This is a genomic window from Streptomyces wedmorensis (assembly GCF_000716445.1).
GTDB lineage: Bacteria > Actinomycetota > Actinomycetes > Streptomycetales > Streptomycetaceae > Streptomyces > Streptomyces wedmorensis.
This window is the reverse complement of sequence record NZ_JNWK01000051.1, coordinates 1-53,619: the sequence shown is the minus strand read 5'-3', so window position 1 is coordinate 53,619 and position 53,619 is coordinate 1. Positions and strand designations below refer to the sequence as shown.

Annotated in this window: 58 protein-coding genes, 1 tRNA gene and 3 pseudogenes; 38 read left to right on the top strand and 24 right to left on the bottom strand. The window is 70.4% G+C overall.

The window, feature by feature from the left end; all coding sequences use genetic code 11:
* Positions 1-17: 17 nt before the first annotated feature.
* Together OO54_RS31555 and OO54_RS31550 are read right to left on the bottom strand one after the other, a co-directional pair.
* Positions 18-605 carry a TIGR03086 family metal-binding protein gene (locus OO54_RS31555; protein WP_078905436.1) on the bottom strand — a complete coding sequence of 196 codons (588 nt, stop codon included), beginning with the start codon at positions 603-605 and terminating at the stop codon, positions 18-20.
* A gap of 76 nt (positions 606-681) precedes the next feature.
* Positions 682-1,338, bottom strand: coding sequence for a TetR/AcrR family transcriptional regulator (locus OO54_RS31550; protein WP_033209137.1), 657 nt, complete (start codon positions 1,336-1,338; stop codon positions 682-684).
* Positions 1,339-1,505: 167 nt separating this feature from the next.
* Between OO54_RS31550 and OO54_RS31545 the strand changes: the two genes are divergently transcribed.
* On the top strand, positions 1,506-2,516 hold the full coding sequence (locus tag OO54_RS31545; RefSeq protein WP_033209135.1) for a glycoside hydrolase family 113 protein: 1,011 nt from the start codon (positions 1,506-1,508) through the stop codon (positions 2,514-2,516).
* A gap of 87 nt (positions 2,517-2,603) precedes the next feature.
* On the top strand, positions 2,604-2,999 hold the full coding sequence (locus OO54_RS31540; RefSeq protein ID WP_033209132.1) for a GNAT family N-acetyltransferase: 396 nt from the start codon (positions 2,604-2,606) through the stop codon (positions 2,997-2,999).
* A 160-nt stretch (positions 3,000-3,159) separates the two neighbouring features.
* Here the strand turns inward: OO54_RS31540 and OO54_RS31535 are convergent, their stop codons facing one another.
* Entirely contained in the window at positions 3,160-3,516 is a 357-nt protein-coding gene (locus OO54_RS31535) for a hypothetical protein (protein ID WP_017242010.1), read from the bottom strand.
* Between the two features lie 103 nt (positions 3,517-3,619).
* Between OO54_RS31535 and OO54_RS31530 the strand changes: the two genes are divergently transcribed.
* Positions 3,620-4,108, top strand: a complete 489-nt coding sequence (locus OO54_RS31530) for a GNAT family N-acetyltransferase (RefSeq protein WP_033209202.1) — start codon at positions 3,620-3,622, stop codon at positions 4,106-4,108.
* 33 nt (positions 4,109-4,141) lie between these two features.
* Here OO54_RS31530 and OO54_RS31525 read toward each other — a convergent pair whose 3' ends face one another.
* Positions 4,142-5,053 carry an oxygenase MpaB family protein gene (locus OO54_RS31525; protein WP_033209129.1) on the bottom strand — a complete coding sequence of 304 codons (912 nt, stop codon included), beginning with the start codon at positions 5,051-5,053 and terminating at the stop codon, positions 4,142-4,144.
* 162 nt (positions 5,054-5,215) lie between these two features.
* On the opposite strand from OO54_RS31525, the gene OO54_RS31520 reads away from it, so the two are divergent.
* The 5 genes from OO54_RS31520 (at position 5,216) to OO54_RS31500 (ending at position 10,336) form a co-directional block, all read left to right on the top strand.
* Positions 5,216-5,782: a Chromate resistance protein ChrB gene (locus tag OO54_RS31520; RefSeq protein WP_033209127.1), complete on the top strand. Its 567-nt coding sequence runs from the start codon at positions 5,216-5,218 to the stop codon at positions 5,780-5,782.
* Entirely contained in the window at positions 5,779-6,969 is a 1,191-nt protein-coding gene (locus tag OO54_RS31515; protein ID WP_234439617.1) for an MFS transporter, read from the top strand. Before OO54_RS31520 ends, OO54_RS31515 begins: the two co-directional genes overlap by 4 nt.
* Positions 6,970-7,058: 89 nt before the next feature.
* On the top strand, positions 7,059-8,303 hold the full coding sequence (locus OO54_RS31510) for an SDR family NAD(P)-dependent oxidoreductase (protein ID WP_063738346.1): 1,245 nt from the start codon (positions 7,059-7,061) through the stop codon (positions 8,301-8,303).
* Positions 8,304-8,316: 13 nt separating this feature from the next.
* Entirely contained in the window at positions 8,317-8,769 is a 453-nt protein-coding gene (locus OO54_RS31505; protein ID WP_033209124.1) for an SRPBCC family protein, read from the top strand.
* On the top strand, positions 8,756-10,336 hold the full coding sequence (locus OO54_RS31500; protein ID WP_033209122.1) for a phytoene desaturase family protein: 1,581 nt from the start codon (positions 8,756-8,758) through the stop codon (positions 10,334-10,336). Before OO54_RS31505 ends, OO54_RS31500 begins: the two co-directional genes overlap by 14 nt.
* A 32-nt stretch (positions 10,337-10,368) precedes the next feature.
* Here OO54_RS31500 and OO54_RS31495 read toward each other — a convergent pair whose 3' ends face one another.
* Together OO54_RS31495 and OO54_RS31490 are read right to left on the bottom strand one after the other, a co-directional pair.
* Positions 10,369-10,875 carry a DinB family protein gene (locus OO54_RS31495; RefSeq protein WP_033209119.1) on the bottom strand — a complete coding sequence of 169 codons (507 nt, stop codon included), beginning with the start codon at positions 10,873-10,875 and terminating at the stop codon, positions 10,369-10,371.
* A 303-nt stretch (positions 10,876-11,178) separates the two neighbouring features.
* Positions 11,179-12,072 (bottom strand): AraC family transcriptional regulator, encoded by an 894-nt coding sequence (locus OO54_RS31490; protein ID WP_033209117.1) that lies wholly within the window; start codon positions 12,070-12,072, stop codon positions 11,179-11,181.
* A gap of 299 nt (positions 12,073-12,371) precedes the next feature.
* On the opposite strand from OO54_RS31490, the gene OO54_RS31485 reads away from it, so the two are divergent.
* Positions 12,372-13,100: a dienelactone hydrolase family protein gene (locus OO54_RS31485; protein ID WP_033209115.1), complete on the top strand. Its 729-nt coding sequence runs from the start codon at positions 12,372-12,374 to the stop codon at positions 13,098-13,100.
* Between the two features lie 235 nt (positions 13,101-13,335).
* Here the strand turns inward: OO54_RS31485 and OO54_RS31480 are convergent, their stop codons facing one another.
* Entirely contained in the window at positions 13,336-13,971 is a 636-nt protein-coding gene (locus OO54_RS31480) for a LysE family translocator (RefSeq protein WP_033209199.1), read from the bottom strand.
* A gap of 390 nt (positions 13,972-14,361) precedes the next feature.
* Here OO54_RS31480 and OO54_RS31475 point away from each other — a divergent pair, with 390 nt between their 5' ends.
* Positions 14,362-14,895, top strand: coding sequence for a hypothetical protein (locus OO54_RS31475; RefSeq protein ID WP_033209112.1), 534 nt, complete (start codon positions 14,362-14,364; stop codon positions 14,893-14,895).
* A gap of 45 nt (positions 14,896-14,940) precedes the next feature.
* Here OO54_RS31475 and OO54_RS31470 read toward each other — a convergent pair whose 3' ends face one another.
* Positions 14,941-15,498, bottom strand: coding sequence for a DUF3291 domain-containing protein (locus tag OO54_RS31470; RefSeq protein WP_033209110.1), 558 nt, complete (start codon positions 15,496-15,498; stop codon positions 14,941-14,943).
* A gap of 206 nt (positions 15,499-15,704) precedes the next feature.
* Between OO54_RS31470 and OO54_RS46045 the strand changes: the two genes are divergently transcribed.
* Positions 15,705-15,842 (top strand): hypothetical protein, encoded by a 138-nt coding sequence (locus OO54_RS46045; protein ID WP_157856542.1) that lies wholly within the window; start codon positions 15,705-15,707, stop codon positions 15,840-15,842.
* A 27-nt stretch (positions 15,843-15,869) separates the two neighbouring features.
* Here OO54_RS46045 and OO54_RS31465 read toward each other — a convergent pair whose 3' ends face one another.
* Positions 15,870-16,277 carry an Imm10 family immunity protein gene (locus tag OO54_RS31465; RefSeq protein WP_033209108.1) on the bottom strand — a complete coding sequence of 136 codons (408 nt, stop codon included), beginning with the start codon at positions 16,275-16,277 and terminating at the stop codon, positions 15,870-15,872.
* A gap of 356 nt (positions 16,278-16,633) precedes the next feature.
* On the opposite strand from OO54_RS31465, the gene OO54_RS31460 reads away from it, so the two are divergent.
* The 3 genes from OO54_RS31460 (at position 16,634) to OO54_RS42595 (ending at position 19,854) form a co-directional block, all read left to right on the top strand.
* Positions 16,634-17,503, top strand: coding sequence for an MBL fold metallo-hydrolase (locus tag OO54_RS31460; RefSeq protein ID WP_033209105.1), 870 nt, complete (start codon positions 16,634-16,636; stop codon positions 17,501-17,503).
* A 286-nt stretch (positions 17,504-17,789) separates the two neighbouring features.
* Positions 17,790-18,254 (top strand): nuclear transport factor 2 family protein, encoded by a 465-nt coding sequence (locus tag OO54_RS31455; RefSeq protein WP_033209103.1) that lies wholly within the window; start codon positions 17,790-17,792, stop codon positions 18,252-18,254.
* 304 nt (positions 18,255-18,558) lie between these two features.
* Positions 18,559-19,854 carry a hypothetical protein gene (locus OO54_RS42595; RefSeq protein ID WP_157856541.1) on the top strand — a complete coding sequence of 432 codons (1,296 nt, stop codon included), beginning with the start codon at positions 18,559-18,561 and terminating at the stop codon, positions 19,852-19,854.
* A gap of 109 nt (positions 19,855-19,963) precedes the next feature.
* Here the strand turns inward: OO54_RS42595 and OO54_RS31445 are convergent, their stop codons facing one another.
* Positions 19,964-21,091, bottom strand: a complete 1,128-nt coding sequence (locus OO54_RS31445) for an NADH:flavin oxidoreductase (RefSeq protein WP_033209100.1) — start codon at positions 21,089-21,091, stop codon at positions 19,964-19,966.
* 117 nt (positions 21,092-21,208) lie between these two features.
* Between OO54_RS31445 and OO54_RS31440 the strand changes: the two genes are divergently transcribed.
* Together OO54_RS31440 and OO54_RS31435 are read left to right on the top strand one after the other, a co-directional pair.
* Positions 21,209-21,643: a MarR family winged helix-turn-helix transcriptional regulator gene (locus OO54_RS31440; RefSeq protein ID WP_033209098.1), complete on the top strand. Its 435-nt coding sequence runs from the start codon at positions 21,209-21,211 to the stop codon at positions 21,641-21,643.
* 74 nt (positions 21,644-21,717) lie between these two features.
* On the top strand, positions 21,718-22,698 hold the full coding sequence (locus OO54_RS31435; protein ID WP_033209095.1) for a hypothetical protein: 981 nt from the start codon (positions 21,718-21,720) through the stop codon (positions 22,696-22,698).
* 47 nt (positions 22,699-22,745) lie between these two features.
* On the opposite strand, the gene OO54_RS31430 is transcribed toward OO54_RS31435, so the two are convergent.
* Positions 22,746-23,357: a TetR/AcrR family transcriptional regulator gene (locus tag OO54_RS31430; RefSeq protein WP_033209093.1), complete on the bottom strand. Its 612-nt coding sequence runs from the start codon at positions 23,355-23,357 to the stop codon at positions 22,746-22,748.
* A gap of 84 nt (positions 23,358-23,441) precedes the next feature.
* Here OO54_RS31430 and OO54_RS31425 point away from each other — a divergent pair, with 84 nt between their 5' ends.
* A complete protein-coding gene (locus tag OO54_RS31425; protein WP_078905435.1) occupies positions 23,442-23,912 on the top strand; it encodes a DUF4345 domain-containing protein in 471 nt (156 codons plus the stop codon).
* A gap of 118 nt (positions 23,913-24,030) precedes the next feature.
* Positions 24,031-24,327: a hypothetical protein gene (locus OO54_RS31420; protein ID WP_234439616.1), complete on the top strand. Its 297-nt coding sequence runs from the start codon at positions 24,031-24,033 to the stop codon at positions 24,325-24,327.
* Here OO54_RS31420 and OO54_RS31415 read toward each other — a convergent pair.
* Positions 24,317-24,697 (bottom strand): FKBP-type peptidyl-prolyl cis-trans isomerase, encoded by a 381-nt coding sequence (locus tag OO54_RS31415; protein ID WP_033209091.1) that lies wholly within the window; start codon positions 24,695-24,697, stop codon positions 24,317-24,319. The genes OO54_RS31420 and OO54_RS31415 overlap by 11 nt on opposite strands.
* Before the next feature lie 282 nt (positions 24,698-24,979).
* Here OO54_RS31415 and OO54_RS31410 point away from each other — a divergent pair, with 282 nt between their 5' ends.
* A complete protein-coding gene (locus tag OO54_RS31410) occupies positions 24,980-25,714 on the top strand; it encodes an SOS response-associated peptidase (protein WP_033209089.1) in 735 nt (244 codons plus the stop codon).
* A gap of 426 nt (positions 25,715-26,140) precedes the next feature.
* Here the strand turns inward: OO54_RS31410 and OO54_RS31405 are convergent, their stop codons facing one another.
* Both OO54_RS31405 and OO54_RS31400 read right to left on the bottom strand, forming a co-directional pair.
* The gene (locus OO54_RS31405) at positions 26,141-28,300 is read right to left on the bottom strand and encodes a SpoIIE family protein phosphatase (RefSeq protein WP_051787342.1); all 2,160 of its coding nucleotides are present in this window, start codon (positions 28,298-28,300) and stop codon (positions 26,141-26,143) included.
* A gap of 158 nt (positions 28,301-28,458) precedes the next feature.
* Positions 28,459-29,022, bottom strand: coding sequence for an SMI1/KNR4 family protein (locus OO54_RS31400; protein ID WP_033209194.1), 564 nt, complete (start codon positions 29,020-29,022; stop codon positions 28,459-28,461).
* A 299-nt stretch (positions 29,023-29,321) separates the two neighbouring features.
* On the opposite strand from OO54_RS31400, the gene OO54_RS31395 reads away from it, so the two are divergent.
* Complete coding sequence (locus OO54_RS31395) at positions 29,322-29,804, top strand: DedA family protein (RefSeq protein WP_033209088.1); 483 nt, start codon at positions 29,322-29,324, stop codon at positions 29,802-29,804.
* A 218-nt stretch (positions 29,805-30,022) separates the two neighbouring features.
* Positions 30,023-30,685, top strand: a complete 663-nt coding sequence (locus tag OO54_RS31390) for a DUF2238 domain-containing protein (RefSeq protein WP_033209085.1) — start codon at positions 30,023-30,025, stop codon at positions 30,683-30,685.
* A 96-nt stretch (positions 30,686-30,781) separates the two neighbouring features.
* Here the strand turns inward: OO54_RS31390 and OO54_RS31385 are convergent, their stop codons facing one another.
* The gene (locus tag OO54_RS31385) at positions 30,782-31,123 is read right to left on the bottom strand and encodes a hypothetical protein (RefSeq protein WP_234439615.1); all 342 of its coding nucleotides are present in this window, start codon (positions 31,121-31,123) and stop codon (positions 30,782-30,784) included.
* Positions 31,124-31,142: 19 nt separating this feature from the next.
* Between OO54_RS31385 and OO54_RS44120 the strand changes: the two genes are divergently transcribed.
* The gene (locus OO54_RS44120; RefSeq protein WP_078905440.1) at positions 31,143-31,673 is read left to right on the top strand and encodes a DUF3237 family protein; all 531 of its coding nucleotides are present in this window, start codon (positions 31,143-31,145) and stop codon (positions 31,671-31,673) included.
* On the opposite strand, the gene OO54_RS31380 is transcribed toward OO54_RS44120, so the two are convergent.
* Positions 31,648-32,280 (bottom strand): hypothetical protein, encoded by a 633-nt coding sequence (locus OO54_RS31380; RefSeq protein ID WP_033209081.1) that lies wholly within the window; start codon positions 32,278-32,280, stop codon positions 31,648-31,650. The two genes, OO54_RS44120 and OO54_RS31380, sit on opposite strands and share 26 nt — an antisense overlap.
* Before the next feature lie 217 nt (positions 32,281-32,497).
* Here OO54_RS31380 and OO54_RS31375 point away from each other — a divergent pair, with 217 nt between their 5' ends.
* A complete protein-coding gene (locus OO54_RS31375; protein WP_033209079.1) occupies positions 32,498-32,998 on the top strand; it encodes a hypothetical protein in 501 nt (166 codons plus the stop codon).
* Positions 32,999-33,074: 76 nt separating this feature from the next.
* On the opposite strand, the gene OO54_RS31370 is transcribed toward OO54_RS31375, so the two are convergent.
* Together OO54_RS31370 and OO54_RS31365 are read right to left on the bottom strand one after the other, a co-directional pair.
* Positions 33,075-33,428, bottom strand: coding sequence for a S24/S26 family peptidase (locus tag OO54_RS31370; protein WP_234439613.1), 354 nt, complete (start codon positions 33,426-33,428; stop codon positions 33,075-33,077).
* A gap of 164 nt (positions 33,429-33,592) precedes the next feature.
* Positions 33,593-34,252, bottom strand: coding sequence for a TetR/AcrR family transcriptional regulator (locus OO54_RS31365; protein WP_033209074.1), 660 nt, complete (start codon positions 34,250-34,252; stop codon positions 33,593-33,595).
* A gap of 187 nt (positions 34,253-34,439) precedes the next feature.
* On the opposite strand from OO54_RS31365, the gene OO54_RS31360 reads away from it, so the two are divergent.
* Both OO54_RS31360 and OO54_RS31355 read left to right on the top strand, forming a co-directional pair.
* Positions 34,440-35,558 (top strand): serine hydrolase domain-containing protein, encoded by a 1,119-nt coding sequence (locus OO54_RS31360; RefSeq protein ID WP_033209071.1) that lies wholly within the window; start codon positions 34,440-34,442, stop codon positions 35,556-35,558.
* Positions 35,559-35,832: 274 nt separating this feature from the next.
* Positions 35,833-37,050 carry an alpha/beta hydrolase family protein gene (locus OO54_RS31355; protein WP_033209069.1) on the top strand — a complete coding sequence of 406 codons (1,218 nt, stop codon included), beginning with the start codon at positions 35,833-35,835 and terminating at the stop codon, positions 37,048-37,050.
* Between the two features lie 45 nt (positions 37,051-37,095).
* On the opposite strand, the gene OO54_RS47700 is transcribed toward OO54_RS31355, so the two are convergent.
* Positions 37,096-37,242, bottom strand: a complete 147-nt coding sequence (locus tag OO54_RS47700; RefSeq protein WP_234439612.1) for a hypothetical protein — start codon at positions 37,240-37,242, stop codon at positions 37,096-37,098.
* A pseudogene (locus OO54_RS47695) lies at positions 37,208-37,765 on the bottom strand (alpha/beta fold hydrolase); the annotation flags it as partial. The gene OO54_RS47700 and the pseudogene OO54_RS47695, both read right to left, overlap by 35 nt.
* Positions 37,766-37,839: 74 nt before the next feature.
* Between OO54_RS47695 and OO54_RS31345 the strand changes: the two are divergent.
* Together OO54_RS31345 and OO54_RS31340 are read left to right on the top strand one after the other, a co-directional pair.
* On the top strand, positions 37,840-38,454 hold the full coding sequence (locus OO54_RS31345) for a TetR/AcrR family transcriptional regulator (protein ID WP_033209067.1): 615 nt from the start codon (positions 37,840-37,842) through the stop codon (positions 38,452-38,454).
* 256 nt (positions 38,455-38,710) lie between these two features.
* Positions 38,711-40,162: an RNB domain-containing ribonuclease gene (locus OO54_RS31340; RefSeq protein WP_033209066.1), complete on the top strand. Its 1,452-nt coding sequence runs from the start codon at positions 38,711-38,713 to the stop codon at positions 40,160-40,162.
* 153 nt (positions 40,163-40,315) lie between these two features.
* Here OO54_RS31340 and OO54_RS31335 read toward each other — a convergent pair whose 3' ends face one another.
* Positions 40,316-41,050, bottom strand: a complete 735-nt coding sequence (locus OO54_RS31335) for a dienelactone hydrolase family protein (protein ID WP_033209064.1) — start codon at positions 41,048-41,050, stop codon at positions 40,316-40,318.
* 442 nt (positions 41,051-41,492) lie between these two features.
* On the opposite strand from OO54_RS31335, the gene OO54_RS31330 reads away from it, so the two are divergent.
* The 7 genes and pseudogenes from OO54_RS31330 (at position 41,493) to OO54_RS46040 (ending at position 49,547) form a co-directional block, all read left to right on the top strand.
* Positions 41,493-44,510 carry a tetratricopeptide repeat protein gene (locus OO54_RS31330; protein WP_234439611.1) on the top strand — a complete coding sequence of 1,006 codons (3,018 nt, stop codon included), beginning with the start codon at positions 41,493-41,495 and terminating at the stop codon, positions 44,508-44,510.
* A gap of 180 nt (positions 44,511-44,690) precedes the next feature.
* Positions 44,691-45,452: a GNAT family N-acetyltransferase gene (locus OO54_RS31325; RefSeq protein WP_033209190.1), complete on the top strand. Its 762-nt coding sequence runs from the start codon at positions 44,691-44,693 to the stop codon at positions 45,450-45,452.
* 20 nt (positions 45,453-45,472) lie between these two features.
* Positions 45,473-45,856 (top strand): annotated as a pseudogene (locus OO54_RS31320) (transposase); the annotation flags it as partial.
* A gap of 187 nt (positions 45,857-46,043) precedes the next feature.
* The gene (locus tag OO54_RS31315) at positions 46,044-46,925 is read left to right on the top strand and encodes a helix-turn-helix transcriptional regulator (protein ID WP_157856540.1); all 882 of its coding nucleotides are present in this window, start codon (positions 46,044-46,046) and stop codon (positions 46,923-46,925) included.
* A 119-nt stretch (positions 46,926-47,044) separates the two neighbouring features.
* Positions 47,045-48,448, top strand: coding sequence for an alpha/beta fold hydrolase (locus OO54_RS31310; protein ID WP_051787336.1), 1,404 nt, complete (start codon positions 47,045-47,047; stop codon positions 48,446-48,448).
* Between the two features lie 412 nt (positions 48,449-48,860).
* On the top strand, positions 48,861-49,355 hold the full coding sequence (locus OO54_RS41845; protein WP_234439610.1) for a hypothetical protein: 495 nt from the start codon (positions 48,861-48,863) through the stop codon (positions 49,353-49,355).
* A gap of 15 nt (positions 49,356-49,370) precedes the next feature.
* Positions 49,371-49,547, top strand: a complete 177-nt coding sequence (locus OO54_RS46040) for a hypothetical protein (RefSeq protein WP_157856539.1) — start codon at positions 49,371-49,373, stop codon at positions 49,545-49,547.
* 54 nt (positions 49,548-49,601) lie between these two features.
* Here the strand turns inward: OO54_RS46040 and OO54_RS31300 are convergent, their stop codons facing one another.
* Positions 49,602-50,042: a VOC family protein gene (locus tag OO54_RS31300; protein ID WP_033209063.1), complete on the bottom strand. Its 441-nt coding sequence runs from the start codon at positions 50,040-50,042 to the stop codon at positions 49,602-49,604.
* A gap of 143 nt (positions 50,043-50,185) precedes the next feature.
* Between OO54_RS31300 and OO54_RS46035 the strand changes: the two genes are divergently transcribed.
* The 3 genes and pseudogenes from OO54_RS46035 to OO54_RS47690 all read left to right on the top strand — a co-directional run.
* The gene (locus tag OO54_RS46035; protein WP_053194634.1) at positions 50,186-50,404 is read left to right on the top strand and encodes a hypothetical protein; all 219 of its coding nucleotides are present in this window, start codon (positions 50,186-50,188) and stop codon (positions 50,402-50,404) included.
* A 4-nt stretch (positions 50,405-50,408) separates the two neighbouring features.
* Positions 50,409-51,227: an isocitrate lyase/PEP mutase family protein gene (locus tag OO54_RS31295; protein ID WP_033209061.1), complete on the top strand. Its 819-nt coding sequence runs from the start codon at positions 50,409-50,411 to the stop codon at positions 51,225-51,227.
* 67 nt (positions 51,228-51,294) lie between these two features.
* Positions 51,295-51,523, top strand: a pseudogene (locus tag OO54_RS47690) (GNAT family N-acetyltransferase); the annotation flags it as partial.
* A gap of 8 nt (positions 51,524-51,531) precedes the next feature.
* Here the strand turns inward: OO54_RS47690 and OO54_RS31290 are convergent.
* A complete protein-coding gene (locus OO54_RS31290; RefSeq protein WP_033209060.1) occupies positions 51,532-51,954 on the bottom strand; it encodes a MerR family transcriptional regulator in 423 nt (140 codons plus the stop codon).
* Between the two features lie 55 nt (positions 51,955-52,009).
* Here OO54_RS31290 and OO54_RS31285 point away from each other — a divergent pair, with 55 nt between their 5' ends.
* A complete protein-coding gene (locus tag OO54_RS31285) occupies positions 52,010-52,981 on the top strand; it encodes an SDR family NAD(P)-dependent oxidoreductase (RefSeq protein WP_033209058.1) in 972 nt (323 codons plus the stop codon).
* A gap of 203 nt (positions 52,982-53,184) precedes the next feature.
* Here the strand turns inward: OO54_RS31285 and OO54_RS31280 are convergent.
* Positions 53,185-53,258: transfer RNA gene (locus OO54_RS31280), tRNA-Ala, on the bottom strand.
* Between the last annotated feature and the right edge of the window lie 361 nt (positions 53,259-53,619).

Genomic DNA, 53,619 nt, shown 5'->3' with positions numbered 1-53,619 from the left:
AGCGCCCACGCGGGTCATCAGTACACCCGGGCAGGCCGCCAGTCAGGCCGACGACTGCTGAGGCCGACCACACGGTCGAGCAGGGGCGCACCGTCCGGTACCGCGACGACGGGCCCGAAGAACCCCTCGCCGGAGTCGTCGTCGGCCGGAGTCAACAGAGCCTCGGACACCCTCAGCTCCTCCTCGCTCACGCCGTACGCCTGACCGGTCGCCCGCGCCAGGTCCCAGCCGTGGATCAGCAGCTCGTCGAGCGCGATCCGGCCCATGACGGCCGCCGGCAGCTCGATCCCGCCCGCCTGCGTGTCCCCCTCCCATGCGCCCGGCTCACGCCAGGCCGCGGCCAGCTCGTCCAGCGCCTCCGGCAACGCGGTCCGCCAGTCGTCCGTCAACACCGGCCGGGACGCACCGGGCGGCGTCCCGGTCGTCGCCCCGAACCTCTTGAGCGCCGCGTCACGAAAGGCGACGCTCAGCCCGGCGACGTGAGCGAGCACCTCCCGCACCGCGTACTCAGGACAGGGCGTCGGATCTCCGAGCCGCCCATCGTCGATACCCGCCGCCAGCCGTGCGACGCGCTCCGCGGCCGCCCCCAGGTCGATCGGCCCCATACGTGAAGTGTTCTCCATGCAGGGCAGACCGCCGGGCTACCCGAAACTCACCGGTCTCCGGCCGGCTCGGGTGGCCTTACGGCGCGGGGAGCCCCTCGGCGGCGTCGAACGCCGGCGCGAGCGGGGCCAGCGCCGCCTGGAGCCGGTCGGCCAGTGAGCCGGAGACGATGACCAGTCCTGCGGCGCCGGGGCTGGCGGCGGCCTCGGGGTTCCCGATCGGCTGGAGCCAGCCTTCCAGGGCGATGCGGACCGCGGCCGCCACGCCGGCCGCGAGTACGCGTGCTGTGGGCGATTCGGTGTCGCCGAGGCGTTCGGCGAGCACCGTGGTCAGAGGGGGTTCGATGTCGGCGGAGGCGTCGAGGAACGCGTCGAGCAGAGTGGCCCGGGTGGTGATCAGGAGCAGGGCCCGGAGTTCGCGGTCACCGGCGTACGCGTACTGCTCGACGACTGCTTCGGTGACGGCGTCAGCGAGGCGCGTCCCCGTGGGCCGGGCCGCGACCGCCGCCGCGATACGCGCCTCCCGGTCCGCGGTGACGGCGGAGACGATCGCCTGCTCGCGGCTGGCGAAGTAGTTGTTGTAGGTGCGCGGCGAGACCCCGGCCGCCTCGGCGATGTCCTCGACCCGCACCTGATCGGGCCCGCGCTCCACGGCCAGGCGCAGGGCCGCCTCGCGGAGCGCCGCGCGCGTGGCCTGTTTCTTCCGTTCCCGCAGCCCTGCTGGTGGTGTCGTCACGCTGTCAGCGTTCACCGGGCCGAGACCGGCACCGGGCCGAGACCGGCACCGGGCCGAGACCGGCACCGGGCCGAGACCGGCACCGGGCCGAGACCGGCACCGGGCCGAGACCGGCACCGGGACCGGACCGACGGAAAGGGCAAGGCATCACCATGCGAGCAAGAGGAATGACCTACGACACCGGATTCGTCCTGCACGGTCGGACATCCCGTGACCACTTCGACCCCGCGGTGGTCCGGCGCGAACTCGCCATCATCCGCGACGACCTGCACTGCAACGCCGTCCAGATCATCGGCGGCGATCCGGAGCGACTGGAGCTGGCCGCCGGCGCAGCCGCGGAACTCGGACTGGAGGTGTGGTTCTCGCCCTACCCGCTGGAGCTGGATCCGCGGCAGATCCTCACCCTCTTCCGTGACTGCGCCGAGCGAGCGGAACGACTCCGGCAGCAAGGCGCCACCGTCGTGTTCGTCGCAGGTGTCGAGCTGAGCGTGATGAACCACGGATTCCTCTCCGGTCAGAGCCCCGAGGAGCGAGTCGAGCAGCTCATGAGCCGACCCGAGCGGCGGGCTGAGGCCCTGCGCGAACTCGGCGTGCGCTTCAACGCGTTCCTCCGCGACGCCGCCGCCGACATCCGTGAACGCTTCCATGGCCGGCTCACCTACGCGTCCATTCAGTTCGAGCAGGTCGACTGGACCCCCTTCGACATCGTGACGTACGAACTCATCCGCTCCTCCGAAGTCGCCGACCGGTTCAGGGAAGCGGTGCGCACCCTCGCTCAGGACCCGAAGCCACTCGCCATCACAGGCTTCGGCACCGCGGCCTACCGCGGCGCCGGAGACCGCGGCGGACGAGTGCTGGAAGTCGTCGAGCACGATCCGCTGACCAAGGCCCCCACGCGACTGAACGGCATGTACGAGCGCGACGAGGCCGGTCAGGCCACGTACCTGAGCGAACTGCTGGAGGTCTTCGACAGTGAGGGCGTGGACAGCGCGTTCGTGTTCCTGTTCGCCCTGTCCGGCTACCCGCACCGCCCGGACGGCGACCCGAGGGACGGCCTGGACCGCGCCGGCCTCGGCATCGTCAAACTCCTCGAAGGGCGCCACGGACACACGTACCCCGACATGGAATGGGAACCCAAGGCCGCCTTCGCGGCGGTGGCGGAGCGGTATCGGAGGTGACCGGGCACCGCGTGCCCGACCAGGACCGTCCGGCACCTCACCCGGTGATCTGACGGCCGGGCTTGGCCCGGCACCTACGATCGACGAATGACGATCAAGTACGAGTGGCGCGGCGACTTCGAGAACGCCGCGCTCAACGCGCTGCACGCTGACGGCTTCGGCCATCCGGTCGGTCGGACGGACTGGCGAGAACGACTCGACCGCCACAGCCTCGGCTGGGTCTGCGCCTGGGAAGACGGCTCACTGGTCGGCTTCGTCAACGTGGTCTGGGACGGCGGAGTTCACGCCTTCATCCTGGACACGGTGGTCGCCCGGACACGTCAGGGGACAGGCATCGGCGCCGCCCTGGTCGCGGCCGCGGCCCACGAAGCCCGTGCCGCGAACTGCGAATGGCTCCACGTCGACTTCGAAGAACACCTGAGTTCCTTCTACTTCGACGCCTGCGGCTTCAAGGAGACGACCGCCGGTCTGATCGCCCTGTGACACCGCTCGCCGATCCGCTCGCCAGGGCCGGCCGGAGGGCTGGACAGGCCAGGAGTCGGCCGGCGGCAGCCGGGACGATCGGCAGGAGGGCGTACGGGCCGGTCGTCGCGGACGGATGGCCAGGGCAGCCGGCCGGGAACACGCGGGGGCCACGTCCCGGTCAGCCCAGCGGGTCCACCCGTCCGAGCATCTCCGCGAGCGGCGTGCCGGTCCGCGCGGCCGCGATGCGGCGGGCACGCAGCTGAGCACGGGTACGGGGACGGAACTTCGGTTCCCGTCCACAACCGCACGCTTCGAAGCCCTCGTAACGCAGCCCGGCGTCGAGGACCGCGGCGACGACCGTCCACGCCTTCCGATTGCTCCGGCGAGGCGCCGCGAAGTCGTGGCCGGCACACAGCAGCGGAGCGGCGCATCGCGGGCATGTGTGCTGGGTGTCGCCGGGATGCCGTTTGAAGCTGATCCGGCACGATACGCACGCATAGTGCAGCTTGTAGTGGACGAACGCGTAGGTGCACATGAACCGACCATACTGAAGGACGTGATCGCCAGGAGCGTGTACGGGAAACGGCGTTGCTTCCCGTGAGGTGGCCGTGGATGCCGGCTGCCCGGAGGCGGTGGAGATGGTCGACGTCGTGTTGAGGCTGTCGGTACGCGATCTGGTGTCGGCGGATCTGGCGTACTGCGGGTGGTCGGGGTCCGAGCAGCATTTGGTCGGTGTCGCGAGGCCGTTGGAGCGGGCCCGGCTGGGGGAGGTCGACTACCTCGCGGTCCGTCCCGCATCGGGCATCCCCGTGGCGAAAGGCGGGATCGACTACCGCGCCAAGGAAGGCGTCGGCACTCTGTGGCAGCTTGCGGTCCATCCCGCACTGCAGTCCTGCGGGATCGGCACGTTCCTCATGGAGGCCGCGGAGCAGCGCATCAGGAACCGTGGCTTGCGGCAGGCCGAGCTGGGCGTGGAGGAGAACAACCCCCGGGCTCGGGCGCTCTACGAACGACTCGGCTACGTGGCGTTCGACCGTCAGCCCGACTCGTGGGACGAGCAGGCCCCCGACGGATCCTTGCGCCGATACGAAACGATGCGCACGTTGATGCGCAAGGACCTCTCTTAGGTCCGACCGCATGCGCTTCCGCCGCCCGCCCGCTCACACGCGGAGAGTGTGTGGCGAACCGGATGCCGGAGACCGTGCAGGCCGGGGAGCGGCGGGGATGATCCACCGGATCGCCGCGACGACCGCGTGTCCGCCGGGGCGGGCGAGGGGCAGCAGCAGACGGGTGGTGTACGGGAGGTCAAGGTGGGCCCGCACCGAAGCGGGCAGGAGCTCGACCGCCGCTGCCGCCAGGAACGCGTAGGGCAGCCGAGCGGGCCAGGGCAGCGGAGGGTGGGCCAGCAGGTAGCGGGCCGCCGCACGCGACTGGGCGGTGGCGCGCAGTTCCGGACGGTACTCCGCGAGCCGCGCCGTCAGCCCCGCGGTGGTTTCCGGCGGGTCCACCACCCCGAGCCGGTGTCCGACCCGGGCCATGTCGGCGACGTAGCCGTCTGCCTCCCGCGGAGGCAGCGGGCGCCTTCCGTAGCGTTGATGGGCGCTGAGGAAACAGGCGGTCTCGGCCGCGTGCACCCAGGCGAGCAGATGCGGATCGGAGGCCCGGTACGGCACGCCCTCCGGTGTACGCCCCCGCACCGCGCCGTGGACGTGGCGCACGCGGCGTACCGCCTGCTCCGCGTCCTGCGCCGTACCGAACGTCGTGACCGCCAGGAAGGTGCTGGTGCGTTGGAGCCGCCCCCAGGGGTCGCTCTCGAACCCGGAGTGCGCGGCGACCGCCGCCATCGCGACCGGGTGGAGCGACTGCAGGAGCAGCGCGGCGAGCCCGCCGACGTACATCGCCGCGTCTGCGTGCACGACCCGCACCGGACGGTCGGGGCCGAACCATCGTGGGCCCGGCGTTTCGTGGATGCGGGCCCGCTTCTCGTGCGCGGTGGGGCCCGCGACCCGGTGCAGCAGCGCCTCACCGGCCCGCTTCCGCAGCTCGCCGACACGCGGTGGGGTCCAGAGCACCCCTCCAGTGTGCGTCAGGAGGTCACGAGGCCGGCGCTTCACCGAGTCAGCCGCAAGCTGCCATGCACTGGCGAGGAGTCCGTTTCGCCCGTCCAAGCCCCCCGCGCGCGCCGGAGAGGAGCGCCCTCCCCTCCGAATGTAACGCTTGCTACATTTCCATACGTGACGAATCCCATCCGCACCGCCCGCTGGCTGATCCTTGTGATCAAGCTGCCCGCAGACCCGTCCCGGCACCGCGTCGCGGTCTGGCGGGAGCTCCGCAAGATCGGGGCGCTGTCGCTGGGCCAGGGCATCTGGGCGGTGCCGCAGGTGCCCGTGTTCGCCGACGGAGTGCGGCGCGCCCTCGAACTCACCGACGCCGCGGGCGGCCAAGGCATGACGCTGGAGGCGAACGGCCGCTCGGAGCAGGACGCGACACGTCTCCAGGAGATGTTCACCGCGGCCCGCTCGGCGGACTGGACGGAATTCCTCGCGGACTGCGGCAAGTTCGAGGACGAGATCGCCAAAGAGATCCGCCTCGCGAAGTTCACCCTCGCCGAGCTGGAGGAAGAGGAGCAGAGCCTGGAACGGCTGCGTCGCTGGCACCGCGACCTGACCGCCAGGGACGTCTTCGGCGCCCCTGAAGCAGCCGAGGCGGGGGAGCGGCTCAAACGGTGCGCCGCCGTCTGCGAGGACTACGCCGAGCTTGTGTTCGGCGCACTGCACGCCGACGACCAGGACCCGTCATGACGACCGCACCCATAGCCCCGGCCGCCGCCCCGAAGCGGGTCATGTGGCCTCTGTACGCGGCCGGGTTCACCACCGCCTTCGGTGCCCACGGCATCGCCGCCAACCTCGGCGGATTCTCCGGGGACGCCGTCACCTCCCTCCTCGTCCTGGGCGGACTGCTCGCCCTGTACGACGGCGCCGAGGTTCTGCTCAAGCCGGTCTTCGGATCGCTCGCCGACCGGATCGGCGGCAAACCCGTACTCCTCGGCGGCCTCGTCGCGTTCGCCGGCGCCTCCGCGTTGTACGCGATCGCCGACAGCCCGGGCTGGCTGTGGGCCGCCCGCCTCGGCCAAGGTGCCGCGGCCTCCGCTTTCTCGCCTTCGGCCTCCGCCATGGTCGCCCGCCTCAACCCGGCCGCCAAGCGCGGGCGCGCGTTCGGCAGTTACGGCTTCTACAAGTCCATCGGGTACACGCTCGGCCCGCTTCTCGGCGGAGTCCTGATGTGGGCCGGCGGACTGCGTCTCCTGTTCACGGTGATGGCCGTGTGCGCGGCGGCCGTCGCCGTGTGGGCCGCGGTCACGGTGCCCGTCGTGCCCCCGCTGCCCCGCGAACGCCAGACCGTGGCCGACCTCGCCCGACGCCTGGCCGACCGATCCTTCCTCGCCCCGACCGCCGCGCTCGCCGCCGCCACGGCCGCGCTCTCCGTCGGCGTGGGGTTCCTGCCCGTCTCCGGGGCCGCGGCCGGCCTCGGCACGCCGGCGACCGGCGCCGCCGTGTCCGTCCTGGCCGCCACGGCTGCCGTCGTCCAGCCCAAGGCCGGCCGGGCACTGGACGCGGGGCGCCTGACCACCCGCACAGGACTGCTCACCGGGCTTCTCCTCGCGGCCGTCGGGGTCGCGGCCGCCACCCTGCCGGGCGTGATCGGCGTCCTGACCGCCGCCGCCCTCATCGGCACCGGCACCGGGCTGATCACCCCGCTCGGCTTCGCCGCCCTGGCCGCCTCCACCCCGCAGGAGCGCATGGGCCAGACCATGGGATCGGCCGAACTGGGCCGCGAGCTCGGTGATGCCGGCGGCCTCCTGCTCGTAGCCGGAGTCGCCACCCTCTCGACCCTCACCTTCGGTTATCTGGCACTCGCCGCCCTGCTGGCGGTGGGCCCGTTGCTCGCTCTGGCACGTCGGCCCCGCACCGTACGAGCGGCGGAGTAGCTCGGAAGGCGTGCGTGTTCCGGCGGGACACGTGCGCGTTCCGGCGTGAAAGACGCATGAATCCGTCGAGAACGGTCACCTGCAGGGCTATGGACAGGACCCGCCGCGCGCTCGCGGCAGGAACCGTGGTCGTGATCACGGGCGCGTCGAGTGGCATCGGCCGCGCCGTCGGCCTCGCCTTCGCGCACCTGGGCGCCCGGCTCGTTCTCGCTGCCCGCAGCGCCGAGGCCCTGAGCCAGGTGGCCCGCGAGTGTACGGCCGCACACCCGCAGGCCGAGGCGGTGGCCGTGCCCGCCGACGTCACCGACGCGGACGCGGTGACCGGGCTGGCGGACACGGCGCTCGCCCGGTACGGCCGCGTCGACGTGTGGGTGAACGCGGCCGGAGTGGGAGTCCTCGGCCGCCTCGACGCGGTGCCGCCGGCCGACGTCCTTCGTTCATGGGAGGTCAACGTGCTGGGGACCCTCCATGGCGCCCGGGCCGCCCTCCGCGTGATGCGCGGCCAGGGCCGCGGCGTGCTCATCGACGTGTCATCCGTCCTCGGAGGTGCCGTCACGGCGCCCTACACGGGCGCGTACGCCGCCGCCAAGGCCGCACTGGTCGTGCTCGACGAAGTGATGCGGCAGGAGCTGATCATCAGCGGTGACCATGACGTCGCCGTCTGTACGGTGCTGCCCGCCGGCGTCGACACCCCGTTCTTCCAGCACGCCGCGAACCACACGGGCCGCCGCGTGCGCACCCTGCCCGCCGTCGCGACTCCCGAACGAGTGGCACGCGCCGTCCTGCACACAGCGGCCCGACCCCGAGCGCGCGTCGTCGTCGGCCCCGGCGCACGGCTCCTGCCGTGGGCCCGCGTCCTGGCGCCGGGCCTGGTACGCGGCCTGATCCGGCGCCTTACCGAGCACCGGTACCTGGGTGCTCCGGGGACCGTGCCGGTCACCACCGGCACCCTGTACGCCCCGTCCGGCGCCACAGCCGCGGTCTCCGGCGACCGGCACGCAGCGGCCCGCACAGCGGCACGCCGGGCGTTTGCCCTGGCCGCCGCCGGAGCCGTGGGAGCCCGCTTCATCGCCACCCGCTCACGCACCCGCGTACGTACAGGCTCACGCACCCGCGTACGTACGGGCTCACGCACCCGCGTACGTACGGGCTCACGCACCCGCGGACGTACAGGCTCACCCACCCACGTACGCATCCGCCCACGTGCGCGCGTAGGCACCGGTTCACCCACTCTCGTACGCCTTCGCCCACGCGCGCGCGTCCGCATCGGCTCACCCACCCGCGTACGCATGCGCCCGCACATCCCCGCGCGCCGTCTCTCACGCTGCCGCTAAGGAGACCTCGATCATGGCCCAGTGGAACCGGCTCATCGAAGCCCCGCCCGACGCCGTCTGGGAAGTCCTGAGCGACGGCCGGTCGTACGCGCGGTTCGTGGTGGGCACGCACGAATCCTGGGAGCAGGACGGGCAGTGGCCCGTCCCGGGCGCGGAACTCGGCTACACCCTCAAGCTCGGACCATGGTCCTACCGGGGGCGGACCCTCTCCCGCCTCTGCGAACCGACCCACCGTCTCGAACTGGAGGTGCATACGGACGTGGGCAGCGCGCGCGTCGCCTTCCGCATCGAGCCCTGGGGCGACGGAACCCTCGTCCTCGTCGACGAGCATCCCCTGCGCGGGCCCGCGGCACGCTGGCACAACTCGGCCGTCGACGCACTCATGCGCTGGCGCAACCGCAAGATGCTCGACCGACTGGCCCACGTCGTGGCGTCGACGAGGGAGAAGACCCATGGGCGAGCCTGACGCGGTGGTCGTCGGTTCCGGCCCCAACGGCCTGGTGGCCGCCAACCTCCTTGCGGACGCCGGATGGCAGGCCGTCGTGGTGGAGGCCCGGGAGGCGCCGGGAGGTGCGGTGCGCAGCGACAGGGGCGTCCACCCGGACTACGTGCACGACGTGTTCAGCGCCTTCTACCCGCTGGCCGCCGCCTCTCCCGTCATCCGGAACCTCCGGCTCGACCGGTACGGACTGCGCTGGAGTCACGCCCCTGCGGTCGTCGCACACCCCCTCGCCGACGGCCGCTGCCCGGTCCTCAGCCGCGATCCGGAGCGGACCACCGCGTCGCTGGCCGCCTTCGCGGCTGCCGACGCCGCCGCGTGGGAGCGCCTGCACCGCCTGTGGCGGCGCGTCGGCGACGACCTCGTCGCATGCCTCTTCACGCCGTTCCCGCCCGCCCGCGCGGGTCTTCGGCTCGTGGCCCGTACCGGCCCCGAAGAAGGCCTCCGGCTGCTGCGCACCATGCTGCTGCCCGCCCGCCGTTTCGGCGAGGAGCACTTCGCCGGCGACGGCGGCAGACTGCTGATCGCCGGCAACGCGCTCCACGCCGACCTTGCTCCCGAGTCCGCCCTCGGCGGAGGCATGGGCTGGCTGATGTGCATGCTCGGCCAGGAGCACGGCTTCCCCGTCCCCGTCGGCGGCGCGGGCCGGCTCACCGACGCCCTCGTCGCACGGCTACGCGACCGCGGTGGCGTGCTGCTGTGCAACCGTACGGTGACCCGCGTCGTCATCCGCGACGGCCGCGCCGTCGGCGTCCGCACCGACGACGGCACGGAGATCCCCGCGCGCCGGGCGGTCCTCGCCGACATCCCCGCCCCCCTCCTGTACGAGCGTCTCGTCGACGAGCAGCACCTGTCGGCGCGGCTCCGCGTCGACCTGCGGCGCTTCCAGTGGGACTTCGCCACGGTGAAGGTGGACTGGGCCCTGTCCGGCCCGATCCCATGGGAGTGCGCGGACGCCCGCGCCGCCGGAACCGTCCACATCGCCGAAGGCCTCGACGCACTCACCCGCTTCGCGGCCCAGCTCGCCATGGAGCAGGTACCGGACGTCCCCTTCACCGTGCTCGGCCAGATGACCACGGCCGATCCCCACCGCTCACCCACCGGCACCGAATCGGCCTGGGGCTACACCCACGTCCCGCAGCACATTCGCCGCGATGCGGGAGACCAGGACATCACCGGCCGCTGGGACGAGCGCGAGAAGGAGGCCATCGCCGGGCGGGTCGAAGCGGGGATCGAGCGCCTCGCCCCAGGCTTCCGCGCCTCGATACGCGCCAGGCGCATCCTCGCACCGACCGACCTCGAGCGGCTCAACCCCGCCCTCGTAGGCGGCGCCATCAACCAAGGCACCACCAACCTTCACCAGCAACTCGTCTTCCGCCCCCTCCCCGGCACCGGCCGCCCCCGCACCCCGATCCGCGCCCTCTACCTCTGCTCCGCCACCACCCACCCAGGCGGCGGCGTCCACGGAGCACCGGGCGCCAACGCGGCCCGCGCCGCCCTCAGAACACCCCACATGCCCCGTCGACGCCACTGAGACCGATCATGCGTACCGCGCGACGCTCCGCACTACCTGCCAACGGAACCGTCAGCCTGCTCACGGAGGATGTCGGCATGACCGGCATGGCGAGCCGTCTCCTCGATCATGTGCACCAGCACCCACCGCATCGACCGCACGATGCCCGCCTTGCCGGCCGGCCGCGCACACAGATCGTCCAAGTCGCCACAGCGCTCGATGATCTCGTTGGACCGTTCGATCACACCGCGATAGGCGGCGAGTAGACCATCCGCGCCCTCGTCCTGGAAGATCTCCATCCCGAACTCCGGGTGCTCGACATCCGCACCCTCGAAGGCCCAGGCGAACCAGTAGACCTCTGCCGCCGTCAGGTGCTTGACCAGGCCGAGAACACTGGTGCCGGAAGGCACTCCGGGAGTTCGCCCCCGCACGTCGTCAAGCCCCTCCGCCTTCGCGGCCACGGCTTCGCGGACGTAGTTCAGGAACGCGACCAACGTCGACTTCTCGTCGGAGTTGCTGTCCGGAGGGCCTACGTCGCGGCGCTGTTGCGTCTCTGTCATCGGGGCACAGTAACTTGATCTACTTTCGAAACGCAGCGAGTTCGGGCAAGCCCCGCTCGCTTTGCCGAGCACGACCGAGCCCCGAGACCCGAGACCCGAGCCCCGAGACCCGAGACCCGAGCCCCGAGACCCGAGCCCCGAGCCCCGAGACCCGAGACCCGAGACCGTGCACTGCCCGGAGTCCGAACTACGCAAGGGCGCACGGGCCTGGACATCGCCTTCCAGAGGGAAGGCGATGTCCAGGCCCGCTCCTCAGCGCCCCGGTCCCCGGGTTCTCACACCCCGGCCGTCACACCCCGGCCGTCACGCCCCAGCGCTCGCGCCGGACCGCTCGACGGGGATCCACAGCTGGGAGTCCGTCTCCGCGCCGATCTCCACCGGCTGCGTCCGCAGCAGCTCCGGACCCGGCCGGCTGGCGTACGGGTTCGAGGGGAACCACTGCGTGAACACGTCCCGCCACAGCTCCTGGAGGGCGCTCGGGTACGGCCCGTGGTTGTCGAAGACCGCCCAGGTTCCGGCCGGCACGTCGAGGGCGTCAAGCTCGTCCGCGGCAGCCTCCGGGCCGGTGACGACGCCGATCCAGTAGTCCACCTCCGCGCCCTCCTCCCGGCTGTCGGTCAGATGGACCACCGCCGACAAGACCCCCTCCGGCTGCCCGTCGGCCAGCTCCTTCATCCGTACGATCGCCTGCCCGTCCAGGCTTTCCACGTGCGCGGCGGCCGCCGCGTTGACCCCCTCGTGCACGAGGGGCACCCGCGCCTTCCTGCCCACGACCCGAAACGCTTCCTTCTCCACGATCCGATACCGCATGGTCGTACTCCCTTCGACGACGACACGGAAGGACATGCGCGGCTGCGCCGTGAGCGTCGCACCCGTACGCCGGGCTTCACCCGGCCCGATGCCGTGCACCGACCGGAACGCCCTCGCGAACGCCTCACCCGACCCGTACCCGTACCGCACGGCCACATCGAGCAGCGTCCGCTCCCCGCCCAGCACCTCGGCCCCGGCGAGCGTCATGCGCCGGCGCCGTACGTACACGGAGAGCGGCATCCCGGCGAGGGCCGAGAACAAGCGCCGGAAGTGGTATTCCGACGTCATCGCGATCCGAGCGACCTCGGCGACGTCGACCTCCCGGCCCGCTTCCGCTTCGAGGCAGCGCTCGATGTGGTCGAGTGCCTGGTTGAGCTGCTCCAACACGGGGTGCGTGTCCTTCCTTCTGATGTCTTCACCGTAGGAAGCACCACCCTTCCAGGACCCGACGATCGGTGCCCGGAACGATCGGGTCCACAGCCATCGCCGTGACGTCCGGTCGCAAGACCCCGTAAGAAATCGTTTGGCGGACCACGACGGCCACTGTTACGTTTCCGAAGGCCGTGCGAGAGAACAAGGAGGTGGTACCCGTGAACGTATCGACATGGGTGCTCTCCTCCGGAGTCACGGTCGGGCGATAGGTCGTCCGGGAGCACCGTTCAGCAGCGCTCCCGAAAGGCACGACGATGGCCCTTCACTTCATCTCCGAGCAACGCCTCGACGACAACGTCATCGAACGCGAGTTCGCCCTCGGTGAGATCCCCGGCACCCTCTGGACCCCCGAATCCGCCGCACCGGTCCCGCTCATCCTGATGGCCCACAACAACGGCCTGCCGAGGACGGCAGCCCGACTCGTGGCCCGGGCCCGGCACTCCGCCGCATCCGGCTACGCAGTGGCCACCATCGACGCCGCCGGGTGCGGTGACCGGCCCCGTTCCGCCGCCGACGAACAGGCCCGCACCGACCTACGCCAGGCCATGCAGGCCGGCGAGCCCGTCGACGAGATCCTCGAATCCCTCGTCGACTCGCTGGTGGAAGCAGCGGTCCCTGAATGGCGGACCACCCTGGACGCCCTCCTCTCGCAACCCGACATCGACGGCCCGGTCGGCTACTCGGGCTGGACCGCCGTCGGCATCCACCTCGCCGCGGTCGACCCACGCATCGCAGCCGCCTGCTTCTTCGCCGGCGGCCACGTACCCCGCGCCCAGCGCGAGGAAGCCCGGCAGATCACCATCCCTCTGCTCCTGCTGCTCCAATGGGACGACGAGGGCAACCCCCGCCGGCGTGCCCTCGACCTGTTCGACGCCTTCGGCAGCAAAGAGAAGACGCTCCACGCCAACCTGGGCGGCCACGTCGGCACACCCTGGTTCGAAGTGGAGGACGGCAACCGCTTCTTCGACCGCCACCTGAAGTGAGACCGGCCCACCGAACCGGCATCGGCCGGTAAACCGTGAAGGGGGCCGGGACGCTACTCACCGACGGCGACGTTGCTCACCGGCAGTGGCGCCGCTCACCGAGGACGTGTCCCGGCCCCCTCTGCCGCAGGCCCTTGCCGAGGAGGCAGGGGCCCGGACCAGCCGATTACGCGAAGCGCGCCGTTCTCGTAGCGATCACACCGTCAGCTCGGGCGGCCGGCTGCGGGTACGCGGCTCAAGCCGAGACAGGCGTACGGGACAGGGCCGTGCGCAGCGCGAAGACACCGAGCAAGCCACCCGCCGCGAACCGCTGAGCCGTCATCACGCGGGGCCTGGCAGCCAGAAACCCCGACACCCGTGCTGCGCTCAACATGATCACCGCGTTCACGGAGACACCCACGACGATCTGCACACCACCGAGCTGGAGCAGCTGCGCCCACGCCGGACCCGCCTGCGGATCCATGAACTGGGGCAGGAGCGCACCGTACAAGAGAGCGATCTTCGGGTTGAGCAGGTTGGTCAGGAGCCCCATCGAGAACAGCCGGGCGTCGGAGACGGGAGGCAGGTCCCCGGCCGGATCGAAGGGTGAGCGGCCACCCGGCTTGAGCATGTCCCACGCCAGGTAGGCGGCCCCGGCGAGCTTGACCACCGTGAACGCCAGCGGCACGGCGGCGAACAACGCCGACAGGCCGGCGGCCGCGGCCAGCAGATAGCACAGGAACCCCACGGCTGTCCCACTCAGACTGACCAGCCCGGCCCTGCGACCCTGCGTAATCGCCCGGGACGCGAGGTGGACCATGTTCGGTCCCGGCGTCAGCGCCATGCCCAATTCGACCAGGGCCACTCCACCCACCGCGGCCAGACTGATCACTGCCAACTCCCCCATTTGTTTGCCGCGCACCCGGTGCCCGGCAAAGGCGCCGCCCGGCGGCGACCTACGACTGCGACGCACCTGCACCGCCTGCGTCGCCCGCCTCAGGATACGGCCCTGCGGCTTCGACGCTCCGGTCGGTCCCAGGCGGCGGCATCACCGCCGCTATGACGCCGTCGCGGCGCGCGCTCAACTCGGCAATTCCTCTCTCCGAGGCATCCGGTGGCCGGGCCGCATTCTTTGGCCGATGGTGGTTGTGTGGTCCATCGAGCAAATCGGGCAACCTCGCCCACCGTCAGAGCCCGACGGTTGTACGCCCGCCGGGCTCGTCCGCCGGGCGGTGCATCGCCGAGGGCGGCACGACAGCCGCGTGGCCTCGGTACCGCGCTGGTGCCCTGGGCGACCGCCTTGTCCGCCCTTGCCGCCGCGATCGGCCTGTTCTTCAGCGCCACGGTGGCTTCCTCGAGCGTGGACGCCACACGCAGACAGCTGGACCAGGACGAGCGACAGCAGGCCGGACGGGTCGGCTACTGGACCGAGTCGGTCGACGATCTCACCGACACGATCATCATCGTGAACCGCTCGCTGGATCCGGTGACCAACGTCGAGCTGTGGTGGTACGCACCGGACGACTCGAACATCGACCCGGCCGAGCACGAGGACGTCTTCATGGCCTTCGCGACCATCCCGCCCTGCACCCGAATGGTCTTCGATCACCGTGCCGTCGACGAATACCTTCTGACCAATTTCGGAATCGCACAGGGCGGGGCCCCGCTCCGGGCGATCCAGTTCATCGACAGCGACGGGCGGCAGTGGCTGCGCAACGAGGCGGGCCTCCGTGCAGCGGAGAACGAAAGGGAGGATGGCCAGGACATCGGCGATCCGCCCGCTCGGCAGGAGCCCGCTGAGCACTGCGACAAATGAGCGCTCACAGATCTGGCGGACGGCCCGGTTGCTCAGGCTTCCTTGTCAGAGAACCTGGTCGCTCTGCGGCCCGATGTCCTTGATCCTGGTCGGAGTTCCCTCCGGGGCGAACGAGTGGCTGAAGGTGAAGGCGTGCGGCGTGGAGCCGTGGTCGCGGAGGTGTTCCAGCTTGGACACCCCGTCCTGCCAGGTGGGTATCACTCCGTCGGAGACCCACCAGAACACGTGATTCGGGTGTTCTGACCTCTCGAACCAGTCGTAACGCCTGTTCAGCGCCTCGCGGTGCAGACCGGTGTAGATGGCGTCGAAGGCGGGGCGCAGGTCGGTCCAGAGTGAGAGGGTCGTGGCCAGGGCGGTGGTTTCCACCGTGCGGCCCTTGCCGTACCAGGTCGGTACGGCGAACTCGCCCCATGCACCCCAGTCCAGGTCGAAATGTGTGCCCCGGGCGCCGTCTGCCGCTTCGGCATGGGCGAGGTATCCGGGGTGCCGGCTGATCTTTCGGTAGATGGCCTCGCCGCTCTCGTGGAGTTCGCGCGTGAGAGGTGCGGGATCGGCGAGAGGTGACTTCAGGACGCCGAATGTGTACAGCGCAAGACGGGGCATTCGTCTCTCCTTGATCGGGGTGCCCGGTGCGGACCCGGTTCGGCGGCTTGCCCGTGGGGGCGACGATTCGTGGGGCGTGGCCGACTCATCCCGTCGCGGGTGGCTCAGCCTGCATGAACTCCTTTGCGACCGCTGTCGATCGCCGAAGACCAGGTGACGGTAGCCGCCTCAACGGGCCCTGTCGAAGTTGCGTTTTCCCTGTCCAAGTGGCCTCCTGCATCGGTCATTGCGGGGGCTGGGGCAAGGGCTGGGGCGGTGACGGGCGGGCAGGCTGCGGGTACGTCGACACCTGGCAGGGCGAACAGCTCGGCGATGACGAGCAGTGGAGCCGGGACCTGGCCTGATCGGGTACCGCCGTCCTGACAAACGGCTCAAGCCGAGAAACCAACAAGCCGAGGTCGGGCTTCCGTACGTCCGAAGGACAGCACCTTCGCAAGCACCTCGCGCAGCTCGTCAATGCTCTCGGCCGGCACGTCGAGCACTGCCTCGATCTTCGCGTCCTCCAGCTCCAGGTCATCCAGGCAGCCGGGGTCCAGCGACACGGTGAGCGAGGTGTCCGTCAGAGCCACCTCGCGGACACAGCCATAGGCCGTGCACTGGTCCGGAGTCATCACGCAGTACGTGTCGAGCCCAAGCGAGATGTCCTGTGCGGACGGTTCACCGACAACGCTCGTGAACAGCAGGAAGAAGCCCTCACCCTCCTCCGCCACGCCGGCCTGCACCTCGCCGTCGACGTCGACCTCGGCCGCGATCGAAGAGGCGGTGAACCTGTATGTCATGTGCCGGTTCTACCAGGAACCCAGCGCACCCCATGCTCACCCCCTCCACGACAAGTGCTTGGGATACCTCTGTAAGAAGCGACGTCCGAGGGGCCCGCAGACGCTCCGGCGTCGTCGAAAGCTCAGCCGTGTCGAGGAAGTCGCCTCAGGCGGTGTCAGGCGGTGTCAGGCGGTGTCAGGCGGCGATGCGGCAGGCGGCCTGCGACGCGGCGATAGCCCATCTCGAAGTGTCGACTAGGAGCAACGAAGCCAGAACCGATGATCATTCAATGGCAGATCACCCTGCCCCGCATCGAGTTCGCAACGGCTTGGGGCCGAGCCACAACCTTATGAGGAGGCATGGCAGGATCGCGGCCATGTCTCTCAGCGTTCCCCGTCTGCGGATCGGCTCGACCGAGATCATCGCCCTCGCCGATGGTGAGGGCCCGTTCTTCTCCCCGCGTGCCGAGGCCTTCCCCGATGCCACCGCCGATCAGTGGGCCGAGGTCGACCGGTACGACCCGGGTGCGGTCGACGCCGAGGGGCGATGGCGGCTTCAGTTCCGTGCGTACGCGATCCGCAGCGACAAGGGCGTCATCGTCGTGGACGCGGGGATCGGCCCGGCGGACAGCCCGGCCGGCTCGTGGGCGCCGGTGCCCGGAGTGCTCCCCGAGTCGCTGGCCGCCGCAGGCATCGACCCGGCCGAAGTGGACACCGTGGTGCTCACGCATCTGCACACCGATCACGTCGGGTGGGCTGTCGTGACAGAGGCGGCCGTCCCGTCAGCGAGCGGGGAAGTGGACGGCAAGGCTTCGGCCGGCGATGCGCCCAGCGAACGCCGCCCCTACTTCCCGAACGCCGAATACCTACTACAGCGGGCCGAGTTCGACGCCATCGACGCACTCAACCCGCAGCTCCGCGAGAGCCTCACCGACCCGCTCCAGGCCGCGGGTCGGCTCCGGCTCCTCGACGGGGACACGACGCTACGCATCGGGCGTACGGTCGCCACGCCCGGTCATACGCCCGGACACCAGAGCGTGCTGATCGCCGACGGCCGCGAGCTCGCGCTCGTCACCGGCGACCTCCTGGTCCACGCGCTTCAGCTGCTCCACCCGGAACTCGCCTACGCGCACGAGGCCGACCCGGAAGCAGCCAGACACTCGAGGCAGCGCCTGCTCGCCCGTGAACCCGGCACCACGCTGCACCTGGCGACGCCCCACTTGACGGAGCCGTTCCTTTCAGCGTGATCACGGCCGTTCAGTACGAGGCCTGGTCGGGGGCCGGGTTGCGGCCGTCGGCCCATGAGGGCGTGCAGGCGCTCCGGCTTCGCGGTGGTCGCTTCGTCCCCGGCGGGAGCGGAGGCCGTGAGGCCGCGGAAGCCCACAGGTGCGGCGGAAGCCCACAGATGCTGTGCCCTTCGCCGACGGACCGTCCATGACCCCCGAGGTAATCGACCGCTCTGCCCTCCGGCGGCAGGATCAGACTGCACAAGCGGGCCGCCATCGAATCCCGTCGCAGCCATGAGGAGCACCCATGTCGGTCAAGTCCACTCCCGGCAATCAGATTTCCGTCGCCGAGGTCACCCGGGCAGTCGTGCAGGAGTTCCTTGCCGCTCGGCTGGCCGGCGATACGAGTCGACTCACCGCTGTGTTCGCCGATGAGGTCGACTGGCTGCTCGCCGAGAACCCCGCCGCCCCGTGGATCCGTCCCCGGTCCACCGCCGCCGAGTGCGCCGCCCAGTTCACGGAGCTGATGGAGCACACAGTGCCCGAGGACGCGCGAGCGTCGGTCGATGCCTTCCTCGTCGACGGCCGCGACGCCGTCCTGATGGGGCACGTGTCGGGGACCGTACGTGCGACGGGGAAGTCCTTCGAGGGGCCGTTCGCGCTGCGCCTCACCGTCGAGGACGGCAAGATCACCCGGCACCATCTTTACGAGAACAGCCTGTCGATTGCTGAGGCCTGCGCCGCGGGGACGAAGCTCAATGGGGAGGGGTGACCCGAGCTTCGTCCGATTGCATGCTGTTGTGCGGTAAAAGGGCAGGCCAGAGCGACGGATTTCAGATTGACCGGAGTTCCGGTAACGGTGATAGTGGCGCTCGCGGCCGCGTTCGTCCGGCCTGCTACGCCAGGGGTGGGGACTCTTGAACGACAACAAGCACGACGTGCGTGAAGACGTACGAGGGCGGGTCGACGCGCTCGTCGCCGTCGGCCGGTCAGCTGAGGCGCGGGCTATTGCGCGGGACGCGCTGGACGCGGACGGGCGGGACGCAGGGCTCCTCCTGGCGCTTGCCCTCGCGCACATGGCGGAGGACGACGATGAGCATGACGACGCTGCCGAGCGGGTCTTTCGCGAGGGGCTGGACGCATTTCCCGATGATGTAGGCCTGCTCGCCGGGTATGCGGAGCTCTGTGCCCGTACCGACGCGCTGGACCGGCCGGGGCGATACGCCCGGGGGCCGGTGCTGCTGGCCCGTCTTCGAGAACTCGCTCCGTATTCGCCGGAGTTGCTGCGGGCAGAGGCTGCGGGCAGCTCCGTTTCCACGACCGTCAAGAACAGTGTCTCGGTGCGGCGGGTGCAGTCGTTCGACGCGTCCCGCGCCTTCGCCGAAGCGCCGACGCCTCAGGCTGCCGCCGCTCAGGCCTCGCAGTGGGCCGCCGCGGCTCCGCGCGATCTGCGGCTGGCCGTGCTTGCGGAGACGACGGGTGCTCTCGCCGCCCCCGGCGGGAGCCGGTCACGCCTGCTGTTGCGCAGGGGGCTCGAGTACCGCTTCGTCATTGCCGTGGTCGTCGCTGTGCTGGTGATTGTGCGCGTGACCGTGCTGCCGGCGGTGCCGTACGGCGTGGCGACGGGAGCGGGGCTGCTGCTGGCGCTGCCGCTCCTCGGTCTCCGCAGGCAGCTGCGGGCCGCCCGTGAGCGGGCTGTCGAGCGGGTGGCCACCGCCGTCACGGAGACCGTATCCGGTGACGAAGCGGGCGGCGAGGGCGACGGTTTCGGGCCGCCGGAACTGCAGCCCGTACCGCGCGTCACTCCTCGCGAGTACGCGTTCGCCGGCGCCGGGCTCGCGCTCATGGTGGTCATCGGAGTCACGGCGTACGCCTCCTCCCTCGCCTATCCCCGCTACGACGTCGTGGCCCATGACACCTTCCGGGGCTTGAAGGGCTATGACCTGCGCGAGGAGTTCGATCCGTTCCGTGTGGTCTTTGACGGCACGCCGGAGGACTCGACGACCCGGGTGTACGTCGCCGAAGGTGCTGCTCCGGATGCCGCCGCCGAGTACTTGGTGGCCGTCGCGACCGGGGACTTCCACGAGATGCGGGAGTCGTACGTGTACGACGGCGGGATCATCCCCATGGATGCGGCGGGAGCGGGCGCCGTCCAGGACACCTGGGAGGCCGGGGCCGGCCCGTACGGCGGCTGGATGTGGTGCCTGCGGTACACCGAGGCGCCCACCGGCACGCCACGGGCGATGTGCGGGTGGGCGGACAAGGGCAGCATCGGCTTGGTCCTGTTCACGACGCCGGACGAGGACCGTGGAGCGGTCGAGGCGAGGGCCCGGTCCGTCGGCGCCGACTTCCTGCGGCCCGCCGCGGACTGACCCGGCCCGCCACTCGGCCCCGCCACGGCCCGGCGCGCCACTCGGCGCAGAACGTGAAACGGTTCGCCGACTTCCTCGGCGAACCGTCACGAAACGCGAAAGGTCGGGGCTAGCTGAGCGTCTTCACCGCAGCGGCGTCGTACGGCTTCAGCTCGTCGGTCCGGCCCGCCAGGACCTTCGCCGCCCATTCCGGGTCCTGGAGCAGGGCGCGGCCGATGGCGACCATGTCGAACTCGTCGCGCTCCAGGCGGTCGAGGAGGTCGTCGATGCCCTGAACCGGGGCGCCTTGACCTGCGAAGGCGTGGATGAAGTCGCCGTTGAGGCCGACCGAGCCGACGGTGATGGTGGGCTTGCCGGTGAGCTTCTTGGTCCAGCCCGCCAGGTTGAGGTCGGAGTCGTCGAACTCGGGTATCCAGTGGCGGCGGGTGGAGGCGTGGAAGGCGTCGACGCCGGCGGCGGCGAGCGGGGTCAGGATCGCCTCGAGCTCCTGGGGGGTCTCGGCGAGGCGGGCGTCGTAGGCGTCCTGCTTCCACTGCGAGTAGCGGAAGATCACGGGGAAGTCGGGCGAGACGCTCGCGCGGACCGCGGCGACGATCTCGGCGGCGAACTTCGTACGGGCCACCGGGTCGCCGCCGTAGGCGTCGGTACGGCGGTTCGTGCCCGCCCACAGGAACTGGTCGAGGAGGTAGCCGTGGGCGCCGTGCAGCTCGATGCCGTCGAAACCGATGCGTTCGGCGGCCGCGGCGGCCTCGGCGAAGGCGCCGATGACGTCGTCCAGGTCGTCCTGGGTCATCGCCTTCCCCGTGCCCTCGGTGCCGTCGGGGCGGATGCCGGAGGGGCCCATGGCCGGGGCGTCGGGGTAAGGGGCCTGGCCCTGCTGGCGCACCATGCCGATGTGCCACAGCTGCGGCACGATCGTGCCGCCCGCCGCGTGCACGGCCTCGGCGACCTTCGCCCAACCCGCCAGCTGCTCCTCGCCGTGGAACCGCGGCACGCGGTCGCTCTGCCCGGCCGAATCGTGGCCGACGTACGTCCCCTCCGTGACGATCAGGCCCACGCCGGCGGCGGCGCGGCGGGCGTAGTACGACTGCACGTCCTCGCCGGGGACTCCGCCGGGGGAGAACATGCGGGTCATCGGCGCCATCGCGATGCGGTTCGGGACGGTCAGGCCGTTCAGCGCGACGGGCCGGGACAGGATCTCGGCCGCGCGGGAGGCGGGGGACGCGGTGACGGTCACAGGGACGCTCCTCAGGGCTACTGCTTGACAACCTTGATGCTTGAGAACTTCATGCAATGGGGAGACGGTAGAGGCCGATGCTTGAGGTAGTCAAGCATTGCCGGATACAATGGCTCCATGACAGAAGCTCCCCGCGTCGACACCGCCCAGCTCATGGAGCTCCTCTCCGTGTCGCTCGGCGCCTACTACGGCGATTTCACCGTCGCTGCGGCGAGCGAGAACCTCACGGCGAGCCAGGGCAAGGCCCTCACCGTGCTGCGCCGCGGACCCGCCGCGATGCGCGCCCTGGCCGAGACCATGACCTGCGACGCCTCCAACATGACCGGCATCATCGACCGTCTGGAGAAGCGCGCCCTGGTGCGCCGCGAGCCCGACGCCTCCGACCGGCGCGTCAAGAACGTCATCCTCACTGCCGAGGGCGAGCGCGTCACCGACGCGATCCGCGCGAAGATGCGCACCACGCAGGCAGGCCTGGACGGCCTCGACGACGAGGACCGGGCCTCCCTGTACACGCTCCTGGAACGGGTCTTCGCCCCCCGGCCCACCGCCTGACCTCAGCCCCCGGCGAGGTGGCCTGCGCTTCGCCCGGCCGACGGCCGGCCTGGGCCACGCGCTAGCCTCGGCGGATGGTTTCTGTGCGGCATCCGAAGGTGATCACGCGCCACCGCGACGGGTGGATCCACGTCTACGTGGTCGAATCCGATGTTTACGGGGTGCTGGAGCCCGCCGCGGTGTTCCAGGCGCGCCCTGGGGACGAGGTCGTGGCCTCGGTGGTCCGGCCCGATCTTGAGCGAGTCGTGTACGCGACGCTGAACGGCGTCGTCTGCCTCGGGCGTGCCGGTGGCCTCGTGTGGAAGACGGACTTCGAACCGCGCTCCGACCGGCCCTACGGTCACGTGCCTGACTGTGCGCTGTCTCGGGACGGCCGGACCGTGTGGGTCTACCGACCCGACGCCATGGCGGGACGCGGGGGAGGAGACCGGTGGGTCGTCCACGACGCCGACACGGGAGCGGTCCTCGCCCGCCGGGAGCTGAAGGCAGTCGGGCATGCCGCCAACCACCACGTGCACCCGGCGGACGGCAGCATCTACCTCGACATCGGCGAGGGTCAGGACGGCGCCGTCATTCTGCGGGGTACGGTCGGGGTCGACGGTGAGGCCGAGTTCGTGACGTACCCCTGGTGGGACCGCTGCCTCATCGACCTGGCACCGGACGGCCGGCAGTTCATGACCGTCGACCACGGCCAGGCCGACGTCGCCTTCCATCACCACCCCAGCGGCGACGTGCTCTTCACACTGCCCGTCGAAGCCTTCGGCTTCGACCCGGAAACCACCTTCATCGAATGGAGCGGCGGCTACCTGACCCCCGACCTGGCCGTCGTCACCCTGGGCGGTGAGGGCCAGGACGAGGAGGAGTGGTTCCGCTGCCACCTGGTCGACGTGCGCACGGGCACGCTCAGCGGCGACTTCCCCGTCGAGACGGACAACGCGTACGAACTGGTTCCCCTGGGCGACGGCTCCTGGCTCACCAACGGTGCCGACGGCACTCCCGTCCGCTGGACGGGCCTTCCCGAGCGCTTCGGCTCGCGGAAGGGCGAACGTAACTGACTGCGGAGGCGGGCCGCTGACGGCACCTGGCCGTCTCGCCGCCGTCTTCATCTGGTCGGCCAGTCCGGGGCGGGATCCTCGGAGAACAAAGGGCGCAGGGCGCCGACCGCCGCGCCGATGCAGCTGTCCCGCAGTTCGATGCGGGTGCAGGTCTCTTGCGTCAGCCAGTCCACGCAGAGCACCTGGACGAACACGAGCCAGGCCTTCAGCGCCGCGGAGACGGCGGCGTGGGTGCGTTCGTCGGCGAGCGGGAGCACGCCGAGGAGGCGTGAGCGCAGGGCGTCCAGTTCGTCCGTCATGATCGTCTGGATGACAGGGTCGCCCGCCAGCACCCGGTTCGCGGCCAGGACGGCGTGGCGGTTGGCGATGAAGTAGTCGAGGTGGGCGTCCAGGCCTTGGGCGAGCTGCTCGACGAGTGTGACGCCGGGGTCGAACTCGGTCGCCTCCAGCAGCCGGTCCGACGCCTGCTGGTAGACCGCCGCGAACAGGGCGTGCTTGCTCGGGAAGTGCTGGTAGAGCAAGGCGCGGGATACGCCGGCCTGTCGGGCGACGTCCTCCATCAGGACGTCGTCGTAGGGGGCGGCGGAGAAGAGCCGGGCACCGACAGTGAGGAGTTGGGCGCGGCGGTCGGCTGGAGTCAGACGCTGGCGGGGCGGCACACCTCCATACTACTTGACACTCGTCTACTAGGGCGGGCTACGCTCAAGCTAAGTAGACACGCGTCAACTAGCAGGGGTGAAGTCATGGCCAAAGCGCTCCGGGTGTTCGCATGGGTGATGGGCCTCGCCTGCACGGCGATCGGGCTCTTCCACGTGGTCGGCGGCAACGCCGCGATCCCGGGCGAGGCCGACGCCGGCCCGACTTTGGACAGCCTGGGCCGGTTCTTCGGTGCGATCTTCGCCGGGTACGGCCTGGTCTGGCTCTGGGCGGCCCGGCAGGACCCCGTCCCGGCGAAGGTGGTGCGGTGGCTCGCAGCGGTGTTCCTGCTGGGAGGCGTGGGGCGGTTGCTCTCCCTGGCGGTGCACGGATGGCCGCACTCGTTCCAGGTGGTACTGACCGTGATCGAGCTGCTCTTCCCGCCCGTCTGGTTCTGGCTGGCGGACGCCGACGAGCGGGCATCCCGGAAGCGGCGGCCCACGGGCCCCCGGCAGCCAAACCGTCCCTGCCGGACCCTGCGTGACGGGCGGCCCTCCGGCCCGCCCGTCCGGACGTGATCCGGCCCCTGCCCTTCCGGAACACCGCTGGGGGCATGCGAGACGTCAGCTCAGACCACCGCGTGCGTAGGACTTGCCCGGTCGATCATGGCTGTGGGCTGTCGGGGACGATGCCAGGGTGGGCATCATCGTGAAGTTCTTCGTGGCACCGGACGACACGTCAGCGAGCCTGGCCCTCCGGACCGGGCCGGGACGGGCATTCGAGTCCCTCTCCTTCGGCAACTTCGATCCCGAAGAGGCGGTGCTCGAGTGGGAATGCCTCCTGGCGGGCGGCAGCTTCGAGGAACTCGTCGAAGCCGGAGAGCCTCGCATCGTCGCCGGCTTCGACGGCGGGTGCGTCGTCTTCGCGATCTCGCCGCGCCTGTCTGCTGCACTCACGTGCGCCACGCACCCAGCAGCAGGCCTCAGGCTGTGACCGAAAGCAGGTCGACCACGAAGACGAGTGTCGAGCCCGCAGGGATCAACGGCGAGGGCGACTGGTTGCCGTAGCCGAGGCGCGGGGGAATGACGATCTCGCGCCGACCGCCGACCTTCATCCCCCTGATGCCGCGGTCCCAGCCCTTGATGACCCTGCCACCGCCCACGGCGAACTTGAACGGCTGGCCCCGGTCCCACGACGCGTCGAACTCCTTGCCGGACGCGAACGTGACCCCGACGTAGTGAACCTGGACGACGTTGCCCGGCTTCGCCTCAGGCCCATCTCCGATGACGAGGTCGCGGGTCGTCAGCTCGGTCGGAGCCTCGCCCTCGGGAACGTCGATCTCGGGCTTCGTCGGTTCGGTCATGGCAGCCTCATTCACTCTCCGCCCGCCGGAAGCCCTTGTACGGACCGGCCGAGCGCATGGTCGCTCTCTGCAGTAGATCATCACACCGCCTCGAATCCGGCCTGGCGGACGGGTCTCGCGGCGTGGACCTCCCGCCGGCTCGTCGTACGGGAACAACTCCGTCCTTCCGTGGAATCGGGCGTGTACGGCGTTCCGGCGCCGACGGCCCGAGGGAGCAGACGGCGGCTGCCCGTTCGCTGCTTTGTCATCACTTCCGTCAAGGCGCCGTGGCACAGTGGTTTCATGTGCGGCCGTTACACCTCGACACGCAGCCCTGAAGACCTGACCCGTCTCTTTCAGGTCACCGACTGGCGCCCCGACGAGAAGTTGGAACCGAGCTGGAACGTTGCGCCGACCGACGAGGTCTACGCGATCCTCGAACGCGCGGGCCGGGAAGAGGGTGGCGAGGTGCGCCGCCAGCTACGGGCGCTGAAGTGGGGGCTGGTGCCGTCGTGGGCGAAGGACCCGAAGGTGGGCTCCCGGATGATCAACGCCCGGGTGGAGACCGTGCACGAGAAGCCCGCGTACCGGCGTGCCTTCGCCAAGCGCCGCTGCCTGCTGCCGGCGGACGGCTTCTACGAATGGGAGCCGGTGAAGGACGAGGCGACGGGAAAGACCCGCAAGCAGCCGTACTTCATCCACCCTTCGGATGGCCAGGTGATGGCCATGGCGGGGCTGTATGAGTACTGGCGCAACCCCGACGTCAGCAGCGACGACGACCCCGACGCCTGGCTGACGACCTGCACGATCATCACCACCGAGGCCACCGACGCGGCCGGCCACATCCACCCCCGCATGCCGCTCGCCCTCACCCCCGACCGCTACGACACGTGGCTCGACCCCCACCACCACGACACCGACGACCTCCGCGCCCTGCTCACCCGGCCAGCGGACGGCCGACTCAGCACCCGCCCGGTCTCCACCGCAGTCAACAACGTCCGCAACAACGGTGCCCACCTGCTCGACACGGCTCCCTGATCGGCTACTGGGCCTCCGCGGGGAACCAGTCGACGAGCACCGCCAAGCCCGGGAACGTCGGATTCGAGGACCGCGCGGCCCGACATCTGGCGTGCTGTACGGGCGTGAGTGGGTGAAGTGGAGTCGCTTGAAGGGCGTTACCGAACGCCCCGACCAGAGCATGTCTCCGGCGGACTCGTGACATGAAGACAGCTGCTCCCCGGCCGATGAACGGTCTCCTCGCGTACCGGTCGCTCCGGTAGCCCGGTCACTGCTTCCCGTGCCTGCGGTCGTGGCGGGTGGCCACTGGCCACTGGCCTGACTGCCGCTGCCGCTATCCGGAGCAGTCACGCCCGTGAGCCGGTGACGCGGGCCACGGTGGGGCATCGCCACCTTCCGTTAGGGGTGTCAGGAGCCCGGGGGAGCCGCGGGGCGGCCTGCTGGGCTTCAGAGGTCGGTGGTGCGCAGGAGGAGCAGGGCGGTGTCGTCGGTGTACCGGCCGGTGGGCCAGGCGCGGCGGATGAGGTGGTCGATGAGGTTTTCGACGTCCTCGGCGGGTTGGAGGGCGAGGTGCTCGGCGAGGTCGGCGGCGGTTCGGTCGGGGTCGGTGCCGGGCACTTCGACGAGTCCGTCGGTGTAGAGGGCGAGGGTGCTTCCCGGCGGGAGGGGGAGGTCGGTGACGGGGTAGGGCGTGTCGATGTCGATGCCGAAGAGGGGGCCGGGGTCGAGGTCGACGACGAGGCCCGGCTGCCCCGGGCGGTGGAGGAGGGGCGGGGGATGGCCGGCGCTGGCCAGGGTGGCCTGCCCGTGGGCGAGGTCGATCTGCGCGTACAGGGTGGAGACGAGCAGGTCGGTGCCGAGGTCCATCAGGACGTGGTTGGTGTGGGTCAGGACCTGGTCTGGCGGGGCGCCGGCGGTGGCGCGGATGGCGGTGCGGACCTGGCCCATCAGGGCGGCGGCGGAGACGTTGTGGCCTTGGACGTCGCCTATGACGGCGGCGACGGTGGTGGCGTCGAGGCGGATGACGTCGTAGAAGTCGCCGCCGATGTCCATGCCGCGGCTGGCGGGCAGGTAGCGGGCGGCCATCGTGAGGCCGGGTACGGCCGGGAGGCTGTGCGGCAGGAGCGTTTCCTGGAGGCCCAGGGCGAGTCCGTGTGCGGAGTCGTAGAGCTGGGCCCGGTCCAGTGCCTGGGCGATCAGGCCGGCGAGGGAGGTGAGGACCGCTCGTTCGTCGGCGGTGAACGTGTGCGGTCGGTCGTAGGAGAGGATGCAGCAGCCGACGGGCCGGCCGGAGATGAGCAGCGGCAGGAAGGCCCAGGCGTGTTTCCCGCTGATGAGAGGGGCTTGGGGGAACTCGCCTGCCAGCTCCTCGGCGCTGCCGAAGAAGGACGGGATGCCGGTGGACAGTACGTGCCCGGCCGGGGTGATGTCGGTGCCGAGGGGCAGGCCGTCGAGGTGTTCGATGGTCTGGCGGTCGTAGCCGTGCCAGCCGGTGATCTTCAGGCGGCCGGCCTCGGCCGCGGAGAGGACCAGGCCGTCGGCGCCGAATGCGGGTAGGACCTGGCCGGCGACCAGCTCGACGACGTCGCTGACGGCCACGGTTTCGGTGAGTGCGGACGCGAGGTGGAGAAGCTGGTAGAGGCGGCCCGTGTGGGTGGGCCGGGACGCGGTGGACGCGGGTTGGTCGTCGGCGGGCGCCGGTGCCGGGGCGGGGTCGAGTGGTGCGGGTGCGGGTGCGGGTGCGGGTGCGGGTGCGGGGACGATGCGGACGCTGATGCCGCTGGCGTCGGGATAGAGCTGGAAGCACAGCAGGCGGCCTGAAGGGTCGGAGGCGGTGAACTCGACGGGTTCGCGGCTGATGACGGCGGTGCGGTAGTGCTCCTCGACCGCGGGCTGGTCCAGCCAGGGCGCGGACTGCCAGGGCCGGGTTCCCAGCAGCCGGTCGGTGGCCCGGCCGAGCAGGGCGGCCGCCGCGCCGTTCACGAACGTGATCCTGCCCTCCAGGTCCAGGGCCAGCGCGCCCTCCGGCAGCCGCTCGGCATAGTCCACGGCGGCCTGCGGGGTCCGGGCCGCGTACGGATGGGGTTCGGTGAGCGACACCCGGAGGGGCTGCTCGGAGGCCTGTGGCGGGTCCGGGGACTGGTCCAGGGCGTGCGCGATGCCCCGCGCCTCGGCGGAGATGTGGCCACGCTCGCGGCGGCTGGCATGCTCCGGATGGGAGGCCGGCCACAGCAGGACCAGGCAGCCCCAGCAGCGGGAACGTCCGGGCAGCGGCGCGGCCGCGAGGGCGAAACGGTACGGCGCGCTCGCCGCGACCCGCGGGTACGCGCGGGCCATTTCCTCCTGCGACCCGACCCACACCAGTCGGTCCTCCCGGATGGCCACGCTGCCCGGCGTGGCCGCCCCGAGCGGCACCCGGTGCCAGGGCCACGTCACCTCCTCCGGCAACCCGCACAACACCGCCAGGCCGAGCGTCTGCGTCGCCTCGTCCAGCAGGTACAGCATTCCCGCAGACGCGCCGGTCCGCCGCACGGTGTCGACCAGCGCGGTGCCGAGCAGCCCAGCCGCGCCGGGCTGCTCGCCGTACCCGGGTACCGCAGCTCGCATACCAGGACCATACGCCGACAAGCGGTACCGATCGCGCTGGTCGAGGGCCGGACGGCCGCCCGGGGCGGCAGAGGCGGCACGTCGGGCCGGGCAAGCCCATGACGGCGACTGAGCGCCCCGCGCGCCCGTTCCCGTCCATCGTCGAGCGGCCGACGGCGTCACTGCCCCGGCTCTCCAAGGGCCTCGCGGGCCGTCGTAAAGCGGTGCTCCGTCGGATTGAGGGCCTCGTAGAGGTGGCCGAAGTATTCGGTTTCCGCGGTTCTGGTGAGCACTGCGAGCAGGAAGGGGAGGGAGCCCATGTCGTGGTGCTCCCAGAGGGGGCCGCGGCCCTCGTTGTAGAGGACGGTCCAGTTGTCGGGGTGCTGATCGGGCCGCGCGAGCCAGTACAGGAACGCTCCCGTGCCTTCCTCGAATGCCCAGGGCAGGACCTTGGCTCCCGGCTCTTGCAGGCCCGGTGGTTTGTCCTCGAATTCCCACAGGCTGTCCAGGATGTCGTGCCGTTCCGTCGTCTGCGTGTGGAGGTCGCAGTCGTAGTACGCGGAGGAGGGGGCGAGCAGCCAGATCGTCTCGTCGAAGATGCCGGCGCCGTAGGTGTCGACGAGTTGTTTGTAGTCGGTGGGCAGAGCCGTACCGAGGGTGTGCTCGGCTCGTGACCAGTCCACCGGAGGTGGGGGATCGGCGGGCGGAGGGCAAAGGCGGACGAGCGCATCGAGGGCGATCATGGAACGGACGGTACCGGGACACCGGAGGGAGCTGGTGGTCGGTCGCGTCGAGGTGCTGACTCGCATCGGCTGCGTGCTGCCCCGCATCTCTGGATGCGAGTTCGGTTAGGCTAGCCTTGCTTGGCGTGCAGTCGGGTTCCGGTGCCGCACGTGGACACCCATAGGACGGAACGGGCAGAGGCAGGCGCAGGTGAGAGACGGTGACCGGGCTTGTGAGCGTCGTGCGCCCCTGGGGGGCCGGGCGCCGATGCGGGTGACGAGCGGCTTGGGGGCCGGCCGGGAGTGCGGGGCGGGGCGTCGTGGGTAAGGTCGTGCTCACGGCCGGAGCCCTGTATGTCATCGTTCTGCTCCGCGCCGGGGGGACGTTCGCAGTCGGGTGGCTCGCCGGCGCAGGTGCACGGCGCAGCAGGTTCTCGGGGCGGATCTCCTCGGCGAAGTTCCAGCGGGCCGAGCGGGCGATCCAGCGGTGGGGCGCGCCGGTGGTGGCCGTCTCCTTCCTGACGGTCGGTTTCCAGACCGCCGCGAACTTCCTCGCGGGCAGCATGCGCATGCCGTTGTCGCGCTACCTCCCCGCTCTGTTCGTGGGCGGAGCGGCGTGGGCGCTGATCTACGCGACCGCGGGGCTCGGCGTGCTCGAACTGCTGGGGAGGCTCTTCGCCGAGCGGACGCCCCTCGGTGTGGCCGCCGTGGCCGGCATCCTCCTCGCGGTGTGCGGAGTGGTGGTGTGGCGTAGGAGAAGGGCGGCCCTGTCTTGCGGTGACAGGGTGGCGGAGGAGTCGTGAGCCTGTCCCGTGGGGGCGGGCGTCGCGGCGTCGCGGCACCCCGTTGACAGTGCGAGTGCCAGTGCCGTTGCCAGAGCCAGTTCCAGTGCCCCGGACGTGATCCGCCGGACAAGCCCCAAGCAGGTACTCGGGTACGGCGGTTGAGTACGCGCACTCATGCCGGGTCCTCGCGGCGGGCCCGAGGATGAGGTCACACCCCGGACACCAGGAGCCAGCAAATGCCCCCGATCCTCCCGACCGTCGGCCCGTCGTCGGACGCGCGGCCGAGCTCCGGCCGTCCACTGCCGGCCGTCCTCGCGCTCGCCGTCGCGACAGCGCTGGTGGTGTCGGCGTTCGGTGCCCGGGATCAGACCACCTGGCTGTTGGAGACGGTGTGGGTGATGCTGGGTCTGCCGCTGGTCATCCTGCGGCGCAAGCGATTCCCGCTGAGCGGCCTGCTCTGCGGCCTGCTGGCCGTGCACGCCGTGGTCCTCATCGTGGGCGGGCACTACACCTACGCGGAGGTACCTGCCGGCGACTGGGTGCGCGACTGGTTCGGACTGGAACGCAACCCGTACGACCGCTTCGGCCACCTCATGCAGGGCTTCGTCCCGGCGATCCTTGTGCGGGAACTCCTCGTTCGCACCTCGCCGTTGCGCGGCAGCCGCTGGCTCGCCCCGCTGACCGTCTGCGCCTGCCTCGCCTTCAGCGCCGTCTTCGAGATGCTGGAGTGGCTGGCGGCCGTGACCGGCGGCCAGGCAGCCGACGCCTTCCTTGCCACCCAGGGCGATGTCTGGGACACCCAGTGGGACATGTTCTGCGCCCTGATCGGCGCCGTCTGCTCCCTGCTGCTCCTGAGTCGCCTCCACGACCGGGCGCTCGGGTACGGGCCCCGTACCTGAGCCGAGGCCCGCACGCCCCCTCCGTACGACAGCCGGTCCACAGCGACGTACCGCTGTGGACCGGCTGTCTGCGTGAGTCCGCGCCTCCGGTGCGGGTCAGACGGCGTGGCCGATCCAGCGCCGCAGCGCGACAAGGGTGGAGTCACCCAGTCGGCACAGGTCCGCGATCGCGTCGAGGTCACCCGGCGCGGGCGCGATGCCCACGGCGGTGAGTGCGGCATGCAGCTCCAGACGGCGCCGATCGGACGGATCGAGCGAGGCGGACGGTCGGTCGGCCGGCCCCGGCGCGGACGGAAGGGCGTCGTCGGGCTCCATGGCGTCGCAGACCGTCGGCCTCCACTCCGGCAGGTCGTGGACGAGCGCGGCGGGGAAGCGGTACGGGTCGAGATCCCGCAGCGCCTCGGTGGTGCCGGCGGGGAAAGCCTGAAAACCAGTCACGAGGGCCTCCTTGGTCGTCATGCGCTTGCAGAGGACGACGGGAGGGACAGCGCGGGCAGTTGCGGAGTGCCGAGGACACCACTCGAATGTCCTCTACGGCATCTCGTCACAAGAAATTCGTCACAAGAGCGATGAACCTACCGCCGCCTCCGCCTGTATGAGGTGTTCCCCCGGCGCTCTTCCAAACCGGCCGAAGGCCGGCCAGAAGCGCTACCGGACCTCGCCGGTCTTCCGCACGGACGTCCCTGCCCACCGCTGGCTCGCGGAGACCGTCCTCGTCGGCCACACTCGCCCCGAAGGCGAGGACGTCGTGGTCATCCGCGTGTACCGGCTCAGGTGCACGACAGCGCCACGGGGCCGCCCGTCCGCCGGTTCTCTGCGGCTGTTCTGCCGCTCTGCCTGGAGCACGGCTCGGAGGAAACGGAACCCGGTCGTCAACGGCACGACGGCGGCTGATGTCCTGCGCGCAGCCGACGCCGGCCCCGGTGGGCTGTCAAGCGTCGCTGGGGAGCGGTCGGTCCGCTCTAGAGCCGCTGGCCAGGCCCGATGACGGTCAATCCCACCTGCTGGGCGAGCCAGTGCGCATACGGCTCTCTCGTCTGGACTCCGTCGAAGACGGCGCTGCGGACGTGGACGAGGATGGTGTGGTCCTCGACGAGCTCGTCGAGGCTGCGGGTGTGGGAGTTGAAGAGGAGCGTCACCGCAGCGTGCTTGGACTCCCCATGGAAGCCCGCCTCGGGTGCGTCCGGCCAGGAGAGCATCTCCCAGTTGATCCAGCCCGCGTTCGCGCCGATAGCCGCCGTGAAGACGTCCTCAATGCTGCCGACCGGCAGCTCGCTCAGCCCGCACTCCACCGGCAGTCGCCCTTCATACGCAGTCGGGTCGGCCGGCAGCCCGAGCCCCTGCACGCCCACTGCCAGAGGGGGCTGCTTCTCCCACGGCACCCCGCCGGGCTCCTCGTACTCCGCCTGTCCCTGGAACCACGCCTCGGGCAGCTCCTTCGCCACACGCCGTACCTCGGCGACGGAACTGAACTTCGCGTACACGGAGACGTCGGAGAACTCGCACCGACCGAACTCCATGAGACCGCGCGCCGTGCTGAGGGCAAGCGCGAGGTCGGGGGTACGAAAGACGGGGTAGGCGATGTCATTGGACATGTGCGCACTGTGCCACGGCCGTCATCGCAGGTCATCGCATTTTCGGACGTTCGTGAGCGCGGCCGCCCATGGCTCGTCCCCCTTGCGCCGGACAGCATCGAAGCCTTCGCGCCCTGTCCAGCACGGCCTCGAACGCCCCCAGAAACAACATCACAGCTGAACGTCCCACTGACACACTGAGCCGAAGCACTCAACCGGCCAGAGGAACCCGACGCCCATGCTGAACCCGCTCGACGCTCCGGACGCGGTCACATCCGCAGCCGAGCCGCTCGAGGACCTGCTGGACGACTGCAACCATGTGACGTCCATCTGCCTGTTCCCTGTCGTCCCGGTGGCTGGGACGACACCCGGCCATGACGGAATGCGACGGCTGGCTCAAGCCGTGTACGACGCGGGGGTGGGTGGACACCAGGTAGACGGACCGGTCGCCGCGTTCGAGTCACCACAGGCCTGGCGGGACATCCTCCGCCGACAGGTGACCGACGGGTTCATGCGGCCCGCCAACCGGCACTCGGACCCCGGCCTTCGCACGTCCGCTGAGATCCGGCGCGCGGGCGAACTCGCCGATGGGGTCGCCGATCTCATCGAAGCTCATCTGGGGCCCGTCCTGAGCTGCGGCGACGTCGGCGGTCCGCACGCGGGCGACATGTGGTGGTGCAACTTGTTGTTGGTCACCGGCGATTGGGCCACGATCCTGCGTCTCGGGGTCGCCGACTGACCCGTCACATCGCCATCCGCTGCGGCCCGGAATGGGGCGCGCCCGTATGGCTTGGCGGCCCGATGCTGCTGGAGCGTCAGGTGTAGGAGATGTCGTCGGAGTCGGCCGCGAGCGTCTTGCCCGCGGCCTTCGACCTGGCGACGCCGTCGACTGCCACACAGATGCCGAAGACGCGATCGTGGCTGGTCCAGCCGTTGACGAGGCCACGGTTGTTGCTGATCTGCACCCGCTTCCCGGCGGGGTCCACGGACGACACCAAGTGCAGGTACACCGTCCCGGCGACACGGGCGAGGACGATGTCCCCGACCTCCGACTTCGACGGGTCGACCGGAGCGACGATGACCTGCTGCCGACTGCGTATCAGCGGGACCATCGAGGAGCCGCTGGGCCGGAACGTCACGGTGGCGCCGCCGGCAACCCTGCCTGCCACTGCATCCAACGCACCCATCCGGTGATCGTGGCAGGTTCCCGTGCGTCGCCCCACCGATTTGTTCCTCCGTGCTCCACCAGCGAGGCGAACGTTGCCTGATACGGCATGGCACGGCACTAGTGTCCTGAGGCGGAGATCTACCGAGGAACTTCCGACTCAGGACACTAGCGCGCGTGGATCGCGGCTTCGATGTGGGCGAGTTGGGCGGCGAGGATCTCTTCGAACGCGGCTTGGCGGTCCGCTCCGAGGGGGCGGATGTCGCGGGCGAAGTGGGCGAGGGCGGGGAAGTGTTCGGGGTCGGCGCCGAGGACGGCGACGCGGAACAGTTCCATGCCCTGTTCGTACTCTTCAGAGGTGATGGTGCTGACGCCGGCCTCGGAGGCGATCAGTGCGGCGATGGCGACCGCGAGCCGGTGGTAGCGCGCCGGGATCTCCTCGTCGGGGAGTCCTGAGTCACGCAGGGCTTGGAGTACCTCTTCCATGACCAGGCGGGAGCCGGCGCCGCCTGATGCGTACCGTCCCCAGACCGCGGCGAGTTGGGGCTGCTGGCCGAACGCCTCTCTCAGGCGCAGCGCGAGGGCCGTGATGCGCTGCTTCCAGTCGCCCTCGGCGCGGTAGCCGTCCATGGAGGCGAGGAGGATCCGGTCGGCGACCGCGCGGAGCAGTTCGGTCTTGCTGCGGAAGTGCCGGTAGAGGCTGGAGGAATCGGTTCCGAGGGTCGCGGCGAGCTTGCGCACGCTGAATGACTCCGCGTCGCTCGTACGAAGCAACTCCGCTGCTGCATCGAGGATTTCCTCGGTGGACCAACGCCTTCGACCAGCCATTTTCGCCCCTCTCGTCGGACTCAGTCTAACTCATGCACTTGGTGTTGCACGCACCGCGTGCATAATGAGGACATGAGCGTGCCGAGTGGCCCGGCAGCAGGCGGGCCGCCGTGTCGGGCGCGCCCTGTCAGCTGGGTCGGGCGACCGGTGCGGAGCCCACCCCGAGGGATTCGAAAGGACGCATGTCGTGAAGAACCCATTGGATTCCGCGGCGCTGGATGCCGCCATCGAGAACGTCCACCGCGCCGGGATGCCGGGCCTGTTCGCCGAGGTGCGAGACGGCGACCGGGTATGGCGCGGCGCCGCCGGTGTCGCCGATGTGGCCACCGGCCGTCCCGTCACCGTCGGCATGCGGCACCGCGTCGGCAGCCTCACCAAGACCTTCACCGCCGCAGCGGTCCTGCGGCTGGTCGAGAGTGGTCAGGTCGGGCTCGACACGCCGATCGGCCGGTACCTTCCGGACCTGGTGCCCGGAGAACGCGGTGACGCGATCACGGTCCGGATGCTGATCAACCACACGAGCGGCCTCGCCGACTACCTCCCGTACGCCTACCCCTCCCTCAAGGCCTTCCCCGATCTAGCTGAGACCGGGCCCCAGAGCCTGGACGACCACCGGCTCACGCGGTTCGACCCCACCGCACTGATCGAGATGGGGGTCACCGCACCCGCCGTCGGCGTTTCGGGCGGCACGCCGGGGGTGTACTCGAACACCAACTACCTGCTCCTCTGCCAACTGCTGGAACGGGTGACCGGCACCACGGCTGAGCAGTACATCACCCGGAACGTCATCGAGCGCGCCGGACTGCGGGACACCGAACTCCCCACCGGGCCGTACGTCGACGGGCCGCACTCGCACCTCTACGAGGCGTGGTTCGGCATGATCGACCCGCCGCGCGACTACAGCGTCTTCGACATGTCATGGGTGGGGCCGGCGGCCTCGCTGATATCGACGGTCGCGGACCTCAACCGCTTCTACGGCCTGCTGCTGGCCGGGGAGATCGTCAGCCCGTCGTCGCTGGCGGAGATGCAGCGCACGGTCCCGGTCGTCTCCCTGGAAGGGAAGACGGGCGACTACGGCCTCGGCCTGCACCCGATGGAGGGCCCCGGCGAGGGCACCTTCTGGGGCCACGCCGGCTCGGTCTGGGGTGGCGGTGCACTGGCCATGACCCGCGCCGACGGAAAGCGGCAACTGGCCATCGCGGTGAACATGCAGAGGTGGAACGAGCTCGACTCCTCCGGCAAGCCGCAGCCCCACCCCATCGACGACGCGCTGGCGACTCTGTACCGCGTGGCGATGTACGGCTGACCTGTCCGGGAAGGTCACCGGTCCGGGCCGGGAACCTGTCGGGCTCCCGGCCCGGGCCGTCCCGTAGTGCGGTGGGAAGGCCGCTGACCTGGTACGGGAGGGTTCCGTCGCCGGCCGCATTGACCCCCGGGTGTAAACCCGTGGGCCAATGCGGCGCGCGAGTGATCAAACGGTGGGTTGATGCCTCAAGGGAGGGGCGCGTGCCAGCGTTGCTCCGTGCCCACGGGTCGGCCGTGACGGCACGCATGACGACCCGTCACCACGGGAGGGACCCATGACGACCACACCGTTCATCACCCGGAAGAGCATGACGCGCCGCAGCATGCTGGGAGCCGCGCTGGCAGCCGGGGCCGCCGTACCGCTTGCCGCCGTCGCCGGCCCCGCGCGGGCTGCGGAGCCGGGAACGCCCGCCCGGACGCGACTCACGCTGCCCGCGCCCACCGGGCCGCACCCGGTGGGCACGGTCTGCCTGCGCCTCGTCGACCGGTCGCGCCCGGACGACATGGCGGGACCTGGGCACTTCCGAGAGTTGATGGCCACCGTCTGGTACCCGGCCCGGGGCGTCGAGCGGTACCCGGTGGCGCCCTGGATGCCGGCAGGTGCGCTTGAGGCGTTCCTCGCCGACGCGGGGTTCAGTGACCTGGTTCCCCTGGCGCCGCTCACCTCCGGCCACGTGGGCGCTCCGGTGCGGAGGTCGGGCCGACGGATGCCCGTCGTCGTGTTCTCGCATGGCGCACACAGTCACCAGGGCGACCACACCATCGTGGTCCAAGAGCTCGCCAGCCACGGATACGCGGTCGTGACGGTGGCCCACCAGTACGACACGTACACCGATTTCCCCGACGGCAGGGTCGCCGTTCCGCTCTACGACCGGAACGCGCCGACGCTTCCTGGGGACTTCGCCGCGGACCTGCGCTTCGTCCTCGACTGCGTCGAGCAGCTGGCCGCCGGCTGCAATCCGGACGCCGACCGGCGACAGCTGCCGGCCGGACTGCTCGGCTCCGTCGACCCGCGGCGCATGGGTGCCATGGGCTGGTCGAAGGGCGGAACGGCGACCGCCTGCGCCACGCTCGCGGACGAGCGCATCCGGGCCGGGCTGAGCCTGGACGCTCCGATGCAGATGAACCCGCCGCTGACCGGCGACCTGGACCGGCCGTTCATGATGATGTCCGCCGAGTTCGCCCGGGCCACGACCCCCCAGGCCGCCGCGTTCTGGTCGCACCTGCGGGGCTGGCGGCTGGACATCCAGGCCCAGGGCGCCGCCCACGTCTCGTACGGCGACAACGAGGCACTGTTCCCCCAGGTGGCGAAGCTGCTCGGATGGAGCGGCGAGCAGCTCCAGAGCGTGATCGGCACCCTCGACCCCGACCGGGCGGTGAGGATCCAGCAGACGTACCCGCTCGCGTTCTTCGACGAGCACCTGCGTCACCGTCGAGGACACCTGCTCGACGGACCGTCCCCGGCCTTCCCGGAGGTGACGTTCCTGCCGTGAGTGCCCGGACGCGTGGCGCGTTTGCGGTGGGGGAGTGGGGGCGCTTCACGGGAACCGTTTGGCGATCGCGGATGTGATCTCGTCCGGCGCGTCCTCCTGGAGGAAGTGCCGGGCTCGGGGTAACTCGACGACGTCGAGGTCGGTGAACGAGGCGTGCAACCGCGGGATGCACGCTCGGGGCCGGAAGACCATGTCCTTCGTTTATGCGCCGCCTCATGGGATGGCTGCTCATGATCACACTGAACGCCCGGTTCGCCAGCGGTTCGATCGGCCGGAAGGCGGTGTTGCCCAGCACGACCCCTCTCACTCCGGCGGCCCGCGTGCTCGCCGCGCCCAGCCCGATCGGGCCTCCCCAGTCATGCCCCACGACGACGAAGCCGTCCAGCTGGAGATGGTCGATCAACTCGCCCAGGACCGCCGTGTGCTCGGCAATCGTGTAGCCGAAGCAGCGGGGGCGTTCGGACAACCCGAAGCCGAGGTGGTCGACGGCGATGCCCCGATACCGGTCCCGCAGGCCGGTCGCGATGCGGCGATAGAGGAAGCTCCAGGCCGGTGAGCCGTGGCAGAACAGCAGCGCCGGCCCGGACCCTTCGTCGATGTAGTGGAGCCGACCGGCCGACGCATCGAACCAACGCGACTGGAGGGGTACGGACTTTGGTCCGGAACGAAGTCGATCATCATCGCGCTCTCCGTTTGGTCGCGTCGCGCCCCCCACCTGCCGGGCGGCAACTGCCCACTACACCTGTAGAGCTTCCGTGAGTCGCGACTCTACACCTGTAGTATCGAGTCATGTCCAGTGCGTCCAACGGCAGTGAGCGTCGGGCGGCGATCGCCGACAGCGGCATTCGCATCATCGCCCGCGAGGGTGTTCGCGCACTGACGCACCGAGCCGTCGACCATGAGGCAGGCATCCCGCAAGGATCGACCTCCTATTACGCGAAAACGCGCCACGCGCTCCTGGAACTCATCGTCAACGCACTCGCGGATCGTTCGATGGCCGACGCCAAGGACCTCGCGACCGCCCTGAACGCGAGGTCCGACGACGGACACCCGCTCGACATCGCGGAGCCGGCGGCATCGATCGCCGGACTTGTCGAGACCCTCGCGGCACGGCGCGACGACATGAGGGCCCGCTACGCGCTCCTCCTCGAGCTCGACGACGCGCCCACGCTTCGGCACAAACTGACAAACCAGTCCGAAGTCCACGCCCTGACGCGACAAGTGACAGCGACGGCCCTCGCCCGGGCAGGACTCCCCGACTCGGACGATCGGGTCGAGGAGCCGATCGCCCTGACGGACTCACTGCTGTTCCACCGCACTGCCATCAACGAAACCACCCCGCTGGAGAGCATCCTCACCGCCTACCTTCGCGGCGCTGCCCTGACGGAGAAGTGCCGCGAGTGATAGCGCGCTGAGATGTCCATGGAGTGGTGACGAGCCGCGGAGCCTTCTCCCCGCCTCTACGCCATGACCCTCGGCGCACTCGACACGAGCGGGGGCGGTCGACCACCGCTTGCACGGGCAGCGATGGCACCCCGTGCTGAACGTCGTCCGGCCTGTACATGTCTGTGGGGACGGCAATCCCTCGGATTGCCGCATCCTTCCCTCGACTGGGCCCGCTCGCGGCGACGCCTTGCGGTCGTCGTCCTACGGTCGAGGCATGCGACGCCCTCAGATGCACATGTCCCGCGAAGCCCAGGACGCTCTGCAGAAGCCACTGCAGCTGCTCCGGGCGGAGCTGAAGGCCACCACGGAATTTCCCGCGCACGTACTCGAAGCGGCGAAGAAGGCCGTGGACGACGTCCGACTGCCGGACAAGGACGCCACTCACCTGCCGTTGTTCACGATCGACCCGCCGACCTCCAAGGACCTCGACCAGGCCATGCACCTGGAGCGGCGGTCCGGCGGCGGGTACCGCGTGCACTACGCCATCGCCGACGTGGCGGCCTTCGTCAAGGCCGGTAGCGCGTTGGACGCCGAGGCCCACGACCGAATCGAGACGCTGTACTTTCCCGATCTCAAGGTGCCCCTGCACCCGCCCTCGATCTCCGAGGGACCGGCCAGCCTCCTGCCGGGCCAGGTCGTCCCCGCCCTGCTGTGGCAGCACGACCTCGACGCCGACGGCAACGTGACCCACTCGACCGTGAGCAGGGCGAAAGTCCGCAGCCAGGCCAAGCTGAGCTACGCGAAGGTGCAGCAGGACATCGACGCCGGCACGGCCGGGGAGTCCGTCGCCCTGCTGCGCGAGATCGGCAAGTTGCGGGAAGCGGTCGAGGCCGCGCGCGGCGGGGTCTCGGTGAACCTGCCTGACCAGGAGGTCACCCTGGAGGACGGATCGTTCCGGCTGAGCTACGCGGCGGCACTGCCGGTGGAAGGCTGGAACGAGCAGATCTCCCTCATGACCGGGATGGCTGCGGCCCGGATCATGCTGGGCAGCGGTACCGGAATCCTGCGCACTCAACAGAAGCAGAAGGACCCCGAAGTGGTCCAACGCGTGCACGACATCGCGAAGCACCTGGGCATCGACTGGAAACCCGACGTCACGTACGCCGCTCTGGTCAACTCGCTCAACCCGGCTGACCGCAAGCACATGGCCTTCCTCAGCGAGGCCACCGCCATGTTGCTCAAGGCGGAGTACACCGTCTTCCGCGACAACCAGACCCCGAAGTACACGCTCCACGCCGCGATCGCGGCACCGTACACCTACTGCACGGCCCCGCTGCGGCGTCTGGTCGACCGGTACACCGGTGAGCTGTGCGTGGCCGCGTGTGCCGACAAGCCCCCGCCGAGGTGGGTACTCGACGCCCTGTACTGCATGCCGTGCGACATGGCACGAGGGAAGGGCAAGGTGGCGGACCGGCGTGTGGTGGACATCGCGGAGGCCGCGGTACTCGAGCACCGTGAGGGTGAGATCTTCAGCGGCTTGGTCATCAACACCGACGCGGAGGACAACGATCCGAAGGAGGGCACGGTGCACCTGGCAGACCCCGCCGTGATGGGCAAGATCACGTCCGGATCCAAGCTCGACCTGGGCGCGAACGTCCAGGCCAAGCTCATCCGGGCCGACCCGCTCTTCTCCGGCCGGGAGAAGGTCCTCTTCAACGTGGTGTAAGGCCCGTCGTCTCCGGCGGGCGGGCAGGCAAGGGCTGCCCGCCCGCCTGCCTGCCCGCTCGCCTGCCCGCTTGTCCGACGGTCCGACGGCCCGCTTGTCCGACGGCCAGGGCTGCCCCGCTGGCGAGGGCGGCCTTGCAGCTGCGGTGGATCCTCAGCTCTGGCCCAGGGTGCGGTCCAAAAGAGGGAGCAGGCGGTCCCAGTGGCGCTTCAGCCCGGGGGCGTCGAAAGCGTCGGTGTCGGACATGGTGAAGCCGTGGACGGTGTCGGGGTAGATCTCGGAGGTGTAGCTGACACCCGAGGCGTCCAGGGCCTGGTCGAGCTCGGCGAGGGCTTCGGGTGTCAGGTCGCTCTCGGCGTGGCCGAGGTGAACCTGTGCGGTGAGCTCGGAGAAGAGGTCGGGACCGTCGGCGCCCACGGGACCGTGGAACGCGGCGACGGCGGCTACCCGGCCGGGGTGGGCAGCGGCGGTGCGCATCGCCAGGAGGCCGCCGATGCAGTAGCCCGTCACCGCGAGCGGACCGGCGCCGACCTCGGGCTGGGCGGTGAGGAACCCGAGGTAGGCATCGGCGTCGCGCAGGACACGTCCGGCGGTGTGCGCGTGGATCAGAGGCATGACCTGTGCCATGACCTGAGGCCGGGCCGCTTCTCCGATGTGCTCGGGAAGCTCGACCACCGGTGCAGGACCGTGGCGGTAGAAGAGGTTGGGCACGAGTACGTAGTACCCGTGCCCGGCCAGTTCCCGGGCCATCTCCCGCAGCACGGGCCGGATGCCGAAGCCGTCCGCGTACATCAGCACTCCGGGGAACTGATCGCCGCGGTCGGGGAAGGCGGCGAACGCGTCGGCCTGGCCGTCCGCAGTGGGAATCAGCAGCGTCTTGCTGGGCATGAACTCTCCTGTCGTGGTTGATGTGTGGAGCCTTTGATCAACACGACGGAGGCGGAGCCCGCGCAGCAGCGCGGCATCCTCGATCGAACAGCGGGCCCGCACCGGCCCTGACGGCACTCAGGAGAGCACCGGGTCACCAATCCGTGTGTGGCGCGACGCCGTCCCGGTAGTCATCCTCACAACATAGCCCACAGCTGATCATGCCGTGCGACAACAACATGACTCCGTGCAGCAGCAGAGCGCACCGGAGCCACAGCGCTCACTTGACGCGGCGACGGGCGAAGCCGGAACGCTGAACCAGCCTGGGGAGTTGTTCCATCGGGGCAGGCTGAAGATGAGGTGCCACCGCTCACGGGGGCCTGCGCATCAGGGGTACGCGTGGACATGGGCGTGTCGACGACAAAGGCACCACAGCAGACGGGGCAGGGGTGTACGCGGCGAAATGAATCCGGAGCGCCTTGTACTGGTCCAGACGGACAACCCGACGGGGGTCGGGTCCGGTTACCTGGTAGGGCCGCAGCTGGTGCTGACGGCCCTGCACGTCGTTCTGGCCGAGGGCCGTTGGGCGGAGCACGTGCAGGCACGTGTCGGGCATCCGCACTTCGGGCGGGTCGAGCAACGGCGAGCGCAGGTGTGCTGGCCCGATCCCGAGCAGGGCGTCCCCGCCGCGGATGACCTGGACATCGCGTTGATCTGGCTCGACGAACCCGTGGCGACCACCGGCGGTCCGGTGGTCTGGGGATTGCCCGAAGGCACCGGCCAGATCCCGTACACAGGTGCCGGATTTCCCGCTTTCGCCGCCGATGCGGGGAGCTCCGCGCAGGTCGAGGCTCTGCGTGGTGAGCTGTCCGCGGTCTCCACGTCCTCGGCCGGCTGGGTGCTGGACTGTCGGATCTGGCCGGCGGCGAGCCGAGACGGGGAGCGGCCATGGGCCGGCGCGTCCGGAGCGGCCGTCTTCTGCCACGGTCGACTGGTGGGCGTGGCGGTCGAGGACAACCGGTCCATGGACTGGCGGCGCCTGCATGCCGCCCCGATCCACGAGGCCCTCGACTCGCCCGGATTCGCCGAACTCGTCACCCGTAAAGGACACGCCGGGACCGCCGGAGTGCCTGAGGCGGTGACCGCCACCGGCGATGCAGCGTCACCTGGCGCCACCGAACCGAGGTGGCCGGTGATCGTCGGGCAGGTGCCCACGCTCGCCACCGCGCTCCAGCCGCGCAGCGACCTGCGGGAGGAGATCGAACGGGCACGAGCGACCGGGGGGTCGGTGATGCTGACACAGGTGCTCTCCGGCGGCGGGGGAGTAGGTAAGACACAGCTGGCCGCCGCCTGTGTCACCGACGCCCTCGCGCAGGGCACGGACATCGTGGTCTGGGCGCCGGCGGCGGAACCGCAGCAGGTGATCACCCAGTACGCCCGGGCCGCCGCCGACCTCCACCTGGCCGGCGCGACCGGCGAGGATCCGGAAGCCGACGCCCGGACACTGCTGGCGTGGCTGGCCACGACATCACGTCGCTGGATGGTCGTCCTCGACGACGTCACCGACCTCGTCACGCTGGGCACGTGGTGGCCCGTCAGCCGCAGTGGGACCGGCTGGAGCCTGGCCACGACACGACTCAACGACGCCCGCCTCACCGGTGGCGGCCGTACCCGCGTCGACATCGGGACCTACACACCCGAGGAGTCCATCTCCTACCTGAGCGAACGCCTCGACCGCGACGACACGGGGCACCTCCTCGACGACCAGGCCACCTCCCTCGCCGAAGCCCTCGGCCACCTTCCCCTCGCGCTCGGCCTCGCCGCAGCGCACATGCTCAACGAAGCACTCACCTGCACCGAATACCTCGACCTCTTCAACAGCCGCGCCACACGCCTGGCCGACGCACTGCCCGACACGGCCGACGCCGAGGGCTACGGCCGACACATCACCGTGGCCCTCCTGCTCTCCTTCGACGCGGTGCAAGAGGCCGACACCACCAACCTCGCCGGCCCCGCCCTGTGCCTGGCCGCCCTCCTCGACCCCGCCGGCCACCCCCACTCGTTCTGGTCCAGCCCGCCCCTCCTCGAATACTTCAGCCACTACCCCCCATACGATCGGCAGGTCACCGCAGGACAGATCCACTCCGTCCTACGGCTCCTCCACCGCTACGCCCTCATCACCCACGACCGCCGCGCCGAACCCCGCGCCGTACGCATCCACGCCCTCACCGCCCGCGCCGTACGCGAATCCATCCCCGCAACCGGCCTCGTCCACCTCGCCACCGCCGCCGCGAACGGCCTCCTCCACATATGGCCCGAGATCGATCCGCAGCACCCCGAACTGGCCGCGACCCTCCGCACCAACACCGACGCCCTCGCCCTCCACACCGACCACCGGCTCTGGCACCCGGTCCTCCACCGCGCGGGCGACAGCCTCTCGGCCGCCGGCCTGATCAGCAGCGCCACCGCCTACTGGCAACGCATGGTGACCACCGGCGAAGGCATCCTCGGCGCCGACCACCCCCACCTCCTCGGCTCCCGTGCCAGCCTCGCCATCTCCTACCGCCAGGGAGGCCGGATCGACGAAGCCATCGAGCTACTGGAGCACGTGGTCGCCGACAGCGAGAGGCTGCTCGGCGGTGACCACCCCGACACCCTCCTCAGCCGGAACAGCCTGACCAGCAGCTACCTGCAAAGAGCCCGGACCGAGGACGCCACCGCACTCCTCGAACAACTGGTAGCCGACAGCGAACGGCTCCTCGGCCCCGACCACCGCACCTCACTCCTCGCTCGCGCCAACCTCGCCGGCGCCTACCAGCAGGGAAACCAGGCGGACAAGGCGCTGGGCCTCCAGGAACAAGCCGTCGCCGACAGCGAGCGGCTGCACGGCACCCTTCACCCCAGCACCCTCACCGCCCGCAACAACCTGGCCCGCCTGTACCAGAAAGCAGGCCGGGCGGAGGAGGCGCTGGCACTGCAGGAGCAAGTGCTGTCCGACAGCGAGCACCTGCTCGGCACCGACCACCCCAACACCCTCCTCGCCCGCGCCAACCTGGCCGACTCGTACCGGCAAGGAGGCCGCATCGAAGAGGCCGTCGCCCTGCTGGAGCAGGTGGTGCCCGATCGCGAGCGCGTACTCGGCCCCGACCACATCGACACCGTCATCGCCCGCGGCAGCCTGGCCGGAGCCTATGAGCAGGCAGGCCGAACCGAGGAATCCATCGACCTACTGGAGTCGGTGGTGGCCGACTGCGAACGGCTCCTCGGCGTCGACCATCCCGACATCATCCTCGCCCGCTACGGCCTGGCCGGCTCCTACCAGCGAGTGGGTCGCACCGATGAAGCACTCGGCCACCTCTGGCGCGTCGCATCCGACAGCCGGCGCCTCCTCGGCCCCGACCACCCTGACACTCTCGCCACACTGGACCACATCACCCACCTGAAGCAGTCAGCGATCGACCCGGGACCTGAGGCGGAGTAGGCCGCGCTGGGAAACTGGGCTTTGCCGCTGGCCCTGTGGTGTGTGGTGATCGGGGTGCGGGGCGAGGGGAGCTCTCCCCACGCGATGAGGAGTGCGTGGAACATCAGCCTTCCGCTTAGAGCGTCCGCCGGTAGGGAAAGGTTGTTGCCCCCGGCAGTGAGCGGGACGATCATGACGAAGATGTCGGATCTGCTTGAGCGCGTGACCGCCTTCCGCGCCGCCTTCGCCCGCCGCCAGGCCTCTGAGACCGTCGAGCTGCCCGGGGCCTTCGCCGTCCACGACTCGGACTTCTCCCAATCCCAGGAGCACAACCAACTGATCGTCCACGCCTCGGACGCCGACCCGGCGGCACTGCCCGAACTGGCTGCACAGGGCCTCGGACCGCGCCGGCAGTATCGGATCACGGTGCTGGACGAGGCGCTCGGGGAGCGGGCCACCCCGGGGCTGGCGGCGGCCGGCTACGACCGGGACACCGAGCTGATACTGGCTCGGGAGACAGCTGGCTGCGCGCTGCCCGAACCTGCCGCGCACCCGGTCGAGCTGGCTGAGCTGCGAGCGGCAGTGTTCCGCCAGCAGCTTGACTGGGGCTTGGACGGGGATCTCGCTCGACAGCTCACCGAGCGCCGTACCGCCCGCCTGCGCGGCGCGGAGAAGGTAGCCTTCCTGGCTGCCCGGACACCGGACGGGGAGATCGCGGCCTGGGCCGACCTCTACCTCGACCGAACCGCCGGGCTGGCTCAGCTGGAGGACCTCGTCACTGCTGTGCCGCACCGTAAGCAGGGCCACGGAGATACCCTGCTCGCCACAGGTCTGGCGTTGGCCGCCGCTGCCGGGATCCCACAGCTCTTCCTCATCGCGGACGCGACCGACTGGCCGCGCGAGTGGTACTCCTGCCGCGGCTTCACCGAGCTCGGCCGCAGCTACTCCTTCCTCAACCGCTGACGGCGGGGATGAACAGGGGCCCACTGCTGCCCGCCACCCTCGACCGTTTCACCGCCGTGGAGCCGACCCTCGGGCCCCTGCCCAAGCATCCGCGCCTTGCCCTGGATGCCGGATACGACTACCACATGGTCCACGACGACCTGGCCGCCCGCAGGATCGACGCGCGCATCGCCGCGCGCGGCGCGAAGACCCCGATCCAGACCGGCGGCCGTTGGGTGGTAGAGCGCACGAACTCCTGGATGAACAACTTCGGCAAACTCCGACGCTGCTCCGAACGTCGGAGAGCGGCCATCGAGTTCTTCCTCGCCCTGGCCGCCACCATCATCACCGTCCGCCGCCTGATCCGACGCTCCTGGCCCCTCTACCGCGGGAACACCCGACCCCGAAACCCACGCATCCGATGACCTACTGGCGGACGCTCTTAGCGGCGGCTTGGCACAGCCCACAACGGGCCGCCGCTCCTGAGGGCGGCACCAAGTGGCCAGCGCGAGGGTCGCCGTGCACCGCACGACGCCCGACTCCGCCGGTCCCGCGCCCGCGGGTGTGAATCGTTTCTCGGTGGGGGATCCGAGGTCCCAGGGGGTGGAACGCGTGAACGAGGCAGGCCGCAGCATCCGAGAGTTACTCGAGGACGAGGCCGTACGGGAGCGGCGTGGCGCGCTCCGCGGGCGGATCAACGCCGCGGGGATCGCCGTCGAGGACATCCTGTGCTGCGAGGACAGCTCGGGATTCGTCGGGCCCGGGCACGCGGACGGGTACACCGTGGTGCTGGCGCGGTCCGGCGGCTACCTTCGTCGGATCGCCGGCGAGGAGTTCTTCGTCGATGCGAGCGGCGGCTACCTCACCCGGCCGGGCGACGAACACCGGGTCGCTCACCCGATCGGCCCCGGCGACCGGTCCACCGAGATCCGGATCGGCGCCGAGCTGTTCACCGACCGGTTCGACGGCCCGCCGCTCTCCCGTCGCTTCACGGTCACCGGCACCACCGACGTGCACCACCGCGCCCTGCTGGCCGCGGCGCGGCGAGGGGCCGACGAGTTCGAGCTGGGCGAGCGGCTGCACCGGTTGCTCGACGACGTCGCCGCCTCGGCCGGTCACTGGCGCACGGACACCGGCAGCCGTCCCGCGGCCGCCCGCGCCCACGCCCGCCTGGTCCGCGACGCCTGCGCCGTCCTGGCGGCCGGAGTTCCGGGACTTCGCCTCTCCCTGGAGGAGCTGGCCCGTGCTGTAGGGGGTTCCCCGCATCACCTCAGCCGCGTCTTCCGTGCCGTCACGGGCACGACGCTCACGCATCATCGCAACGAGCTGCGGATCCGAGGTGTCCTGCACGCGCTCGAAGAGGGCGAGGACAGCCTGCGCACCCTCGCGTACGCCTACGGGTTCGCCGACCAGGCCCATCTGACCCGCGTGTGCCGCAGCCATACGGGGTGCGTTCCCAGCGTCTTGAGGGGTGTTCTCACGGATCGCGCATGAATGTCCAACGCTCCGGCGGAGGGCGCGCCACAGACTGGCGGCGGCCGCAGACCCGGCCGGTGTCGTGCTCCCCGTGGGTGCTGCACGGCGCCCCGTCTTCCTCGTGGGGGAACGTGACGATGACCTTCCTGACCAGAGCCGTCACGACCGTGGCGGCCGCCCTGACGGCCGTCGCGTGCGTGGGCTCCGCACCGGGCGCCGCCTCGGCCCCGTACCCTCCGAGCTCCTCCGCCGCCCCAGTCGCGACACCGGAGCTCACCGATCCGCGCCCCTGCCCCGGCCAGACCGACGTGACGTGCGCCGACCTCACCGTGCCGCTCGACCGCACGGGCGCGGTGCCGGGCACTCTGCGGCTGCGGACGGCGGTCTTCGGCGCGGCGGACGCGCCCAAGGGGACGCTGCTCTTCCTCACGGGTGGCCCGGGCCAGCCGGGCCTCCCCTTCGTCCAACGGATCCGCGACCGCCTCCCCGGAGCCCTGGCCCAGTACCGGCTGGTGATGATCGACCAGCGCGGCACCGGCGACGCCGCCGTCGACTGCCCCGAGCTCCAGCGGGAGGTGGGCAGCAGCGACACCGTCGCCCCCACGCCCGGCGCCGTCACCGCCTGCGCCGAAAGTCTCGGCGTGAAGCGGAACTTCTACACCACCGCCGACACCGTGGCCGATCTCGAAGACCTGCGGCGCGCCCTCGGCGTGACCTCCTGGACGCTCGACGGGGTCTCGTACGGCACCTTCACCGCCGGCCAGTACGCCCTCACCCACCCGCACCGCGTCCGCAAGCTCGTCCTCGACTCCGTCGTCCCCCTCGACGGTGCGGGCGTGCTGTACGAGGAAGCCCTCGGCCACTCCGCACGAGTGCTCCGCGCCGCCTGCCGAGAGCAGGCGTGCGGTTTCGACCCGGCCCGGGACCTCGCGACCGTCGTCCGGCGCGACGACAACGGAGTCGGCGTGTTCAACCTGCTCGTCATCGCGAGCATCATCGACCCGAAACTCGACAACCCCCGGTTCGGCATCCTCACGGCCCTCCACGCCTCCGCCGCCGGCGACCGCGCCCGCCTCGACGGACTCGTCGCCGGATTCTCCGCGCCCTCCGACGAACCCCCCTCGGAATTCAGCTCCGGACTCCACGCCGCGACCCTCTGCGCCGACTCCCAATGGCCGTGGGGCGACGCCTCCGCACCCACCGTGGGACGCCAACGAGCCCTGAAGCGGGCCGTCCAACAGATCCAGCCGACGACAGTCTGGCCCTTCGAGCGAAAGACGGCAGGCGCACAGGGCATCGCCCAAACCTGCCTCCCCTGGCCCGCCTCACGCCCCAACCAAGCCGCACCCCACCGCACCCTCACCATGCCGGTCCTGATCCTCGCCGGCGACCGCGACCTCTCGACACCCGTCCAGTGGGCCCGCGACCTCGCGGCCGTCACCCCCCGGGCCGAACTCGTCGTCCTCCCCGGAGCCGGCCACTCCACCCAGAGTCGCAGCGACGGCGGCGCCCGTGCCGCCGAGGCGTTCCTGCTGCGCTAGGCCGGGTACACGCACCACGGCGGCCACGGGTTCACCACTTGTGGCGCGATCAAGGCCGTTGGGGTCGGGGCCGCGATCGGAGGGTTCGGCGGAACGATGGGCAAGATCATCAAGAAGATCGGCAACCGCGTGTTCCGCGGCTACGGTGACCGCGCCTCCATGAAGGCGTGGGACGACTCCAAACGGGCGATCAGGTGACACCGTCCCTCGCCAGGACCGCGGCGGCCGGCGCCCGGGGTGGCAGGGCCCTCGGCCGCAGTCCGCCGTATGGTTCGCCCTCCTGTGAGAGGAACGGTTCGATGCTCGGCTACTGCCTGGCGGTCGTCCGCCGACTGGCCCTGACCGCGCTGGCGATCGGCACGGTGCTCGCGGCAGCCATGAACGCCGCGCTGGTCCTGGGCGACGGCACACCATGGAGCGGGGTCGCTCCCAGGCCCTGGCCGCGGGCGCGGTGGGCGCCTTCGCCTTCACCGCCGTACTGACCGTCACCACAGCGGTGAGCGCCGCCCGCACGTCTCGCCGGTACGGGCTCACGCTCGGCCCCGAAGCCGTGGCCCTGCCCTCCGTCCGTGAGGCGCGGGTGCCCACCATCGAGGGCAGAACCGCCTTCCAGCTGACGGACAGCGTGCGGCACGCGGTCGAGAAGGACCCCGTCCTGCGAGTGGACGAGGTCACCGCGTTCGGGCACGGCATCCTGGACCTGACCCTCCGCGGACCGTCGGCCTCGACGGTCATCGTGCGCGTCCGCGTCACGACCGGACCAACGGAGACGGCCGCCGTCGTGGAGGCGCGTCCGGCGGCCGCGTACAAGCAGCTCGACGCGGCAGCCTGCTGGTCCGTCGCCCGCGTCGTCGAGGAGCGCGTGGCGCGGGCTCTACACACTGAGACCGGGGACGGCGCCCTCTGACGCCGGGCCACGCCCGTGGAAGACTCCACACCGGGCCCCGAGGAGCTACGCGAACGGGCGTGGGGGCTGGTGGTCGACGCGCTCCGCGGAGTCGACCTCGAGATCGAGCAAGTGGTGCAGGAAGAGGCCGGGTGCGGCGACCAGGACGACATGGGCAAGGACGGCGACGCAGGGCGCCCGTCGGACGTGTGAACAGAGACCTGCCCGGGTGGGGCAGGGCGAGGGCGGCTTCGCCGCGAAGTGGCGCTAGCTGATCTGTTCGGCCAGGGCGAGGATGATGCCTGAGGGGCCGCGGAGGTAGCAGAGGAGGTAGATGTCCTCGTACCGTGCGACCTCGCCGATGAGTTCGGCGCCAAGGGGACGCAGACGGGCAATGGTGTCGTGGATGTCGTCGACGGCGAACATCACCCGGTGCAGGCCCAGCGTGTTCGGCGGCGGATTGTGCGCCCCGTCGCCGATGGCCGCGGGGTTCTGGTACTGCGCGAGCTCCAGCTTGCCGTGGCCGTCCGGCGTCCGCATCATCGCGATCTCGCTGCGCACTCCTTCGAGTCCGACAGCCTGATCCGCGAACAGGCCCTCGATCTGCGCCCTGCCTTCGACCTCCATGCCCAGTTCGGCGAAGAAGGCGACGGCTGCGTCCAGGTCTTCGACAACGATGCCGACGTTGTCCATCCGCTGAAGCGTCATGACGGTTCTCCCTCTGCGTTGCGCGCGCCTCTGAGGCCACCGGTATACCGCAGACGGACCTGCGGCACAGTGCAACGCCCGTGACCTGCGGGTCGGCCTCGGCTGGTCGCCAAGGGCGAGTCTCCCTGAGTGATCGACTTCTGGTGATCGACTTCTGGTGGTCGAGTGGGCCGATGCCGATGCCGATGCCGATGCCGATGCCGATGCCGAACCGCCGGTCGGGACGGCGTGCCCGTGCCGAGAGGCATGACAAGGAGCACGCGGCCGCCGCGGTCAACGCGTTCGCCAACCGATGGACAGGGCCGGGTGACGATGGTGTCGGATTCCTGCCGGACACGAGGCTTGAGTGGCTGGTTGGCTGAGCGCATGATCACAGCGCACATGGACAAGGCCCTGCTCTTCCGTTCCCTCCACGACTCCGCGCGCCCCCTCGCGCTTGCCAACGCCTGGGATGTAGCGAGTGCCCGTGTCATCGAGGCCGCAGGGGCACCCGCGATCGCCACCACCAGCGCCGGGATCTCCTGGTCATTCGGTCATCCGGACGGGGAAACGCTCTCGCCCGACCGGGCGGTGGACGTGATTGCCCGCATCGTCGCGGCGGTCGACGTACCGGTCACCGCCGACATCGAGGGCGGATACGGCCAGGACGCAGCCGGCGTCGCCGAGACCATTACGCGGGTGCTGGAAGCAGGCGCCGTGGGCATCAACATCGAGGACGGAACCCGTACACCGGCCGAACTCAGGGCACGGCTCATGGCCGCCCGGGCTGCGGCAGAACGAGCCGGCGTATCCCTCTTCCTCAACGCCCGAACCGACACCTACCTGTTCGGCCTCGGCGACCCCGCCACCCGACTGGAGCACACTCTGGAGCGGGCACGTGAGTACGTGGACGCCGGCGCCGACGGCATCTTCGTCCCCGGCGTCACCGACCCCGCCACCATCGCGGAACTGGCCTCGGGCATCTCTGTCCCCCTGAACATCATGGCCGGCCCTGGAGCACCGGACGTCGCCGAGCTGGGCGGCCTCGGCGTCGCCCGCGTCAGCCTCGGCTCGGGCGTCGCCCAGACCGCCTACGCCGCCACTCGCCTCGCCGCGCAGCAGCTGTACAACACCGGCGACTACCACCCGCTCGCCGACACCATCCCCTTTCCCGAGCTCAACGGCCTGTTTCCAAACCCGCGCTGACCGCGCTGACCGCGCTGACCGCGCTGACCGCGCTGACCGCGCTGACCGCGCTGACCGCGTGGGGCGGGCCGACAACCGGAGCCGCCAGCTCGTCGAACAGCGTGGAACGGCGCCGACGGCAGTGATCGCCGCGAACGCCGCGGCGGCCTGGCACGACGCCACGGCGCTCCTGCTCGCAGCCGGCTACCGACGTGTCTTCAGCCTGGTCGAACCGGAGCTACGACAGCGCCGCCCCGGCATGCTGGAGGGTTGCCTGGAACGGGCAGGACACGGTCGGCGTCGCCTTCTGCTCCATTCCATCCGCTCAGGGGGTCGGGTCCCAGAGTCCACCGGCCTCGCCGCGAGCGAGGTGTTCGGCGTAGACGTCGACCTTCCAGGCGATGACGGAACGGCATTCCTCTAGCGCCTGGATCTGTGCGTCGACGCGTTGCCGATGGTCGTCGAGGAGACGCAGGCGTTCGGCTTCGTTGCCGGGGCCCTGCCGTACGAGTTCGGTGAACCGTTTGAGGTCGGAGAGGGGCATGCCGGATTCCCTGAGCTTCACGCAGATCTGCAGCCAGTCCACGTTGGAGGGGGTGTACTGGCGCCGGCCGCCCGGCGTGCGGTGGACGGGCCCGATCAGTAGGCCTTCGCGCTCGTAGAAGCGCAGGGCGTGCACGCTGAGTCCGGTCCGCTCGGAGACCTCGCCGATGCTCAGCGCCTTGCCGTGGGTCTCGGCGGTCGTCATGTCACTCAGTCTAGGACTTGATCTAGACCTTGCTCTAGATCGTAGCGTCAGTGGCATGACCACTACTGATCAGCAGCCCCTCGGCTCGCCCTTCTCCGCCACCACCACCGCCGGGGACGTCATGGAGGGCCTGGACCTTCGCGGCAGGACCGCCCTTGTGACCGGGGGGTATTCCGGGCTCGGTCTGGAGACCACCCGGGGTCTGGCGGCCGCCGGGGCCCGCGTCATCGTTCCGGCACGTCGTCCCGACACCGCCCGCACCGCTCTCCGGGATGTGGAGGGCTGCGAGGTCATCGCGATGGACCTGGCAGCCCTCGGCAGCGTCCACGCTGCCGCAGAGCAGATCAGCGACCGCTGTGACCGGCTCGACATCCTGATGGCCGTCGCGGGAGTCATGGCCACCCCGGAGCGGCGAGTGGGGCCCGGCTGGGAAAGCCAGCTCGCCACCAACCACTTCGGGCATTTCGCCCTCACCAGCGAGCTCTACCCGCTCCTGGCCGCCGCAGACCGCGCACGCGTCGTGGTCAACAGTTCCGCCGGGCATGTCCTGACCGACATCCGCTGGCATGACCCGCACTTCCGTACCGGCTATGACAAGTGGTTGGCCTACGGCCAGGCCAAGACCGCCAACGCCCTGTTCGCCGTACACCTCGACGCCCTCGGACGCGACGACGGAGTCCGGGCGTTCGCCCTCCACCCCGGCAAGATCATCACTGGTCTCCAGCGGGAGATGAGTCTCCAGGAGCAGATGGACCGCGGATGGGTGGACGAGCACGGCAACGTGATCGGCGCCGGCTTCAAGACCCCCTCCCAGGGCGCCGCCACCGGCCTGTGGGCAGCCACGTCGCCCCTTCTCGACTCACTCGGCGGGCTCTACCTGGAGGACTGCGACGTCACACGCGTCTCCGCCCCCGACCAGCCCATGGACGACGGCGGCGTCCGCGATTACGCCATCGCTCCCGACGCCGCCGCACGCCTCTGGGAACTGTCCGTAGCGGCGACGGGCACGATCCCGATCATCCGATGAATCCGCGGTCCGCCTACACCGCGCTGTACGACTCCGCACCACATCGCGAGGTACGAGCAACCAGTCGCACTGACACCGCCCCGAGCTCACACCTCGATGGCACAGGGCAGTGAACGTTGCCTGCCTTGGTACGCCAGACGCTCGGTAGCGCCGGACTCCAACTCAGCTGGAATCACGTCCCGCTGGTATGAGTCAGGGTGGGATGGGGCTGACCGGATTCGAACCGGCGTCCTCCCACATGCGGTGAAGGCGCGACAACCACTGCGCTACGAGCCCCATCCCGCTCGCGATCATACGAGCCACCCGGGCTACATCGCTCGGGAATTCACCTAGGCGACTGATCACTCGGCGCCACAGAGTCACTAAACCTGAACCAGAACCCGGAGAGACGAACGAAGCCAGGTCACTCGGGAGAGCGCGCCACCAGGAGACTTCCGGGGTCCAGCAGGGGAGCGGCACGGTGGCGCCCGACTGGCGGCTGGCTGCCGGGTGCCGACCAGCTGATCATGACGGCCCGCTCGTCCCGACAAGAAACCCGCCACCCCTAGACGAGTAAGTCCGAAGTGCTGGTCAGTGGTCGTAGGCGATCAATGACCTGGTCAGTGATGTTCCGTTGGCCCGGTTGTGCCAGATGGCTG

Coding starts and splice junctions, on each gene's coding strand:
- OO54_RS31455 (WP_033209103.1), top strand. CDS start 17,790: ATGTCGGTCAAGTCCACTCCCGGCAATCAGATTTCCGTCGCCGAGGTC.
- OO54_RS31335 (WP_033209064.1), bottom strand. CDS start 41,050: ATGCCCAGCAAGACGCTGCTGATTCCCACTGCGGACGGCCAGGCCGAC.
- OO54_RS31300 (WP_033209063.1), bottom strand. CDS start 50,042: ATGACGCTTCAGCGGATGGACAACGTCGGCATCGTTGTCGAAGACCTG.
- OO54_RS31555 (WP_078905436.1), bottom strand. CDS start 605: ATGGGGCCGATCGACCTGGGGGCGGCCGCGGAGCGCGTCGCACGGCTG.
- OO54_RS31435 (WP_033209095.1), top strand. CDS start 21,718: ATGGTTTCTGTGCGGCATCCGAAGGTGATCACGCGCCACCGCGACGGG.
- OO54_RS31355 (WP_033209069.1), top strand. CDS start 35,833: ATGACGACCACACCGTTCATCACCCGGAAGAGCATGACGCGCCGCAGC.
- OO54_RS31505 (WP_033209124.1), top strand. CDS start 8,317: ATGGCCCAGTGGAACCGGCTCATCGAAGCCCCGCCCGACGCCGTCTGG.
- OO54_RS31440 (WP_033209098.1), top strand. CDS start 21,209: ATGACAGAAGCTCCCCGCGTCGACACCGCCCAGCTCATGGAGCTCCTC.
- OO54_RS31470 (WP_033209110.1), bottom strand. CDS start 15,498: ATGCCCCGTCTTGCGCTGTACACATTCGGCGTCCTGAAGTCACCTCTC.
- OO54_RS31290 (WP_033209060.1), bottom strand. CDS start 51,954: ATGACGACCGCCGAGACCCACGGCAAGGCGCTGAGCATCGGCGAGGTC.
- OO54_RS31515 (WP_234439617.1), top strand. CDS start 5,779: ATGACGACCGCACCCATAGCCCCGGCCGCCGCCCCGAAGCGGGTCATG.
- OO54_RS31485 (WP_033209115.1), top strand. CDS start 12,372: ATGGCCCTTCACTTCATCTCCGAGCAACGCCTCGACGACAACGTCATC.
- OO54_RS41845 (WP_234439610.1), top strand. CDS start 48,861: ATGGAGCGGGGTCGCTCCCAGGCCCTGGCCGCGGGCGCGGTGGGCGCC.
- OO54_RS31425 (WP_078905435.1), top strand. CDS start 23,442: ATGGCCAAAGCGCTCCGGGTGTTCGCATGGGTGATGGGCCTCGCCTGC.
- OO54_RS44120 (WP_078905440.1), top strand. CDS start 31,143: ATGCGCTTGCAGAGGACGACGGGAGGGACAGCGCGGGCAGTTGCGGAG.
- OO54_RS31495 (WP_033209119.1), bottom strand. CDS start 10,875: ATGACAGAGACGCAACAGCGCCGCGACGTAGGCCCTCCGGACAGCAAC.
- OO54_RS31340 (WP_033209066.1), top strand. CDS start 38,711: ATGCGACGCCCTCAGATGCACATGTCCCGCGAAGCCCAGGACGCTCTG.
- OO54_RS31285 (WP_033209058.1), top strand. CDS start 52,010: ATGACCACTACTGATCAGCAGCCCCTCGGCTCGCCCTTCTCCGCCACC.
- OO54_RS31345 (WP_033209067.1), top strand. CDS start 37,840: ATGTCCAGTGCGTCCAACGGCAGTGAGCGTCGGGCGGCGATCGCCGAC.
- OO54_RS31535 (WP_017242010.1), bottom strand. CDS start 3,516: ATGTGCACCTACGCGTTCGTCCACTACAAGCTGCACTATGCGTGCGTA.
- OO54_RS31530 (WP_033209202.1), top strand. CDS start 3,620: ATGGTCGACGTCGTGTTGAGGCTGTCGGTACGCGATCTGGTGTCGGCG.
- OO54_RS31540 (WP_033209132.1), top strand. CDS start 2,604: ATGACGATCAAGTACGAGTGGCGCGGCGACTTCGAGAACGCCGCGCTC.
- OO54_RS31400 (WP_033209194.1), bottom strand. CDS start 29,022: ATGATCGCCCTCGATGCGCTCGTCCGCCTTTGCCCTCCGCCCGCCGAT.
- OO54_RS31295 (WP_033209061.1), top strand. CDS start 50,409: ATGATCACAGCGCACATGGACAAGGCCCTGCTCTTCCGTTCCCTCCAC.
- OO54_RS31330 (WP_234439611.1), top strand. CDS start 41,493: ATGAATCCGGAGCGCCTTGTACTGGTCCAGACGGACAACCCGACGGGG.
- OO54_RS31460 (WP_033209105.1), top strand. CDS start 16,634: ATGTCTCTCAGCGTTCCCCGTCTGCGGATCGGCTCGACCGAGATCATC.
- OO54_RS42595 (WP_157856541.1), top strand. CDS start 18,559: ATGGCGGAGGACGACGATGAGCATGACGACGCTGCCGAGCGGGTCTTT.
- OO54_RS31465 (WP_033209108.1), bottom strand. CDS start 16,277: ATGACATACAGGTTCACCGCCTCTTCGATCGCGGCCGAGGTCGACGTC.
- OO54_RS31375 (WP_033209079.1), top strand. CDS start 32,498: ATGCTGAACCCGCTCGACGCTCCGGACGCGGTCACATCCGCAGCCGAG.
- OO54_RS31390 (WP_033209085.1), top strand. CDS start 30,023: ATGCCCCCGATCCTCCCGACCGTCGGCCCGTCGTCGGACGCGCGGCCG.
- OO54_RS31310 (WP_051787336.1), top strand. CDS start 47,045: ATGACCTTCCTGACCAGAGCCGTCACGACCGTGGCGGCCGCCCTGACG.
- OO54_RS31365 (WP_033209074.1), bottom strand. CDS start 34,252: ATGGCTGGTCGAAGGCGTTGGTCCACCGAGGAAATCCTCGATGCAGCA.
- OO54_RS31410 (WP_033209089.1), top strand. CDS start 24,980: ATGTGCGGCCGTTACACCTCGACACGCAGCCCTGAAGACCTGACCCGT.
- OO54_RS31510 (WP_063738346.1), top strand. CDS start 7,059: ATGGACAGGACCCGCCGCGCGCTCGCGGCAGGAACCGTGGTCGTGATC.
- OO54_RS31380 (WP_033209081.1), bottom strand. CDS start 32,280: ATGTCCAATGACATCGCCTACCCCGTCTTTCGTACCCCCGACCTCGCG.
- OO54_RS31415 (WP_033209091.1), bottom strand. CDS start 24,697: ATGACCGAACCGACGAAGCCCGAGATCGACGTTCCCGAGGGCGAGGCT.
- OO54_RS47700 (WP_234439612.1), bottom strand. CDS start 37,242: ATGGTCTTCCGGCCCCGAGCGTGCATCCCGCGGTTGCACGCCTCGTTC.
- OO54_RS31545 (WP_033209135.1), top strand. CDS start 1,506: ATGACCTACGACACCGGATTCGTCCTGCACGGTCGGACATCCCGTGAC.
- OO54_RS31405 (WP_051787342.1), bottom strand. CDS start 28,300: ATGCGAGCTGCGGTACCCGGGTACGGCGAGCAGCCCGGCGCGGCTGGG.
- OO54_RS31500 (WP_033209122.1), top strand. CDS start 8,756: ATGGGCGAGCCTGACGCGGTGGTCGTCGGTTCCGGCCCCAACGGCCTG.
- OO54_RS31325 (WP_033209190.1), top strand. CDS start 44,691: ATGTCGGATCTGCTTGAGCGCGTGACCGCCTTCCGCGCCGCCTTCGCC.